Below are 54,923 nucleotides of genomic sequence, written 5' to 3'. Positions count from 1 at the left end.
CAACCAGGCCGAACCGCTGGTGATCTTGCCGTCTTTGTACACCTGCGACAGCGCAACAAAACCCAGTTCGGCGTTGCCGGTGGAGATAAATTGCAGGGCCTGAGTGATGTTCTGGCCTTCAACGATCTTGGGCTGTACAGCGGCGGTCAGGCCCATTTTTTCCAGCACCTGGGTAGCAGCCAAACCGTAAGGCGCGGCTTTCGGGTTGGCGATGGCCAGGTGTTGGAAGGCGTTTTTCTTCAGCACGTCGCCTTTGTCATCCACATAGCCTTCCTTGGCCGACCACAGCGCCAGGGAACCAATGGCGTAGGTAAAGCGCGACCCCTTGACGGTCTCGCCCTCGCTTTCCAGTTTGGCAGGCGTGGTGTCGTCGGCCGCCAGGAACACGTCGAACGGCGCGCCATTTTTGATCTGGGCATAAAACTGGCCGGTAGCGCCGTAGGAAGCCACCAGCTTGTGGCCCGTGTCTTTCTCGAAATCAGCGGCCAGCGCCTGGATAGGGGCGGTGAAGTTGGCAGCCACAGCCACCTGGACTTCACCAGCAAAGGCACCGCTCAAGGCAAACGTGGCGGATAAGGCGACAACCAGGCGAGACATACGATGAATCATGGACAACTCCTTGTTTTTGGTTTTGCTGCGATGAGATAGCTCAACGCTTACGCTATATTCCTGAATATATAGCGCTAAGGGTAACGGCGGATAGCAGGACGGCAGATCGCCGGTGCCATGGCATAAGTTCGACTTGGAGCTAACCGAAATCGACTGCTTACTGGGCCAACCCGACAATGGTCCACATCTTGAAAATTTCTGACCTTAAAGTCAATTTTCAAAATGGGGCACGCCTAATCGGGTTGTGTAGTGCTAGACGATCCTGTCGAAGCTAGATCGGATGGCTGCGCCTATACCCAGTAAGAGAAGGTTTATTTTCGCGCGTGGGGCTCAGCCTCGATGCTTTTTATCTGATGCTAATATCCCCTGCCACCTAGAAAGAACTGACGCATTACCCATGAAACTCGAAGGTCAATTCTGGATTACCCACAACGGTAATGACGTCGCTGGCGAGGGCCGTATTGCGTTGCTGCGCGCCATCGACGCCACCGGCTCGATCAGCCAGGCGGCCAAGGCCGTGGGCATCAGCTACAAATTTGCCTGGGACTCCATCGACGCCATGAACGGCGCCTCGGGCAGCCCCCTGGTGCAACGCAGCGCCGGCGGCAAGGGTGGCGGCGGCACACGCCTGACAGAAGCCGGCCATGCGCTGATTGCCGCCTACCAGCGTTATCAACAGGAACACGCCCTGTTTTTGCAGCGCCTGGGCGATGACGCCGGGGTGTCCACGCTGCTGGAATTCATGGAGCGCCTGCGGATGAAAACCAGCGCACGCAACCAACTGTTCGGCACCGTGCTGGCCATCCATAACGGCGAGGTAAATGACCTGGTGGAGTTTCAACTCAACAGCGGCGACCGCCTCACGGCCTCCATCACCCACGACAGTACGGCACGCCTGGAACTGCAACCGGGCGCCGCCCTGCATGCGTTGATCAAGGCCTCGTGGGTGCAATTGGTCGCCGCCGACTACACCAGCGCCGAGCCAAGCGACAACCTCCTGCACGGCGAAGTGCAGCAGGTAACCCGTGGCTCGACCGACACCGAGGTGAGCCTGGAATTATCCGGCGGCGCCACGCTGGTGGCAGTACTCGGCAATGCCCAGGCCGATGGACTGGCGCTGACGGCGGGCAAACCAGTGGCGGCTCTGGTCAAGGCCGCGCATATGATTCTCGGACGGTTCTAAGCGCCACGCTGACCCAGGCCTACTCCCACCACGGGTAAAAGCTCGGCATGGCATTGGCTGACTGTGCGCTGTAGTCGGCCGGACGCTTGTCGAGAAACGCCTGCACCCCTTCCTTGCCGCCAGTTACGCTGGTGTAGAACATGCCCAGCGAGTCGACTTTGTGGGCTTCCAGCGGGTGAGGTTGCGCCGCGTTGCGGTACATCATCTGCCGCGTAAGGGCGATGGCTACCGGGTTGTATTGAGCAATGCGCCGGGCAATCTTGTAGGCCTCTTCCAGCAACTGGTCGGCCGGCACCACCGCTTTGACAAAGCGCCCCTGCAAGGCCTCTTCGGGCTTGAGAATATCGCCGCTGTATACCCATTCCAGCGCCTGGGAAATGCCCACGATGCGCGGCAAAAACCAGCTGGAACAGGCTTCCGGGACGATGCCGATCTTGTTGAACACGAATCCGATACGGGCGTTTTCCGAGGCCAGGCGGATGTCCATGGCGCAGGTCATGCTCGCGCCAATGCCCACCGCCGCACCGTTGATGGCGGCAATCACCGGTTTCTTGCAGTCGAAAATCGCCAGGGTTACGCGCCCGCCGGTATCGCGCACGCCGTCGCGGATGGCCGGGTCGTCGAGGCGGTTTTGCATGTCGTGCAGGGTGGGTTGCTGGCTTTCGTCCAGGCCGAATACGTTGCCCTCGACAGACAAATCCATGCCTGCACAGAACGCCCGGCCGGCACCGGTCACGACAATGGCGCGCACCTCGTCATCGTTGCTGGCGCGGTTGAAAGCGTCGATCAGCTCGTGGGCCATTTCCACAGTGAAGGCATTCAACTGCTCGGGGCGATTGAGGGTGAGGGTCAGAATCTGCTCGTTAACCTGATAGCTGAGGGTGCTGTAGGACATGGGCCGCTCCTGGCAAAAACCGATGGGGCCCCTATCATGCCTAGCCGCGCTGGCTGTGCACCGCCGATTAGTAGGGCATTTGTGCCAACGCACAGGCGGTAAATGTTTTAATCAGCGCGTTTTTTTATCAGCGAACTTGCAATGTCCGACCTCACTTTCAGCCTTCTGCCCGACGCAATGCAGCCGCTGCTGAACAAGTTCTACCGCGCCCATCAGAACGGTATGCAGGCCAAAACCGGTGACCAGATGTGGGTGGCCAAAGCCGGCGAGATTATCGGCGGCCTGTGCTTGCGGCCTGTCGCGCAGGACGCGGGGCTGTGGCTGACCGGGTTGCTGGTGGCTCCCGGCATGCGCCGGAAAGGGCTGGCCAGCCAACTGGTGAACACGGCGTGCAGTCAGGCCGGCGGCTCGGTGTGGTTATTCTGCCATCCCAGCCTTGCCGGCTTTTATAGCGCACTCGGGTTTGCCGAGACCGAGCACCTGCCGCAGCAGTTGGCCGAACGTTTGAACCGTTATCGGCGCAGCAAACCCCTGGTCGCCCTGCACCGCGATGGCCAACCTTTGGCCTGCACCGGCTGACTGCTACACTACGCGCCGGCGCCGCCCAGGCCGCCGCCCGCCCCACCTCGCTTGCGTGTCAGGAACAGCATGAAAATCGACAAAAAAACCGCCATCGCCCGCCGTAACCAGCAACTGGGCGGCGCAGTGCTCGGCGTCAACAACACGCACTTTGCGACCATCAACCTGAACAAGAACATCTGGTGGTTCGACATTCCCGTCGGGCGCCTGAAAATCGGTCAGTACGAATGGGTGCACCTGCTGATGCACAACCATGTCACCGATGAACTGCACCACCTGCGTGTACCTACTCTGTACCTGCGCACCCACGAGGAAGGTCTGGTAACCCGCAATAAAGGCAGCCGTAACGCCACCGTGAGCCTCGAACTCTCTGCCGACCGCGACTCCCTGTTTCAGGACGTACGCCCCACCGGCACTGGCGTGCGCTTCGCCGAGTTCGTACAAGCCTAAGGCCAGCTTTGCCCTTACATAACCTTTACACGCCGCTTCGGCACTTCGCTGTGTATCGCACGTCTTACAGATAACCCGGAATCAACTCACCGGGCATCAGGAGACCATCATGTTCAGTCTGCCCAAAGTTGCGCTGTTGCTCGGCAGCCTCGCCCTCGCCGGCCAGGCCTCCGCCCACGGTGGAGACGGTGGACCCTTTGTGCTCGGTGCAGTTGTCGGTGCTGTGGTGGGTGGCGCGGTTGTCGCCTCGCAGCGTGCCCCGGTTTACGTCCAGCCCGCACCGCCACCGCCCGTTGCCTACTACCCGCCGCCACAGCCGGTGTACGCGCAACCGGTGTATTACCAACCGGTAGTGGTGGAAGCGCCGCGCTATTACGGCCCCCGTTACTACGCACCGCCACCCCCACCGCCGGGGTATTACGCGCCACGGGGCTATGGCTATGGCCATCGCGGCCGCTGGTAATGCGGTACAAAAAAGCCCACCGATGCGGTGGGCTTTTTTTCGCCAGAAATAAATAAGGATCAGAATTTTCCAGCGTTCTTCACGAAATCTTCACATTTTCCGAGCAATACTCGAAGCAGCTGAAGGACCAGCACCTATCTGCAAACAGCCCGCCACCGTGCGGGCTTTTTGTTGCCTGCTGTTTTCTTGGTGCCCACGAACTCATTGCTTTTGGCGGGCAGAATCCTTAGAAGAATGTTCTGACTCATCCTAAAAACAATAGGTCGCCGCCAAGGAAGTCCTTCATGTCTGTAGCCGACACCCTGAAAAAACGCATCTCCACGCGGGCGTTTCTGGACAAACCGCTGGACGCCGAAACCGTCCATGCCTTGCTGGACGACGCGCGCTGGTCACCTTCGGGCGGGAACCTGCAACCCTGGAAAGTGATCGCGGTAGCCGGCAGTGAAAAATCCGCGCTGGAACGCCTCGCCGTGGAAGCCATCATGAAAAACCCCAAAGGCGAAGTCGGCGACTACCCGATCTACCCCGAGGGCCTGCAAGACCCCTACCGCGCCCGCCGCTACAAAATCGGCGAAGACATGTACGCCCTTCTCGGCATTCCCCGCGAAGACAAAGGCGCACGGCTGAAATGGATGTCGCGCAACTACCAATTCTTCGGCGCTCCCGTGGGCCTGTTTTTTGTCATCGACAAGGAAATGGGCAACGGCCAATGGGCTCATGTCGGCATGTTCATGCAATCGCTCGCCCTGCTCGCCGAAGAACGCGGCCTGGGCACCTGCATGCAGGAAGCCTGGGGCATGGCCCGCGACAGCCTGCACAAGCACTTCGGCCTGGCGGACAACGAGGTGGTGTATTGCGGCATGGCGCTGGGGTATCCCGACCCTGATGCCGCTATAAACCAGCTGCGTTCGGAACGGGCGAGCGTGGACGAGTTCACCAAATTCAGGGGCTTCTGATCGCGCGTCAGCCTACCGGATTGTCCGCGCCCCGCCGGGCGCGGGGCCTTCCTTGCTGCAGCCGTGGTTGGAAAAAAGCCTGAAAGCGGACTCGACAACAGGAAAATTAGCGATCTAGAATACTGTATATCCGAACAGTAAAAAGGATCTAGCTGAATGCCCAACGCCGCCCGCCAGCCCAGCCAATACGAGCTGCTTGCTACTCGCCTGCAGCGAATCATCAATTCCCCTGCTGCGCAGAAATCCAAGACTGCCTTGCTCTACAAGGCGCCGGATGAGTCCGAGGACGACTGGATACAGGTACTGCAGGAGATTGGCGAAACCGACAACGTGACCATCGCCTATCGCGATGATGGTGGCGTGCATCTGTTCTGGGTAGTGCCGCAGGACGACTGAAGCGCTCAGCAGCCTACTCGGCCAGCCAATTGCCCAGGCGCGGATTTCAGGTTGGCTTGCACCGAACTGGGCAGATTGCTCCACACGGTAAGCCCGGAACGGCGCTCGATCTGGTCGACCGTAGTCTGGTAGTGGCAATAATTGGCCGAGCGCGGCGTTTCTTGGTCCATCACAAACGCGGCATACAGTCCGTTTTCCGGCGTTTTGCCTACAAAAATGATCTTCCAGTAGCCGCTGGGAATGATGTGTGGCGTGGTTGCAGCCGGAAGTGTGCCCATATAGCGCTCGTAGAGCGGGCCGGTGAGCACATGCACCTGGTCGATGTTGCTGTCCCTCCCCAGACGACGTTCCTGCTCCTCCAATGCGGCCCAGGCACCCTGATTAAGGTCGGATTTTTGCGGGGTGATATTGGACAGATAGTTCAATGCCTGCCAATCCTCCACGCCCCCCATCGAAGCCAGATTGGCTTGATGACCGCGATCCACTTTCAGCGCCGTATTGGCGCCGTTGTAGTCGCTGGGCACAAGGGTTTCACCGACTGCAATGGCAGGATCAGCCTGCCAGTTGCGCGGACGGGCACTGGCGGGTGTGTCGTTGGTAATGCGGTAAGCCACCCAATTGGCAAACCTGGTGATGCCGTTGTTGTTCAGGCTGTAGGCCTGCCGGTTTAGCGTGAGCGCGCTTCCTCCTGCCGGGCAGCCCACCGAGCAGTGATCGACCATCGGCTGAACGGCCAGCGGTGCGCTCTCATAGGGCTGCGAGACCGTGGTACAGGCGGAAAGAAAAGAAATCAGCAGCAGAACAAACGAATTTACCCTCAACATCCCTTGCATCAAAAACGACTCCGACAGGGCTTCCTGCAAAACCGCAGGGTTGGCGGCACCTATCTCATCACTGCATTTAACGACGCGGCAATCAGCTTGCCGTTCACCTCATGTCCGCCGTAGCTGGCGATAGCCACAGGCACTTTCATTTTTAAAAGGCAGGGAAATCAGTCCGATACGATCCAGGGCGGACCGTTTCCAGACGCGTAAAGGGACGGCGGTAGCAAGTTTACGGCGGCGAAGGGGCGAGCTCCGAGGTAGCTCTATGAGTTGTCAGCCATTGACCTGGCCTTAACGTACCCCGAACCGCGAAATGCCTTAATGACGGGCAGTGCGCCACTCGCTCATGCAAGCTCGCGCCGACTCGCAGGTTCCTGGGTATTGGCCAACCCAAGCAACTGCCGACTCAACCGCGCATGCTCGGCAGCATAGGCAACCGAACTCATGCCATTGAGCTTGAGCTTTTCCTGTGCCGAGACAACCTTGGCCAGGGCAGCGCTTGGGTCGCTGGCCACCTGGCGAATGACATCGCGCAACGCCAGCGGATCGTGCGGCTCGACGTACCAGACGTCGCTGTCTTCAACATAACCGCGCAGACCGCCCACATCCGTAACGATCAGCGGGCAGCCTTTGACAATGGCCTCTTCGACCACGGTAATGCCCGAGGCATGCAGGTTTTCGGTGAGCGGCACGACGATGATGTCGGCGTCATCGAACAGGGCGCTCAACTCACTGTTTTGCTTGGGCGAGGTGATTTGGCAATTGGCCTTATCGCTGACGAGACTTTTCGGGGCTGTGCCGGACACAATCACCAGATTGATGTCGGTCTGATTGCGCACGGCCTCTACCAGCGTGGTCCAATCGCGATGGCGATCATTACCGAGCGAGAGCAATCGCAAAGGCCGTTGGCCGCGCGGTGCTCTGGGCGGGTTGGTCCGAGAGGACGGGATACCGAAACGAATGAACTCGCAGCGCTTATTGGGAAAAATCGTACGGGCTTGGGCGGTATTGAGCGGCGATAAAAAGGTAAGCACGTCGGCCTGGGACAACAGCGCTTTGTAGAGCCGACGTCGAACGCTGGACATCTGCGTCCAGTTATCACACAGCCAGACCGACTGCAGAATCAGCTTGGGTGGCGTTTTTTTCGGAAACAGGCGGCACAAGAGTGCGGCGGCCAGGCTCATGTTTTCGGTGTGGGTCCACACCACATCGGCGGCAAAAAACGCCGCGCGATTGCGCCAGGCATGCACAAGATCAAATCCAATCAGACCACGCACCGCAAACCGCACCAGTTTGCTGAAGCGCCCTTCCGGCACGTCCTCGGAATAGCGAACGTGAACGCCTTCTTTCTCGGCATGGTGATAGCCGTAGGCATATTCTTCGTTCAGGCCGATGATTTTTCCGGCATGGAAACGGCTGTTCCAACTGGTAGCACCAAAGCCATGAGCTAGCAGAACAAACGCGGTTGGACGAGCACTCATCGAAATATCCCTATGCGTGAAGCGCAGAGGCACGGTAGTACCAACGGCGTCATTTAGTGGCAGCAGGCCATTATATGGCGTACTGCCACTAAATGTATGCTCACCGCTGCGACAAAAACGACAGCGTCTGGTACTCAGCCGCCCGACGAAGGCGCTTCATGCTTTGGAATGTAAGTACTTCTGAATGGTTCCGGGCCGCCAGCACGCTTGAAGCCCCGAAAATACTGGTGCCGTTGAGAGGAATCGAACCCCCGACCTCCTGATTACGAATCAGATGCTCTACCGACTGAGCTACAACGGCGTGTAACCCCCGACACTCTAGAACAGCGCCCGCATTTTTTTCCAACACGGAGCGCTAAATCCGCCGAACGTCAGGGCAGTTCGATGCGGTCGGGGTGAATGACCAGTTCGCCTTGTTTGTACAAAGCGCCGATGGCCTTCTTGAAGTTGCCTTTGCTGACGCCGAACAGACCGGCGATGGTTTCGGGCGGGCTCTTGTCGCTGACGGCCAGCGTTCCGCCGCTTTCGCGCAGTTTGTTCAGAATCTGTTCGTGCAGGCCGGTAGCGGCTTCTTTGCCAACCGGTTGCAGGCTGAGGCTGAGCTTGCCGTCTGGACGGATTTCTTTGATAAAGCCTTTTTCCTGCTTGCCGGCACGCAGGAATTTGAACACTTCGTTCTTGTGGATCAGGCCCCAGTGCTGGTTGTTGATGATGGCCTTGAAGCCCATGTCGGTGGACTCGGCCACCAGCAGGTCCACGGCCTGCCCCACCTTGTAGTTGGCCGGCGCGTTGTCCAGGTAGCGGTCCAGGCGAGCAGTGGCGGTAATGCGGCGGGTGTGTTTGTCGAGGTACACGTGCACCACGCAATAGTCACCGGCCTGCAGGGTGCGCTTTTCTTCGGAGTACGGCAGCAGCAGGTCTTTGGACAGACCCCAATCGAGGAAGATACCGATGCTGTTCACTTCCTTGACTTTCAAACTGGCGAATTCGCCCACCTGCACCTTGGGCTTTTCGTTGGTGGCGATCAGTTTGTCGTCGCTGTCGAGGTAGATAAAAACGTTCAGCCAGTCTTCGACTTCGCTCGGCGTGTCTTTGGGGATGTAGCGGTTGGGCAGCAAGATCTCGCCGTCGGGGCCGCCATCCAGATAAAGACCGAAGTTGGTGTGTTTAACCACCTGCAAACTGTTGAAACGTCCGATTAAAGCCATGTGCACTGCCCTCGTTGCGTGGCCGGCATTCTACCCGATGCGCGTCGGCAAGTGACGGCCGAACGCCAAACCCGGATAATCGCGCGGCACGGCGCAGCGTCACAGGGCGCCACGCTTCCACCTCTGACCACGGGCCGGCCATGACCAGCGAACAGAACCAAAATGCGCTTCACGGCATCACCCTGGAAGCCATAGTTACCGCGCTAGAGGCGCACTACGGCTGGGAAAAACTGGGCCAGTTGATCGCCATTCGCTGCTTTCAGAGTGAGCCTAGCGTCAAATCCAGCCTCAAATTTCTGCGCAAAACGCCGTGGGCCCGAGAAAAAGTCGAAGCTTTGTACCTGCGCACCAAATTGCGCTGACCAGCGGCTGATGCAGCCAAAACCTCTGATTTCCCGGGTTTTCAAGCGTTAACAGGCGCTTATCTGGCTTGGCGGCAAAAGCCCACGTTCGGGCCGTCGCCATATTGACCATTAATAGCCGGGCCAGGAGCGCTCATTTTGTGTACAATGCCTGGCCAAATTACTGTTGATAGGTTAAATGGCCGCCATGCGCGTTAAAGCATCCGAAATGAAGAAAAAAGCCCCTCCAGCCGTTGAAACCCACAGCTCGATTGACGATGCGGTGACGGCATTCCTGAAGGCCGGCGGCCAAATCCAGGAAATTCCAAAAGGTGTAAGCGGTCAGGTGTTCGCCCCGTCGCGCCACATCACTCTCGGTAAAAAGTAAGTCGCTCTACGTAAGTCGCTCTCTATTGCTGCTGTTCCAAGCGCTTGATTTTGCCGTTTCGAATAAAGCGCTCGAACAGCTGTAGTAAATGCCCCGCTTCACCCCGATTCCCTTCTGCACCTCAGGCCTGACAGGCCCAGTGGCTACACGGCTGCTCACACATTCATTTTGCCCCCTGGGAACAAGCCTCTGGCCTCTAGCACAGAGTTGTTTCAGAATCGTGTCACACCGCCTTCAAGGCCTCTCCTTTACTCGTCGACTGGCTCGGATTCTCTCTGCCTTATCTCAGGAGCTCCTGTGCGCATTTCCAGCCTTTGGCTGCAGCACCCGGCTTATTCAGTGACAGCCCGCATTTTTCTGTTGCTCGCTGTGCCGCTACTGGCCCGGTTTTTCCTCGGTTGGTCGAATGGTTTCGGCTATGTGTCCGACCTGGCCATCGGCAGCCTGTTGTTGTTGCTGCTGCACAACCGTCCGCTCTGGCTAACTGTGCCGGTACTGTTGGTATGGAGCCTGTTTACCCTCAGCACCGCTGAGCTGGTGGGCGCCGTCGGGCGCATGCCCGAAGTCAGCGACCTCCAATACCTCACCGACCCACAGTTCGTTGGCCATTCCACCCAGGGTGGCGGCCTTACCTACCCGCTGCTGGCTATCGGCCTGGCGGTCGGCCTGCTGGCCAATCTGTTGATACGTCGCCAGCCAAACGCCGTGCGCCTTCCCCTCTATACGTTCGCCTTGCCGCTCGGGTTTGCCGCACTGCATGCCAGCGGCCAATATGTGGAGCCCAGCGAAGCGGTGCAGTGGAAGCAGTTCAACCTGCCCCACAAGTTGCTCGCCGAAGCGTTCAATAGCGGGCAACTGCGCCTGGAAGCCTGGCTGGACGATGACGCACCGGACAGCAAACCGGATATCGCCGGCCTCAGCCAACTCGACCTGGCCGGCACCAAGCTGTTCGCCGGCAAAGGCCAGGCAAAGAACGTCTTGATCGTCACCCTGGAAGGCATTCCCGGTGCCTACATCGCCGCCGATCGCCAGGCCCTGAACAGCAGCTACCAGCAAGACCTGATGCCACGTCTGAGCCAGTGGGCCGAACGCGGCATGAATACCCCCGATTACGTGCTGCATAGCCATCAGACCATTCGCGGCCTGTACGCCATGCTCTGCGGCGACTACAGCAAGCTCGACAGCGGCACACCAAAAGGTCTGGAGCTACTCAACAGCACCACGCGCAACCTGCAATGCTTACCAGCGCAACTGCGCGACCAGGGTTTTCGCACCACCTTTTTACAAGGTGCCGGCCTGCGTTTTATGGCCAAAGACAAAATCATGCCGCACATGGGCTTCGAGCAAACCCTGGGCCGCAGTTGGTTCAAGAACAAGCCGTACCTGGAATTCCCCTGGGGCATGGACGACAAGGCCTATTTCGAGGGTGCGCTCAAACAAGTGAGTGAACTTCGTCAGTCGAAAAAACCGTGGATGCTCACCCTGCTCACCGTCGGCACCCACCAGCCCTACTCCGCACCGCAGGACTACCTGGACCGTTACCCCAATGCCAAGCAGGCGGCCATTCGCTATCTAGATGACGCCGTTGCCGACTTCCTCGCTGGGTTGGAGAAACAAGGCGTACTCAAAGACACCCTGGTAATCGTCACCTCCGACGAATCCCACGGCATCGATGACGTGCGCCTGGCCTCGGCCTGGGGTTTCAACCTGGTTCTGGCGCCCGAGCAAAGCCGCCTGCCGAAATTGAAAAGCGGCGTGTATGGCCATGTCGATCTCACCGCCTCGGTGCTCGACTACTTTGACTTCCAGGTTCCGCCCAACCTCTCCGGTCGCTCGCTGTTTCGCGACTACAGCACGGGCCGCGAAATCATGTCCTACACCAATGGCTTGCTGCGCCAGCATGACGGCAAGGGCACCTTTACCGAGTGCGACTTTCAGCAGATCTGCCGGCGCTACGCCAGCGCCGGCTTTATTGCCGACCAGGCCAAATACCTGGGCCGCGAGCGCGGCAAACAGGCGCGGCTGATCAGTGCGCGCGCAGCGCTGCTGGATCAGTCGTTGAGCAATGGCGAGATCGGCCAGCAATACCAGTTCGCCAATAACGAGCGCATCAGCCTTAAAGCCGTAGCCAAGGACGACTGGGCCGACAACCTGATTGGCGCCCAGTACCTGGAGTTGCCGCAAGGCACCCACACCAAGGTCACCCTGACGATTCGCGCCGTGCGCCTGGCCAGGCAAGGGGCTCGGCTGCTGCTGAAAACCAAGGAGTTCGACCGCGATGTGGCAGGCCTGATTCCCGAGTTGCCGTATCTCAAGCCCGGGCAAACCCTCAAGGTCAGCTTTGGTTTCGATAACCTGGAAACCCGCAAGGCCTTCTCTTTTCACCTGCTCGGCGAGGGCCGTGGTGCCATCGAGATCACCGACTTCAGCGTAATCACCCAGCCGCTGCTGCCGCCGGACTTGCTCGATCTGGAAAAAACCGAAGAGAGCGCCCAGCTGGAACCTGAAGACAACGAAGCACCCAGCACCGATCAGGTCGAGCTCTAACTGCGTTTATTCCACCAGGCCGACCCGCACCAGGCTGCCGGCGGCCTGGTCGGTAAGCAGATACAGATAGCCGTCCGGGCCTTGGCGCACATCGCGAATCCGCCCCAGCTTGTCGCTGAGCAAGCGTTCCTCGTGTACCACCTCATTGCCCTTGAGCTCCAAGCGAATCAGCGACTGATCGGCCAACGCGCCGATAAACAGGTTGTGCTGCCAGCCGCTGAACCGCTCGGCGTTGTAGAACGCCATGCCGCTGACGGCCGGCGACTTTTCCCAGACAAAATGCGGCGGCTCGGTACCGGGCGCCGTCTTGCCCTTGGCCTCGCTGATGGGCAGCAAGGTGTAATCCACGCCATGGGTCGCCAGTGGCCAGCCGTAGTTTTTGCCGGCTTGCGGAATATTGATTTCATCGCCGCCACGGGGCCCGTGCTCATGCAGCCAGAGCGCGTCGGTCCACGGGTTGAGCGCCGCGCCCTGGGCATTGCGATGCCCGTAAGACCAAACCTCCTCCCGCGCGCCGGGCTTGCCCACAAACGGGTTGTCCTTGGGCACGCTGCCATCGGCGTTAAGGCGCACCACTTTGCCCTGCAACTTGCCCAGGTCCTGAGCGGCCATGCGCTGATAGTTCTCCCCCAGGGTCACGTACAAATGGCCTTGCCCGTCGAACACCAGGCGCGAACCAAAATGGTTGCCTGTGGACAACTTCGGCGCCTGGCGGAAGATCACCTGAAAGTCTTGCAGACGGCTGTTATCGGCCGACAATTTGCCGCGCCCCACCGCCGTACCGGCCAGCTTGTCGTCACCGGCCTCGGCGTAGGCCAGGTACACCCAGCGGTCTTCGGCAAAGCTCGGCGAGACCGCCACATCCAGCAGGCCACCCTGCCCGCGACTGAACACCGACGGCGTTCCGCTCACCACAGCAGAAGAGCTGAAATCGCTGGCCACCAGCCGCAACTGTCCCGGCCGCTCGGTGATTAGCACCTGGCCATCAGGCAAAAAGCTCATGCCCCACGGGTGCTGCAAATCGTTCACCAGGTACTCGACCTGCAAGGTGCCGCGCTCGCTGGCTTGTTGAAAGTTGTCTTGGGCCTGAACCGTTGCCCAACCGCTTGCCACCGTTAAACCGACTACCGCCAGTGTTCTGAAAACCATCACGCCATCTCCCTGCCGAACATCGAGTGGGCAAAAGACTGGCAAAAAAACGCCGCCACGGCTGAGTGCAATTGCAACGGGAAACTACGAAGCGCGCCTAATAATCCGCGTACTTGCGCTCAATGGCCTCGTACTCGCCACTGCGGCGAATGGCGGCCAGGCCTTGGTTAAATTGCTCGCGCTGGATCTGAAAACGAAACCCCACCTTGTACGGCGTGGGTGGGAACAGCGGGTACCACGTCAGCGGCTGTGTAACGTCGACCATATCGAGCACATCTCGGTTGAAATAGCGGATCACCTTGGGATCACCGATGATCACGTCGATCCGCCCACTGTAGAGCAGGCGGTTTCGCGCCACTTGCTGAGCCTCTTCACGGTAGTTGGGATGGTCCTTAACCACCGCCGCGAACTCAGGCCCCAAGAGAAAACGCGCACGTTGAAAGGCGCTGATCGAAACCGAGCGCAGGTCTTCGAGGGTGCGAATCTGCAGCTTGCGCGAGGCCAGCGCCGCCACGGTGTTGTGGTAGTAGATGTACACATCCGAGTAGTAGGCCGCCACACCGCTCATCTCGTTGGTGGTAGCGATGCAATCGATTTCGCCCCGCCCAAGCATCACATGCAAACGCTCCATCGGCGCAAAGTACGGCTCCATCTCATAGCCCGCACTGCGCAAGGAGGCCTGCACCAACTCGTAGTCCAGGCCCGCATGCTCGGCCTCGAATACATAGGGCGGTTTATTGGTGCCAAAGCCGATCCGAAGCGGATCAGCCAACGCCGGCAGGCTCAGCAGCCAGAACAGCGCCAAGGTTTGGAGCAAGCGGGACATGCCACCTCCTTGGTCCATGGACGCGTTACCTGAGCATAGCTGCCCCGTGGGCGTTGGCCTGAACCAATGCGCGCTGTACGGCGTCACACAGCTACCTTGGTCTGCCCCGGAGCGTATCGATGCCCCTTTTCCCCTTTGCCGGCCTGGCCCTTTTGCTAATGGCCACGGCCTTGCCCAGCCTGGCTGCCGAACCGCTGCGCCTGGTGCATCTGCAGCGCTGCGGCGACCTGCTGGCAAGCGGCCCTTTAAGTTACTGCCTCAGCGCCCAAGGCCTGCAAGCCGGTGCGGTGCGGGTGCTCCTCGACGGCCAGCCGTTGGCCGAACAACATGTCCAGCGCGATGGCCAACAGCTACGCCTGCAACTGGACCCCGACACCTACAAAAGCGCGCCCATCTGGCTGGAGCAGGAAGGCCAGGCCAGCAACCCGGTATGGCTCTCGCTGAATAGCAGCCATGTGCTAGCCGCCAAGCCCAATGAAGTGGCAAAGAACATGGACGGTCTGACCACATACACCAATCTGGTCAGCCTGATCATCGAGGAAAACGCCGACGGCCTGAGCACGGCCCGGCAACTGGCGAAAAAATACGGCGCCGAGGTGGTAGGTGCCATCCCGCCACTCAACACCTACCAACTGCGGCTGCCCGCCACCACGCTGCTGGAGCGCGATGCGCTGGTGTTGCGCCTGGGCACCGAGGTGAATGTGGATGCGGTGGTGGTCGAAGAGTCCGGCGCCGAAGAAGGTGAAGGCAGCAACGAGCTGGCCGCCGGTAAACAACCCCCGGAAGAAAAACCCAGCGGCGACGAGTGGGCCGCCAATCGTTTTCTCGATGCCGTGAACTACTATCAACGCCGAATTCCCGCCACCCACAAGCCGGTGCCCACCACGCCGATTCGTATCGGCGTGATTGAACGCAATGTGGACTTCGACACCGCCGATTTCAGCGACTACCTCGGCGCTGCCCCGCGCAGCGACGGCAAGCCGCACACCCGCCTCTACGCCCGCGATGCCAGCAAGCCCGACGGCCACGGCACCACAGTGGCCGGCATTCTGGCGGCGCGCTGGGACAAAGGCGGCAACACCGGTTTTCTGCGGGGCCTGGACGGCGCCGGGCCGGGTTTTGAAGTGATTGTGGAGCGCAATTCCGATGCCGGCATTACCGCCAATATCGCCGCCTCGGTAAACCTGGTGGAAGACGGCGTGCGGGTGCTGAACTGGAGTTGGGGCATTCACCGCGTGGGTGCCAAGAATATCCAGGGCGATGAAATCGATTCCCTGGTGCGCTCGGGCCTGGCCATGAATGGCTATGAAGAATTGCTCGAAGAGTTTTTTCTCTGGCTGCGCGCCAAGCACCCGGATGTAATCGTGGTGAACTCGGCCGGCAATGGCTCCTCCTACTCCGGCGCCGACGAATACCGCCTGCCCTCCTCGTTTATCACCGACCAGTTGTTTGTGGTCGGCGGTCATCAGCGCAGCGAGCGCCAGGACGTGGCGGTGAACGATCCGGCCTATGTGGTCAAACGCAGTTCTTCCAACAGCGACATGCGCGTCGACATTACCGCCGCTGCCTGCGCCCACGCCTCCACCGTTCAGGCCGATGCCGCCGGCGACGCCCACTGCGGCACCTCCTACGCAACACCGATGGTCACCGGCATTATCGCCGCCGTGCTTTCCATCAACCCCGATTTGCACCCCGAGCAAGTGCGCATGCTGCTGCGCCGTAGCGCCATGACCATCGGCAAAAACTTCGACTTCGAACCCGCCGATGCCGAAGACCTGACGGCACCGATTTTGCCGTCCGAGCGCGACTACGATTTGAACAACAAGGATGTCGGCCGCTCGGCGCGGCTGGATATGCAGAAAGCCCTGGACCTGGCGGTAGAGAGTCGAGACCGGGTTCGATAGGGCGAATTCGCTGAACGCATATCCGCCCATACATAGAACGTGCGGTGGATACGCTGTAGGAATATTCGCCCTACACTGCTCGTTTTACCTGCCAGGAGAACAGCATGCTCAAAGCCCAATACCAGACTCGCGGCCCGGTGCCGCAGGACGTGATCGAAGCCGTCGACCTGCAACTGCCGGCACCAACTGCAGGCCAGGTGCGCATTAAAGTGCTGGCCGCGCCGATCAACCCCTCCGACGTACTCACCCTCACCGGCCAGTACGGCATGCTGCCGCCGCTGCCAGCTATTGGCGGCAATGAGGGTGTGGGCAAAGTGGAAGAATTGGGGCCGGACGTCACCGCCCTCAAGGTCGGCCAGACCGTGTTGCTGCCCGTGGGCTGCGGCACCTGGGTCACCCACCTGAACACCGACGCCAGCAAGCTGATTGCCCTGCCCGATGCCGACCCGCAGCAACTGGCAATGCTCACCGTCAACCCGCCGACTGCGTCCTTGTTGCTCAGCCAGTTCGTGGACTTGCAGCCCGGTGAATGGGTGATTCAGAACGCTGCCAACTCCGGCGTCGGCAGCTACCTGATGCAACTGGCCAAACTGCGCGGCTTCAAGACCATAAACGTGGTGCGCCGTGAGTCGGCGATTGCCGCTACCCAACAAGACGGCGGCGATGTGGTGCTGGTAGACGGCCCCGACCTGGCCAAGCGCGTACGCGAAGCTACCGGCAGCGCCACCATCCGCTTGGCCATCGACGCCGTCGGCGGCGCGGCCACCGACCACTTGGCCGCGTGCCTGGGTGAAGGCGGCACCGTGGTGAACTACGGCATGATGAGTGGCGAGCCGTGCCAGGTATCGCCATCGGCCATCGTCTTTCGCGACGTGACGCTAAAAGGCTTCTGGCTGGCGAAATGGTTCCGCGCGGCCAGTCAGGCCGAGCAAGGCAAGGTGTTTGGGGAATTGGTGCAACTGATTGCCAGCGGCAAGCTGAAAACCCGGATTGCCGCGACCTACGACGTGAGTCAGATCAAAGAGGCTGTAGCAGCAGCGGCCGGTGGCGAGCGCGAAGGCAAGATTTTGATCGTGCCGAAGTAAAAACAACACCGTCGTCCCCGCGCAGGCGGGGATGACGGTGAAGGTTGAGCAATTACTCCGCCGCAGGCGCTTCTGGCTTCTTGCGCTTCAACGGCGCCATACCATCACCGCTCACCAGCGAGCTTTTCGGCTTGTTAGCGGTTTTGCGCTTGGTCGGCGACTTGGCCACGGCCTTCTTGTCGCCTTTCTTGTCGGTCTTTTTCTTCTTCACGCCCACGGCTTTGCCCGAGGCTTTGACCTTTTTCGGGCCGCCGTAGGTGCCTTTCAATTCCTTGATGGTGCGGCGCTCGAAGCTCTGCTTGAGGTAGCGCTCGATGCTGGACATCAGGTTCCAGTCGCCATGGCAGATCAGCGAAATCGCCAGGCCTTCGTTACCGGCGCGGCCGGTGCGGCCGATGCGGTGCACGTACTCGTCACCACTGCGCGGCATGTCGTAGTTGATCACCAGGTCCAGGCCGTCCACGTCCAGGCCGCGGGCGGCGACGTCGGTGGCCACCAGAATCTTCACCCCGCCCTGCTTCAGGCGGTCAATCGCCAGCTTGCGGTCTTTCTGGTCTTTCTCGCCGTGCAGCACAAACACCTTGTGCTCGGCAGCGACCAGGCGCCCGTAGAGGCGGTCGGCCGCCACGCGGGTGTTGGTGAAGATAATGGCTTTCTGGTACGTCTCATTGGCCAGCAACCAGTACACCAACTGCTCTTTGTGCTGGTTGTGGTCGGCGGTAATGATCTGCTGACGCACGCCATCGCTCAGTTGGCTGACGGCATTGAGCTGCAGGTGCTGCGGGTCTTTGAGTACCGAGGCAACCATTTCACGCAGGCCGTTGCCGCCACTGGTGGCGGAGAACAGCATGGTCTGGTGCGCACCTTTGCACTCGCCGGCCAGACGTTGCACGTCTTCGGCAAACCCCATGTCGAGCATGCGGTCGGCTTCGTCCAGCACCAGCACTTCCACGGCCTTGAGGTCGAGGTTGCCGGCGTTCAATTGCTCCAGCAAACGGCCCGGGGTGCCGATCAGAATATCCGGCACCTTGCGCAGCATGGCGGCTTGCACTTTGAAGTCTTCACCGCCGGTGATCAGGCCGGATTTGATGAAGGTGAACTGGGAAAAACGCTCCACCTCTTTCAAGGTCTGCTGCGCCAGCTCGCGGGTTGGCAGCAGAATCAGCGCGCGGATGACCACGCGGGGCTTGGCATCGCCCATCAGGCGATTGAGCATCGGCAGCACGAAGGCGGCGGTTTTACCGCTGCCGGTTTGCGCGGTAACCCGCAGGTCTTTCCCTTCCAGCGCCGGCGGAATGGCCGCGACTTGTACCGGGGTGGGCTCGACAAACTTCAGCTCGGCCACGGCTTTAAGCAGGCGTTCATGCAGGGCGAATTGGGAAAACACGGGGGGCTACCTCGGCGAAGATCACTAAACAGCCGCATAGGTTACCGGTTGTTGCCCCGGAACGCCCGCAGTCTGTGCAGGCTATCGACGCGAGGCGCGCCGCACGGCATTACAAAAACGCCTTGAACTGGCATTCTTGCGCCCGGAAAAAACCGCCCCACAGGAAACCCCATGACCGTTCTCGCCATTGCCGCTGCTTGCCTTATCGACGCTCAAGGCCGTTTGCTGCTGGTTCGCAAACGCGGCACCCAGGCCTTTATGCTGCCCGGCGGCAAACGCGAACCGGGCGAAACGGCCCTAGCCGCCTTGCTGCGTGAGCTGCTCGAAGAACTGAACCTGGCGCTGCCAAGCGAAGCCTTCACCGTGCTCGGTCAGTTTCACGCGCCGGCGGCCAACGAGCCCGATACCTGGATTGACGCCGACATCTTTATCGCGCCGCTCAATCAGAGCGTGGCCGCTGCTGCCGAGCTGGAAGAGTTGGCCTGGCTCGACCTGCACGCCCCCGAGCGCGACGACCTGGCGCCGCTATTGCGCTTGCACGTGCTGCCGCGCCTGCTTGCGCAGCACGTGAATGCTGTCCCAGCCGGTTAGCACAATCGCCAGCCAGATCGGGATATAGGTCCACAACTGCGCCGGGTTGAACGTCTCCCCTAGAAACAGCACCGCCACGGCAAACAGCAGCGCCGGCTCCACATAACTGAGAATGCCGAACACACCGAGCGGCAGCAGCCGACTGGAAGCCATCATTGCGGCAAATGCCAGGGTGCCCAGCAGGCCGATGCCCGGCAGCAGCCACCACATGTGCGGCGCCTGGGTGAACAGATCGGCCGGGCCATAAATGTGGATCAGCCAGATCGCCACCGGGGCGAGCATCAGCATTTCCAGAATAAAACCCGAGAGCGAGTCCAGGCGCATCCAGCGGCGCAGCATGAAATACGGCGGGTAACCCAACGCCGTCACCAGCGTGGCCCAGGAAAACGCGCGGGTCAGCCACAGTTCATGCAGGACCCCCAGCAACGCCAGCCCCACGGCGATGCCCTGTAGCGGGCTCAGGCGCTCCTGATAAAACACCCGGCCGACCAGCACCATGGTCAGGGGCAGCAAAAAGTAGCCGAGGGTGACGTCCAGCATCATGCCCTGCAGCGGCGCCCAGAGAAAAAGCCCCCACTGAATGCCGATCAGGGCCGCCGCTACCGGCAACGCCAGCACCAGCAACGGCTCGCGGCGCAGGCGCTGCAACACGCCGAACAGCAGGCCCCATTGCCGCGACAACGCAACCAGCAGCAACACCAAGGGAATGGACCAGAGCACACGCTGGGCAAAAATCTGCACACCGTCGAGCGGCGCCAGCTGCTTTACATAGCCCGGCATAAAGGCGAACAGCAAGGAGGCTGTCACCGACAATGCCACCCCGCGACCGGAGAGCTTCATGTCTGCTCCATGAACCAAAATAGCCGGCGACCATAGCGCGGTTGCCGGGTTATGTCGCGAGGGTAGAGCAGATACATGGGATGGGTGGCGACAGAAACGCGGTGGGGATGTGCAGGAGCGACGCCCTCCTCCGTCATTCCCGCGCAGGCGGGAATCCAGAATAGTGGTGTTTACGCAGAATTACGCCCGATCCAAAAGTCTGGGTCCCCGCCTGCGCAGGGACGACGCTGGGATTTCAAAGCTGCGCCAACCCCACCGGTTGCCGATGCTCAGCCAGATAGGGCAACACCGCCGCCAGCAACGGCGCCTTGAACGCCTCCTGAAAGCGGTGTGCCAACCCCGGAATCAACTTCAACTGAGCGCCCCTGATATGTGCCGCCACATGCACACCATGCATCACCGGCAGCAGCGGATCGGCCGTGCCATGCACCACCAGCGTCGGCACCCGCAGGCGATCGAGCAATGCCACACGGCTGGGCTCGGCCAGAATCGCCAGAATCTGACGTTGCACCCCGGCGGGATTGAACGCGCGGTCATACGCGATGGCGGCTTGTTCTTTCAGCAATTCACGGTCGTCATGAACGGTGGGGCTACCGAGGGCGGCCAACAGGTCGGCTTGTTGCTCAATGGCCACTTCGCGGTTCGGCGCTTCGCGGCGGGCCAGTAACGCCAGCAAGGCCGGCTTGGGTTCTGGCAGGCCCTGGGCGCCGGAACTGGTCATGATCAGGGTCAGGCTGGCCACACGCCCGGGCGCCATGTCGGCCATGTGCTGAGCGATCATGCCGCCCATGCTTGCGCCCAGTACGTGGAAGCGCGAGACATGCAGGTTATCCATCAGGCCCAGGGCGTCCTGCGCCATATCGGTCAAGTGATAAGGCGCCGCGACCGAAAAGCCGAGCTTGTAGCGCAGCACTTCATAGGTGAGGTTGGCCGACTCCGGCGCCTGTGCCCAGGTGGACAGACCGACGTCGCGGTTGTCGTAACGAATAACCCGAAAACCTTGCTGGCAGAGGGCAACCACTACCTCATCCGGCCAATGAATCAACTGCCCGCCCAGACCCATCACCAGCAGCAATGCAGGGTCGGACTCACGGCCGATGCTCTGGTAAGCGAGGTTCACTTCGCCCAGATCGGCCCGTTGAGTTGGAACATTGACATCACACCGCGAGGCCGCAAAAGACGGCAAGGCACACCACAAGGCGGCCCAGAAAAGAAACGCACGCATAAGAAAACACCAACACGCAAACCCCAGTAAGGCCGGATTGTGCTGACAGACGCAGGATCGCGCTGCCACACAACCGTGACAATTTGATGAAGGGCGCCGAACGGTCATGACTTCAACACAATTTCTGTAGGAGCGAGCGTGCTCGCGAATTGGTATTCAGACCTACGCCGTAGGTGCGCACGGGCAACGCTTCGCGAACACGCTCGCTCCTACGACGCTCGCCACCAAAATGAGCGGCACTCAATACAAAGCAATTGATCGATAGATTAATTCACGTTAGTTTCGCTCACGTTCGCCCCACCACCCGCGTCGAGAGCCCACCATGCTGGAATTGCGCCACCTCAAAACCCTGCACGCGCTGCGCGAAACCGACAGCCTGGTGGACGCCGCCGAGCGCCTGCACCTTACCCAATCGGCTCTCTCTCACCAGTTCAAGGAACTGGAAGAGCGCCTGGGCATGCCGCTATTCGTGCGTAAAACCAAGCCGGTGCGCTTTACCAGCGCCGGCCTGCGTCTGCTGCAATTGGCCGACTCGCTGCTACCCCAACTACGCGCCGCCGAGCGAGATATGGCGCGACTGGTTGGCGGCACAGCCGGGCGTTTGCATATGGCCATCGAATGCCACAGCTGCTTCCAATGGCTAATGCCCACCATCGACCAATTCCGTGACGCCTGGCCGGAAGTGGAACTGGATCTGGCGTCAGGGTTTTCCTTTGCCCCGCTGCCGGCGTTGGCCCGCGGTGATCTGGACCTGGTGGTCACCTCCGACCCCATCGACCTCTCCGGCATCACCTACGTACCACTCTTTACCTACGAAGCCATGCTTGCAGTGGCCAACCAGCACGACCTGGCCAAAAAGCCCTATATCGTGCCCGGCGACCTGGCCAAGGAAACCCTGATCACTTACCCCGTGGAGCGTGACCGCCTGGATATTTTCACCCGTTTTCTGGAACCGGCCGATATCGAGCCAGCACAAGTGCGCACCTCGGAACTGACAGTGATGATGATGCAACTGGTGGCCAGCGGCCGCGGGGTGTGCGGCCTGCCGAACTGGGCGCTGCACGAGTACAGCTCGCGCGGTTATGTGACGGCCAAACGGCTGGGGGACAAGGGGCTGTTCGCCACGCTGTATGCCGGTATTCGCACCGACATGCTTGATGCGCCATTTATGCGCGACTTTCTGCTGACCGCTAAAGACACCTCGTTCTCCACCCTTGAAGGCGTGAGCGCGGCGAAAGAAAAGTGAAGCCTTTCGCCCTCTCTACCCTGTGCAGAGAGGGCTTGCCGACTCCTGGCAAGCGACGCTGTCAGCAGCCATCACCCATGCGCCGATACTCAAGGACATGGCGGTCGCCGACGCTGTCTTCGTAAGTCATCCAGGCCGGGCCGACCGTGCACGTCGGGTTATCGGTTTTAATCGAAATAACCCGTGCGATGTCCAGCTTCATTCCATACGCATAGGTTTTGATCGGTGGTTGATCCGGGCTTTCGTGGTCGGTAGACGTCTGACTGGCCAGCGTGACGCCGACATAGCCGGCCAATACGAGAAACACTAAAGCTTTGGCTTTCATCGGTATTACCCCTCAGGTACTGCTTGGGTGATTGATGAGCGGCACGCTTTTGCATGAAGGTGCACACCCCTGCGCCGCAAGTTGGCGGCGTGAGTACCTTAGGGTTTGGTGGAGCTATATGACGTCAGACCTGAGCCAGAGACTGGCGCGAAAACTCCTATGCATCGGAAGTATTTTCGATATGCCGCGTAGGGAAATACTGAGCCAGATCGACCGTCTGATTCGCCCTCCCTACATTGCGCAGAGAGGGCCTGCTGACCGCTAGTGGTCAACCATTCGAACAGCCATCGCCCATCTGCCGATACTCAACGGTATGGCGCCGGCCTTGATGGTCTTCGAACGTCATCCACGCTGGGCCGACGGCGCATTCGTGGTTGTCATTGGAAATGGAAATGACGCGGGCCACATCCATTTCCATGCCGTAGGCATATTGCTCGACTGCAGGTTGTTCCTGGCTATCGCTGAGGTTCGGCAACTCGCCGGCCAGAGACGCGCAGGCGTAGCCCGCCATCGCCAGTAAAACTAGAGCTTTCATGGGGTGTTTACCTGTTAGGTGGTGCTTCGAGGAGTAGTCGGCTGGCGCCTTTTTTCGTGGAAAATTTGCCAGCCGAGGTTGCTGCTTGGGTGTCGATTGGAGCCCGCCGAAATCGGGTGGAAAACGGCGGTAAAACCATGCCTTTCCGAGCATGTGCCCCTGCGTGGAGGGCGTGTTTATTTTAGGTTTTGGCCGGGTGCGGTTTAAGCGCGAAGATGGCCAAGGACTGTTGACTGGAATCGCAATAATCGGCCGTAGAAGACGGACGACAAAATGAATCAAGACCTCCGTCATCCCCACGCAGGCGGGGATTCAGATTGTTGATCGGGGCGGTGTATTGAGTAAGGCGCGAGCGTCTGGATTCCCGCCTACGCGGGAATGACGGTGAACGACCGAGTCGCTCACTCAACCTCCAACAACAGCTCATTCGCATCATTACTGTCGGGTTCGATCACCACCGTGCACGTCATCCCCGCTGCCAGCAGCAACCCATCGGGCACGCTGTCGATACGAATCCGCACCGGCACCCGTTGCGCCAACCTCACCCAGTTGAATGTGGGGTTCACATCCGCCGTCAGCTCATGGCTCTGCGGGTTGTCGCGGTCGTAAATGCCGCGGGAAATACTGTCCACATGCCCCTGCAAACGAGCGCCGCTCATCATGCGTATTTCGGCCGGCGCACCGACAGCTATCAGCGGCAGGCGCGTTTCTTCGAAGTAGCCGTTGATATAAAACGAGTGGCTGTCCACCAGCGCCATGGTGGCCTGGCCTCGCTGGGCGAAGTCGCCACGGTAAACGTTGAGGTTGGTGATATAGCCGTCGACCGGCGCGCGCACTTCGGTGCGTTTGAGGTCCAGGCGCGCGGCCTCCAGGTGCACCAGCGCTCTCTGGTAATCGGCCTGGGCAGCGTCGGCCAGGTGGCTGGCGTCATCACGGCTCTCGCGAGACACCACTTGCTCATCCATATCGGCACGGCGCTGGGCGTTGTCCCGGCGCCGATTCAACGCTGCTTTGCGCGCCGCCACGTCGGCTTCGGCCTGCTGCACGGCCAACTGGAAATGCGTGGGGTCGATGCGCAGCAACAGGTCGCCCTTTTTCACCGTCTGGTTGTCGGCCACCGCCACCTCTTCCACCAGCCCGCCGACGTCGGCAGCGATATTGATGACATCGGCACGCACCCGCCCATCGCGGGTCCAGGGCGCATCCATGTAGTGGGTCCAGAGGGTGCGCAGCACGCACAGCGCCAGGGCAAACACCAGCAGGCTGACCAATACGCTGATGACTTTTTTCGCGGACATGGTGGGGGCTCGGCTCAACGATAAATGCACAGCGCCAACGCGCCATACAGGCAAATAAACAGGCTGACGCGCAGCAGCGTGGGGTGCCAGGCGTGGCGGTAGACACCGAGCCAGGCGAGCAACCGGTCCAGGCCCCAGCCGAGCAGTACGCAAAGCAGAAACAGCAGGGTCAGGCTGGGCATGTACACGCCCAGCACGTGCACTTCACGCGGCATGGGCAGCTCCGGCAGCAGGTGCCAGCGGGGACTCGGGGTCGAGCAGGGCGCTGCGGATAAAGTGCAGGTAGCTGAGTACTCGGCGCAGTGGCGAGGTGTCGAACTGCGGTGCGCGCGGTTCAGGGGTACCGCGTACGGCGGCAATGGCATGCTCCACCGCCGTCAGCGCGCGTTGGCGGTGCTGCTCGGTCGGGCGTACGAACAAGCGGATCAGCGCCCGCCCCATCACCCGAATGGCCCGGCGCCAACGGGTGTTTTCGCCGTAGCAAGATTGAGCTGGCAGAGCAGCTTGTTCCTGGCGCAGCTCGATCACCGCATGCCCCACTTCCTGCACCAGAAACATCCAGCGCAGCAGCTGGCGCTGCACATCCGGCCGGCTGCTGGAAAAGCCGTGGGCCTGGTTCAGCAAATCCCGTGTGCCGCTTTCAAACCCGGCCACCAGGCCTTTGAGTTTGCCGCTGACGGCAAACACCACGCGCATGCGCAAGTCATGCTCCAGACGTCGCCATAACCAGGGGCGATTGGGCGGCAGAATCAGCGCGGTAGCCAGCGTTGCCATGGCCATCGACAGCAGCGCGGCCAGGTATTCGTTGATAAAGCCGTAGGGGTTATAAAGGGTCAGGTTGGCCGGTAGCGACAGCATGCAAAACCACACCAGCAAACCGGTGCCAATGCCGGACCACTGCGACCGCGTAAGCAAGGTGGCGCCGAGCGCAAACACCGGCGTCAGGGCGCAGCACAGCAAGGCAAACCCGTCGAGCCGGGGCAGCACAAAAAACAGCAGCGTAAAACCCAGCACCGCGCCGCCGCAGGCACCGACAAACAGTTGCCCGGCCAGGCGCTTGGGGTTGGCGCCGGCCGACACCAAACCGGTGATCATGCCGGCAGTCATCACCAGCGTGGTGCCACTGGGCCAGGCGGTGGCCAGCCAGAACGCACTCAGCACCAGCATCAACAGCGACCCGCGCAGTCCGGCGACGATGGCGGCCGTGCCATTGGCGCGCGGTGTAAAAGCCCCGGTGAATTGCTCGCGCACATGGTGATGATCGAGTAAGGAGGCGTGGGTAAGTGCGTAGCTGTGCAGGTCGTCGGCAAAGCGATAGAGCAGCTCGGCGGCGGTATTGAAATCGAGCATCTGCGCTTCATTAGGCTGCTGCATATTCAGTTGCAAGCGGGCGCGGCGAATCTGTTCCATCAGCTCCACCTTGCAGGCCTCCACGCGCTCGGCCAATTGCACCGCTTCGGCATCGCTGCACAGGCGCGTGCGCAACGGCGCCAGCACGGCGGCCACTTCGGCCAGGCACGGTTGCAACGCGTCCACCACGCCCTGCTCGCCCGCCACGTGCAGGCGGCGCAGCAACTGATAGAGCGCGTGAAAGCGGGTGGAGAGCAGCATGAACTCGTTGTTCAGCCGCGCCAGCCGACCGCTACGCAGGCGGTAATGCGGGTCTTCGAAGGCGCTGGCATTACGCAGGTTTTCCAGGCCCACAGCTTCGGCAGCAAAGCGTGCATTCAGTTGTTCGAACCGAGTGGGCGGCAGCTCACCGGCCAGGCCTTCCCAGGCAAACCCGGCGAAGTCGCGAAAGCGTACGGCCAGGGTGCTGCGCAATGAACTACTGCTGGTTTGCGGCAAGAGCAGGCCGTTGACTACGCCGGTGCAGAGAATGCCGAGGCTGATTTCCAGCACTCGCCACAGTGCGGCCATAAACGCGCCTTCGGGGTGCAGTGTGGCCGGCAGGCCGATCATGGCGGCGGTATAGCCGGCCAGCACGCAGGCATAGCCACGAAAGTCCCGGTAGCGGGTAGCACCTGCCGTGCACAGGCCGATCCACAACGCCAGGCTGAGCAAAAACAGCACGCGCTCCTGGGCGAACAAAGCAATCAGCAGCACCATCATCGCCAGGCCGACAAAGGTGCCGATCAGGCGGTAGAAACTCTTGGCCAGCACCTGCCCGCTTTGCGGCTGCATGATGATAAAGACGGTCACCAGCACCGTGCTTGGCTGCGGCAGCTGCAGGCGGTACGCCAACCACAGGGCCAGAAACGCAGTGACCAATGCCTTGGCTACAAACACCCAGCTCAGGCCTTCACTGCGGCCCCAGTCGGCCAGCAGCGCGCGCAGCGGTTGCAGGGTTACCGTGCTCATGGCGCTACCTCATCTGTACTCAGCACGCCACCACCGAGGGCGACCCACAACTGCGCCTGGCTACCGAGTTGCGCGGCCAACACCTGTTGCTGCAAGCGCTGCTGCTGGAACACGTCGGTTTGCGCCTGCAGCACCGCGCGAAAATCGGTAAGACCACGCTGGTGTGCCACCCCAGCCAGGTGCCGATTGGTTTGCGCCAGGGCGAGCGAGTGGGCGACCAGCTGCTGTTGCTCATGCAGCGAATGCAGGCGGGTCAACACATCGGCGACGCTGTGCAGCGCCGCGATCACGGTCTGGTTGTAGTGCTCCACGGCCAAGTCGTAGCTGGCCGAGCGTTCACCCAATTGCGCACGCAGGCGACCGCCATCAAAGATCGGCAACGTCAGCGCCGGGCCAAGGCCGTAGGTGAGTTTGTCGTAACGCAGAAAATCCAGACCACCGCCCTGCACCGCCGCCGAACCCAGGCTGCCGAGCAGATTGATGTCGGGATAGAACTCGGCCTTGGCCGCTTCAATACCCTGCGCCTCGGCCGCCACCTGCCAGCGACGGGCTACGATATCCGGGCGTCGGCCCAGCAGCGCCAGCGGCAGGCTGTGGGGCAAGGTTGGCACTTCGCTCAGTTGCAATTGCGGGCGCCGCAAGCCCTCGCCGGCATTGGGCGGTTGGCCGGTCAACGCGGCCAGTTGATGGCGGCTGAGGGCGATGGCTTCTTCGGCCAGATCGAGCTGGCGCAGGGTTTCCGGCAAGGGCGTCTGCGCCTGGCTGAGCTCGTATTGGGTGCCTATACCGGCCTGCAAGCGCCGCTGCGCCAGGCTGACCAAGTGCTGTTGTTGCGCCACCGCCGCCGCGGCGATATCCCGCTCGGCAAAGCGCAGGGCAAGGCCGACATAAGCGCGCAGCACATTGCCCTGCAGTTCCAACGCGGCGGCACGCGCGTCGGTGGCCGCCACCTGCGCCAGGTTCAGCGCCTGCAAACGCTGGCTGCGTTCGCGGCCCCAGAGGTCGAGGTTGTAGCTCAGGCTCAGGCCCTGGGTATTGTTCCAACTGGTGGTGCGGCCGAGGGTGCCGGGACCATAGAAGCCGTCGTCCGGCCAACGCTTGCGCTGCATCTGCACACCGTAGTCGACCTGCACCGCCTCGTCGGCCTCAACCACACCTGCCATGGCCTGGGCCTGGCGCACGCGGGCAGCGGCCATTTTCAGGCTGGGGTTGGCGGCCAAGGCCTGGGTCATCCAGGCATTGAGTTGCGGGTCGCGGTAGGCCTGCCACCACTGTTCGCTGGGCCAGGCGATATCGACAGACGCCGAATCCAGCGGCGCAGGCGCCTGGTTCAAAGGACGAATACCGCTGCTGTCGAGGCAGGCACTCAAGGAAAACGAACACAGACACAAGCTGGCAAGGCGAAGCCATTGCCCATGGGTGCGGGGCACTGCGAGACATCCTGACAAGGCGGCGGCTAAAAAGGGGGGCGGCTCTTGATGGCCGACTCGGGGGGCGATTCTAGGCGGCCGTTGAAGGATGGATAAGCGAGGTTTTAGGCGAATCATTGTGTACTAAACTGCGACAATCCTTGGCAGGTTTCCTGCCAGACTGCGCACCCGCCCAGCCTGCAGGCTGGCGCCTCAGAGGAATTTACCGGGTGGACATCCTGTTCAATATGCGCACCTTTGTGTGTGTGGTCGAAACCGGCAGTTTTACTGCCGCCGCGCAACGTATGGACCTCACGACGTCCTACGTCTCGCGCTCCGTTGCCACCCTGGAAACCCACCTGCGCACCCGCCTGCTGCAACGCACCACCCGGCGCATCGCCCTCACCGAAGCGGGCCAGCGCTACCTGCTGCGCTGCCAACAGATTCTGGGCTATATCGAAGAAGCCGAAGCCGAGGCTGGCGACGCCCACGCACACCCGGCCGGCAACCTGAAAGTGCACTCGATGACCGGAATCGGCCAGCACTACCTGATCAAGGCTATCGCCGCCTACAACCGCAAATACCCGGACGTGAGCTTCGACCTGACCCTGGCCAACCGCACCACCGATATTCTCGACGAGGGCTACGACGTGTCGGTGGTAATCGCCCGGGAGTTGCCGGATTCGGGGCTGGTGTCCAAATGCATCGGCAGCACCTTCAGCGTGCTGTGCGCATCGCCTGGCTATATCGCCGAACACGGCTTTCCCCATCGCCCGGGTGAGCTGCAGCAGCACCGCTGCCTGCGGTTGGTGAACGCAGCCATGAGCCTGGATAAATGGGAATTCGAAGGGCCCGATGGCGACGAAATGGTGACCATCAACCGTTCGGTGTTTCAGGTGAATACGGCGGACGCCATGACCGAAGCGGTAAAGGCCGGCATCGGCATTGGCGCCTTGCCGGTGTACTCGGCCATCGCCGGCCTTCGCGACGGCAGCCTGGTGCGGGTGCTGCCGCAGTACCGGCTGTACCAGTTGAAGGTATTTGCGCTGTACCCGTCGCGGCAATACCTGGATGCCAAGATCCGTACCTGGGTGGAGTTTTTGCGCGACACGTTGCCTGAGCGTTTGCAGGCCGATGAAGCCAGCTTGCAGGAACTGAGTGGCATGCTGAAGGCGTTATGACGCAAAACCTCCGATTGCCCTATCGAGGCTGAAGCCTCGATAGGCTCGCACGGCTAGCCTCAAGCCTCGTTGAAATCCATCTCCGGTGGCTGACGGCGGAAGCCTCCGGTCAACGCAGCGAGGTAGATCACGCCCAGGCTCAGCCAGCTCAGCCCCAGAATGATTGCCAGATGATCCAGGCTGATCATCAGCCATAGATCCGCCACTAACCCCACCAACGGGCACAGCAGGAACAACAGCAGTTCGCGGCCGCCGCGTTTTTCGCCGTTGATCCAGTAGTGAAAAATCACCGCCAGGTTCACCAGACTGAAGGCCAGAAAGGCGCCGAAGTTGATAAACGAGGTGGAGGTGGTGACGTCCAGTTTCAGCGCCAGCAGCGCCACCACACCGCACAGCACGATGCTGTTGACCGGCGTACCGAAGCGGCCCAGACGGGCGAAGAAGCCCTGGGGCAACACCCCGTCACGGCCCATGGCGAACAGCAGGCGCGAGGCGCTGGCCTGAGCCGACAAACCCGAGGTGAACTGGCCGACGATGAGACCAATCAGGAAGAAGGTCACGAACAGGTCGCCACCGATATTCAGTGCGATTTCCGTGGCGGCCGAATCCGGGCTCTGGAACTCGATTGAGGGGTGCGCCAGCTGCACGAAGTACGACACGGCAATAAAGATCGCGCCGCCGATCAAGGTGATCAGCAAAATCGCTTTGGGAATGGTTTTGCGTGGCTCGTGGGTTTCCTCAGTAAGGGTACTGACCGCGTCAAAACCCAGGAATGAGTAGCAGGCAATCGCCGCGCCGCCCATCACCATCGGCAAGTGCACGTCGCCGTTGAAGAATGGTTTTAGCGTCCACAACGCTTGCGTGGCGTCGCCGGCCACGTAGTGAATGCACAGCACCACGAAGGCCACCAGCACCAGAAACTGCACCAGCATCAGGCCGATGTTGATGGTGTTGGCCAGCTTCAGGCCGACCACGTTGATCAGCGTGGTGACGCCGATAAACGCCAGCACCCACACCGCCTGCGGAATAGCCGGGAAGGCCGAGGCCAGGTACGCCGCACCGATCAGCCAGATGGCCATGGGCAAGAAGAGGTAGTCGAGCAATACCGCCCAGCCGGCGAGAAAGCCGAGTTTGGGGCTGATGGCTTTGCGCACGTAGCTATACGCCGAGCCGGCCACCGGAAAGGCCGCCGCCATACGGGCATAGCTGAAGGCGGTAAAGAGCATGGCGATGGCCGCCACTACATAGGCCGAAGGCACCGCGCCGCCGGTGGTAGTGGACAGAATGCCGAAGGTGCCGAGCACGATAATGGGGGTCATGTAGGCGATGCCGAACAGCACCACTGAACCGAGGGACAGCGTTCGTTGCAGACGAGCCATGGGGACTACTCCTGATGTTTTTAGTTTTTTGGGCAGTAGATTTGGGCCCCGGTCTTCCGGTCGCTGCCAGAAGACTCCATTGGATGGGGCGGTGGTTCTTATTCGTTGCTCTGCGGGTCACCGCCAGCAGAGATGAGGTACGCGTGTGCACAACAGTGATCAGGGAATCAGCAACTCCCGACGCCCATCGGCATGCTCGATCACCTCGCCCGGCAATTGCAGGCGTTGGTCGTCGAGGTAGCGGTAATCGCGGCGGGCGGCGGCCAGTTCGCTTACATCGAACTCGGCGCTGAATTGGGTTTCTTCGCGGCCGGCTTCTTTAAGCAGCGTGCCGAACGGGTTGACCAGCGCGCTGCCACCGGCAAACACCAAGCCGCCATCACCTTCACCCACGCGGTTGACCATTAGCGCAAACGCCTGGTTCTCCTGGGCGCGGGCCATGATCGCGGTGCGGTGGGTGGGACCGTAGGGGTCCATATTGCCGTTGGTGACAATGATCAGCTCTACGCCCAGCTGCGCCAGGGCGCGGGCGGTTTCCGGGAATTCGATGTCGTAGCAAATCAGCAGGCCAACGCGCAGGCCGTTCCACAGGCAGGTGCTGTACCGGTCGCCGGCGCTGAACACGCCACGGTCCGAGGCCCACAGGTGGGTTTTGCGGTATTTCAGCGCAATGCCTTCGGGGGTGAGCAGCACGGTGGTGTTGAAGTAACGACCGTCATCAACCTCGGCCACACCCACCACCACGCTGATGCCACGCTCGCGTACGGCGCTTTGTACGGCTTTCAGAGTCGGGCCATCGAGGGGTTCGGCAACGGCGGCAACTTGTTCCGCGCTGGGAAAACCCATCAGGTGAGTTTCCGGAAAGACGAGCAACTGGGTATCGCTGGCACAGGCGACGATGGCATCCAGGGTGCGTTGCAGGTTGTAGGCAGTGTCTGCGTCACGACCGGCAAGCTGGGCGAATTCGACCTTCATGGAGGTTCCCTTTTCTCGTTATCGCGTAGCGTTGGTATCGTTATCCCGCGGCGTTGGCCTCGCCATGAGCGCCACAGTCGGGGCAGTATGCGCATCACGCCGGGCGCTCGTAATCACGCAGGCGTGGTAACCCATCGGGGTTAGTCGTTTTTGAGCATGGGGTAGGAAAATGTCGTTGACGCTGCAGGACATCGCCTGGCACCGCTCGGTGGGGCAATTGATCGAAGCCCTGCCCAAGCCGAATTTCTGGACCCTGCTGGTGCGCCTGCTGGAACAGTATGTGGCGTTCGACAGTTGGGTGGTTTTGCTCTTCAGCTCCGAGCAGCGCCCCCTGGTGTTCGCCGAATGCCCCGGAAACGACGGCGGCCCGGACACCCTGTTTCAGGATTACCTCAAGGGTTTGTACCTGCTCGACCCCTTCTATATTGCCAGCCGTGAACAGGCGCAAACCGGCTTCTTCCGCCTGGCGGAAGTGGCGCCTGAGTATTTCGAGCAGACCGAGTACTACCAGCGCTACTTCCGCCTGAATGTGGTGGCCGATGAAATTCAGCTCAATTGCCAGCTCGATGGCGACCGCACCTTGTGCCTGTCGCTGGGCTCGACGCAGCGTTTTAGCGCCGAGCAGATAGCCTTGCTGTCGCTGATCCAGCCCTGGGTTATCGCCCTGCTGCGCCAGCGCATGCCGTTTGAAGAAGTGGTCCCCACCGCCCCGATGCCGGCCAGTGGGGTGTGGCGCACACAGTTGGAAACCTCGGCGCTGCAACTCAAGGGCGCGCAACTCACCGCCCGCGAACTGGACGTGGCGCGCCTGATGCTTAGCGGCTGCTCCAGCAAGGAAATCGCCCGCAAGCTGGATATCTCGGCCGAAACGGTGAAGGTTCACAAGAAACATATCTACAGCAAACTGGGGATCAAATCGCAGTCGGAGCTGTTTTCGATTTTTCTGCAGGCGCAGAACGCATAGACCGAGTGCTGCCCTTCCCCTCACCCCAACCCTCTCCCTTAGGGAGAGGGGGTTGATCGTACGCGGTATCGAGTCTCCCCTCTCCCGCGGGCGGGAGAAGGGCCGGGGGTGAGGGCCAGCTGTCACGCAACAATTGCCCGCTACCCTCGACTGCCTTAACCGGGCCGTCTACGCTCAGCCCTGCCGTCCATGCCCCAAGGGAGCCCGCATGAGTCTTTCGCTGCTTAGCCGCTACGCGTTTTTTGTTGCCTGTCTTGTGTTCACCCTCGCCAGTCTGCCGTTCTACCACCATGAGTGGCTGTGGCCATTTACCCTGCTGACAGGGGTGCTGACGTTGATCGGCATCGGCGACCTGCTGCAAACCCGCCATGCGGTGCGGCGCAATTATCCGATTCTGGGCAATATTCGTTACCTGGTCGAAGGCGTTCGCCCCGAGATCCGCCAGTACCTGCTCGAAGCCGATGGCGACAAGCTGCCCTTCTCCCGCGCGCAACGCTCTCTGGTTTATGCACGCGCCAAGAACGAAGGGGCCGACAAACCCTTCGGCACCCTGATTGACGTGTACCAGAACGGCTTCGAATTTATCGGCCACTCCATGCGCCCGGCCACGCTCACCGACCCCGACAGCTTTCGCGTGATCATCGGCGGCCCGGCGTGCAAGCAGCCCTACTCCGCCTCGTTGTTCAATATCTCGGCCATGAGTTTTGGCTCGCTCAGTGCCAACGCCATTCGCGCCCTGAACAAAGGCGCCAAGCTCGGCAATTTCATTCACGACACCGGCGAGGGCAGCATCAGCGAGTACCACCGCGAGCACGGCGGTGACCTTACCTGGGAGCTGGGCAGCGGTTATTTCGGCTGCCGCACCAGCACCGGCCTGTTCGACCCTGAGCGCTTTGCCAAACAGGCGCAAAGCCCGCAGGTACGGATGATTGAAATCAAACTGAGCCAAGGCGCCAAGCCGGGGCACGGCGGCATTCTGCCCAAGCACAAGGTGACCAAGGAAATCTCGGAAACCCGTGGGGTGCCGATGGGCGAAGACTGCGTGTCGCCGTCGCGCCACAGCGCGTTTTCAACGCCCATAGAGCTGCTGCAATTCGTGGCCCAGTTGCGCGAACTGTCGGGCGGCAAACCGGTAGGCTTCAAGTTTTGCCTGGGCCATCCATGGGAGTTCATGGGCATCGCCAAGGCCATGCTGGAGACCGGCATTCTGCCGGACTTTATCGTGGTCGACGGCAAGGAAGGCGGCACGGGCGCGGCGCCGGTCGAGTTCACCGACCACATTGGCGTGCCGATGCGCGAGGGGCTGCTGTTTGTGCATAACACCCTGGTGGGGCTGAACCTGCGCGACAAGATCAAGCTGGGCGCCAGCGGCAAGATTGTCAGCGCCTTCGATATCGCCAGCGTGCTGGCCATCGGCGCCGACTGGGCCAACTCGGCGCGCGGTTTCATGTTTGCCATCGGCTGTATTCAAAGCCAGAGCTGCCACACCAACAAGTGCCCTACCGGGGTGGCGACTCAGGACCCTTTGCGCCAGCGAGCGCTTGTGGTTGAGGACAAGGCGCAGCGGGTTTTCAGTTTTCACCGCAATACGCTCAAAGCCCTGGCCGAGATGCTGGCGGCGGCTGGGCTTTCCCACCCCAAGCAGCTGGATGCGCGCCATCTGGTGCGGCGGATTTCGGCCACCGAGATCAAAATGTTTGCTCAGGAGCATGTGTTCCTCAAACCCGGCGAATTGCTGAGCGGCAAGATCAGTGGCGAGTTTTATGAGCGCATGTGGAAGATGGCGCGGGCTGATAGTTTTGAGGCGGCGCCTGAGGAGCCGGATCATCAGCCGGCGGCGCCGGCGAAGCTGGATGCGATACAGAGCGTGTAGGTTTTTTTGCGTCTTGTCGGCGGGGCTTTGTTCGGTGTGCTGGAGGTTCGTTTCCGGTTGGCCGGCATGCTGTGATTTTCTTCGTTACCGCGCGTGCTGAGGGTTTTGTCTCGCGCCTTACGCGCGAGTTTCTTTTTCCAGTCGTCGGAATGCCGCACCATAAAAAAGAAACCAAAAAATCTTGCCCCTACCTGGGCCCTACGCTGCGCTTCGGGTCCCCTCGCTACGTCGTCGCTCCAGGGGCCGGGCTGAAGGGCCATCCATGGCCCTCATCCCTCTGCGCGGCTCCCGGCCGCTACGACCCCTTACGCAACGACTCCACTCGGCCTGGCGATCAAGGGGCGGGTAGATCAAAAGCGGAGCCAAAAGCGCAAGATCAAAAGCGGGAGATCAAGAGCCAAGTCAGAAGTACGTCAACGGGTAGATCAACGACGTTTTCTCTACGGAAAGTTACATATTATGAAACTTTCCGTACAGTGTTTTACGTTGCATTTTTTCTCACTCAACACTAAGTTTCTGTTTGTGTAACTTTTCGTTGAGTCGCCACATGCTCCTTTCCAGCACTCCCATTCAACCAATGCGTCAGCTGCTCCACAGTTTGTATGCGCTGGCGAGTGCGGAGCGTTATCTCTTTACCCCGGAGGACCTGCGAGGCTTGCTGCCGGAGCTTTCAGATGGGGCTTTTAAAACGTTGCTCAGTCGGGCTGATAGAAGTGGGCTGCTGCGGCGTGTCTGTCGGGGTTTGTATGTGTTCGAGCCGGCAGCGCCGCGTGATGGCTTGTTGCTGTTTCATGCCGCCGCGCGCTTGCGGGCGAATCATTTCAATTACATCAGCCTTGAGACGGCGCTGAGTGACGCCGGGGCGATTTCCCAGGTGCCTATCAGTTGGCTCACGGTGATGTCGTCCGCACGCAGCAGCCGCATAGATTGTGGGCGTTGGGGCACGTTGGAGTTCGTGCATACCCGCCAACAGCCCGCCGATGTGGCTGAACATCTGCAGTACGATGCCCGCTGCCGGCTGTGGCGTGCAACCACCCAGCTGGCTCTGCGCGATATGCGTGCTACGCGCCGCAGTATGGATTTGGTTGCCCCGGATCGGATGGATGGGAGCAGTACGGATGAACCTGTTTGATCGGCTAGTGGATGAAGCGTTACGCAATACCGAGCAGTTGGCGCCGCTGCGCATGGTGGTGGAGAAGGAGTTGTTGCACCACGACATCATGCTGGCGCTGAGCGGCGCGGGGTTACTGGCAAAACTCACGTTTATTGGCGGCACGTGTCTGCGAGCTTGCTATGGTTCCAATCGCTTGAGCGAGGACCTCGACTTCACCGGCGGCGCCGATTTCAGCCGCGAGCAGTTGAAGGAACTGGCGCACGTGCTGGTGGATACGCTCAAGGAAAAATACGGACTGGATGTGGCGGTCAGCGAACCGACCAAAGAGACGGGCAGTGTCGATACCTGGAAGCTGAAAATCCAGACCCGCCCCCACAGCAAAACCCTGCCCGCGCAACGTATCAACATCGATGTCTTCGCCATTCCCAGCTATCTGCCGCAACCGTCGTTGCTGCTCAATCCTTACGGGGCGGACATGGGTACCAGTGGTTTGATTCTGCAGGCTGAGGCGCGGGAAGAAATCTATATCGACAAGGTTGTGGCCTTTGCGCTTCGCGCCAACCGCATCAAAAACCGCGATCTGTGGGATTTGCTCTGGCTGCGCCAGCAAACGGTGGTTCCTCACTGGCCGTTGCTCAAGCGCAAACTGGCGGACCATCGTTGCACGCCGTCTGATTTCCTCGGGGCTTTCGCCCAGCGCGCAGCGCTGATGGGAAGCGACGCGAACATCGCTGCGGACTTTCGCCACGAGATGAGCCGCTTTCTTCCTGCGCGGTTGGTGGCGAGCACGGTAAACGAACCAGCGTTCTGGACAGTGCTGGTTCGGCATATTCAGCAGTTGCACCAGGACGCAAAAAACCAACTCGGCGATCACCCGGCTGAACCATTCTTTCCGATGTAAGCCTCGGGTATTCTCGATCACTCAGCCCGCACGGACTCTCTCCCATGGCATTGCACACCTGGCTCGTTTATCTGATTGCCGTCGTCGGTCTGTCGCTTACGCCCGGCCCCAATGGCCTGTTGGCGCTGAGCCATGGTGCGCTGTATGGCCAGCGCAAAACCTTGTTCACCATCAGCGGCGGCATGCTCGGTTTTACCGTGCTGATGGCCCTGTCGATGTTCGGCATTGGCGCGCTGTTGCAGGCCTCCGCCCATGCTTTGACGGTGTTGAAGTGGGTGGGCGGCGCGTACCTGGTGTGGCTGGGTGTGCAGCTGTGGCGGGCACCGCCGATCAAGCTGAGCACCGAGGGCGTGGCGCCGAGCAAGTCGGGGCATGCGCTGTTTCGTCAGGGTTTGCTGTCGGCGATTTCCAACCCCAAAGTCATTCTGTTTTTCGGCGCCTTTCTGCCGCAGTTTCTCGACCCCGGCCGCGCGCTCTGGCTGCAGTTTGTGATCATGGTGCTGACCTTTGTGCTGTTCGAGGGCTTTGTCGAATACCTGTTGGCGCGCCTGGCGCATCGTATCCGACCGTGGCTGGAGCGCAGCGGCAAAGGGTTCAACCGCGGCTGCGGCAGTGTGTTTGCGTTGATGGGCGCCGCCCTGCCGACGCTGCGCTAAGCCATGGCCCGCGCCGCCCCACCTGATTTGCACCGCCCCGGCGCCGCCTTGCGCGCCGTGGCACGCAGTTACCCGCGCGGGCTGTTTATCGAGCCCCATGCCCACGACTGGGGACAACTGCTGTACGCCCAGAGCGGCATCATGTGGGTGGAAACGCCGGGCGAGGCGGTATTGGTGCCGCCGCTACGCGCGGTGTGGTTGCCCGCCCAGGTTCCCCATGCCGTGCGGGTGGTGTCGGAGCTGGAAATGCGCAATATCTACCTGCGCCCCGACCAGCCCCACAGCCTGCCCGGCAGCACCCAGGTGCTAGAAGTGCGGCCGTTGTTGCGCGAGCTGATCCTCGGCCTGGTGGCTGAACAAGGTGCCGAAGACACCGAGTATTACCAGCGCCTCAGCGCCCTGGCCGTGCTGGAACTGCAGCGCGCCCAGCACTCCCACCTGCGGGTACCGCTGCCCGATGCACGAGACCGGCGTTTGCTTAACCTGTGCCAAGCGGTAATCGCTTCGCCCTCGCAAGCTTTCTCGTTCGAGCAACACGCCACAGCGGCCGGCGCCAGCGTGCGCACGTTAGCGAGGCTGTTTCAGGACAGCCTCGGCATGGGGTTCGCCCACTGGAGGCGGCAAGTGCAATTGGCCACGGCGGTGGCGGCGTTGATCGAGGGCACGCCGGTCAGCCGCATCGCGGCGGACCTTGGCTACCGGCCCAGTAGCTTCAGCGACATGTTTCGACGCGAGCTAGGTGTCGCGCCGTCTGACTATCTGTCCTAACGCTCCTACGGGCTATTTTTGGCCGATAAACAGAAGTCTTTGACCTGAGCACCGTTTCCCGGTCGCTAGACTGAGCCCATTCACCCGATTGGAGCCTCAGCATGAACTACCTCATTTCCCTGGCGGCCGGTCTGTTGGTCGGCGTCATCTATAACCTCCTGGACGTGCGTTCACCCGCGCCGCCAGCCATTGCCCTGGTGGGTTTGCTAGGCATGTTGGCGGGCGAGCAGTTGCTGCCATTGGGTCGCCAACTGGTTAGCCACTGGTTGTCCTGATTTCCTGTTTCTACTGCCATGTACAAGGAGCGCATATGCACGCGTTGCAATTTACCGTTAAGGGCGACCTCGATTCTCTTCAGTACCTTGAAGTGCCAACCCCGAGCGCAGGCGACGGCGAGGTGTTGGTGGAAATCCGCGCCGCCGGCCTGAACCCCAGCGATGTGAAAAACGTCCTCGGTCGTTTTCCGTACACCACTGTGCCCCGTATTCCCGGGCGCGACTTCGCCGGCGTAGTGGTCCAAGGCCCAAGCCATCTGCTCGGCCAGGCGGTCTGGGGCACCGGCAAGGGCTTAGGCTTTACCCGCGACGGCAGCCACGCCAGCCATATCGCCTTGCCCGCGGAGGATGTGGCGTTGAAACCGCCAGCGCTGAGCTTTGCCCAGGCTGCCAGTTGCGGTGTGCCGTTCACCACCGCCTGGGATGCCCTGCAACGCACGGACGTCAAAGCCGGCACTACCTTTCTGGTGATCGGCGCCAATGGTGCCGTGGGCGATGCGGCTGTCAGCTTGGCCAAGGCGCGCGGCGCGCAGGTGCTGGCGGCGGTACGTCGCCCGGAATCATTGGCCGAGCTCAGTCAGCGCGGCATTCCCGGCATTCTGCTGGGCGACCCCGCCGCCCTGCCCGCCCAGGTGGAAGAACACTTCCAAGGCGGCGCAGAAGTCATTTTCGACACCACTGGTTTCTGGCTACCGGCCGCAGTGCCTGCGCTTGGCACCTTTGGTCGCATCGCCATCATTGCCGCCCCGGTGGATGGCAATGTGCAGCTGCCGGCTCTGGCCTTGTACCGTCGCGGCGGCGTGCTGGTGGGCGTCAACTCGCTGCTTTACACCCCGAAGGAATGCGCAGCGATGCTCGACGGTTTCGGCAGCCTGTTCGACCAGGCGCTGCTGCCATTGCCCGATGAATTGCATGAAGTGCCGCTCAGCGAAGGTGTGGCCCGCTATCAGGCGGTGAACGGTGGCAGTAGCGAGAAATTTATTCTGCTGCCTTGATCGCGGCGACACGGGCGCGGGCTTTGTGGTTAGATTTGGGTGCCCTCGCCCGTTTGCTGCCAGTTAGAAACCAGTAACCGGGCGAATGACTCAACCCGGTACCGCCATGCGTTTTCTGCCTTTTGCCCTTTTGCTGATTTGCGCCTGCAGCGCTGCAGAAGAGCGTCCCCTGCGTTTTTCCGTGATCGAAAGCTGGGCTATGCCGCTGATCAAGGTCGAAAACGGTGAGGCCGTCGGCGGCATCATTTACGACCTGCAAATGCGCCTGGCGCAAAAGGTCGGCCGCCGTGCAGAAATGATGGTGCTACCGCGCAAACGCGTGCAGGCCATGCTGGTACGCGGCGAAATCGACGTGCGCTGCTACGTGAACCCCACCTGGCTCACCGAGTCTCACCACCAGTACATCTGGAGCGTGCCGTTCATGACCCAGCGCGACGTGCTGGTGGCCCGCACCAAAGGCAACGTGACGCTGGAAAACCTGCATGGCGAACTGGTTGGCACCGTTCTGGGCTATATCTACCCCAAACTGCAACCGCGCTTCGACGCCAATGATCTGCAACGCGACGATGCCCGCACCCAGGAACTGGCGCTGATGAAGCTCGAAGCCGGGCGCAACAACTACGCCGTCAGTAGCGAACTGACCCTGAACTGGTTTAATCACGGCCAGCCAGCAGACCTTAAACTGCAGCCCGTTGAAGAACTCTCGTCGGACCTGGCCTCGTGCATTGTCCGCGACGAACCGGACGTACCGACCATGCAATTACTGCGTGCGTTGGTGCAGATGAGTAACGACGGCGAATTCGAAAAAATACTCGCCAACTACCGCTAAGCCCCATTCTTGACAGGTTTCTGTCACCCTGCCCCGCCGGTGAAATGCTTCACCACTCTTTGTTATTGGATTTGAGGCTGTACCCATGCCTGAAGTATTGCCCGCTGCGGCGCAAACCTCGCCGCTGGCCAAGCGCCTGTCGGCCCGCGCCATTTTGCTGATTGAACTGGCCTTGGCCCTTGGCGGCTTTGCCATTGGTACCGGTGAGTTCTCGATCATGGGCCTGATGCCCAATGTCGCCACGGACCTGGGCATTACCGAACCACAAGTGGGCAACGTGATCAGCACCTATGCCCTGGGTGTGGTGGTGGGCGCGCCGCTGCTGGCCATTCTCGGTTCGCGTTTGCCCCGGCGCAGCTTGCTGCTGTTGCTGATGGCGATTTTTGCCATCGGCAACTTCGCCACGGCGCTGTCGCCGGACTACCACTCGATGATGGTGTTCCGCTTCTTCGCCGGCCTGCCGCACGGTGCCTATTTTGGCGTGGCGATGCTGGTGGCAGCTTCCATGGCGCCGCCGCACAAGCGGGCCAAGGCGGTCAGCCGGGTGATGCTCGGCCTCACAGTAGCCATTCTGGTGGGCAACCCGTTGGCCACCTGGATGGGGCAGATGGCCAGCTGGCGCTATGCGTTTGCCTTGGTCGGCATCATTGCCCTGTCCACGGTGGCTATGGTGGCCTGGTTTCTGCCGCCTGATGCCAGCGAGCCACAGAGCAACCCGATGCGCGAACTACGCGCCTTCAATCGCCCGCAAGTGTGGCTGGCGCTGGCCATCAGCTCGGTCGGCTTTGCCGGCATGTTCTGCGTGTTCAGCTATATGGCGCCCACCCTGCTGCAGGTAACCCACTTATCCACAGCCTGGATTCCGTTTGCCTTGGCCGCGTTTGGCCTGGGCAGCATCGTCGGCAATATGGTCGGTGGCTGGCTGTTCGATAAATTGCAGTTCAAGGCCGTGGCCTGGCTGCTGGTGTGGAGCGCACTGGTGCTGGCGATTTTCCCCAGCGCCGCGTTGTCGGCCTGGACCATTTTCCCCGCCGTATTCGCCGTAGGCACCATGGTGTCACTGGGCGCTCCGCTGCAAACCCATTTGATGGACGTGGCGCAGGAAGCACAAACCCTGGCGGCTGCGTCCAACCACGCCGCCTTCAATTTCGCCAATGCCCTGGGGCCGTGGTTGGGTGGTATGGCCATCAGTGCCGGTTATGGCTGGACGTCCACCGGTTACATCGGGACGGCGACAGCGCTGGCGGGGTTGTTGGTGTTTTTTGTGGCGTGGCGGTTTGAGCCAAAGCACTAAGATCAAAAGCGCGGGGCTGAAGCCCCTCCCACAAACGACTGGGTGCCTTGTGGGAGAGGCTTCAGCCTCGATTCCTGGAAACGCCGATCAAGGCTGTAACGGCTTCACCAACGGCGCCTTGCCATCCGACACCAACCACGCCACCAACACCGCAGGCCTGCGCTGGCTTGGATTACGCGTTACCCGATGCTCTTGCCCCGGCGCCTCGTACCAGGCATCACCGGCCTTGTAGGTGTGCACCGGGCCGTTATCCAACTGCGACTCCACTTCCCCGGAAACCACCACCACAAACACCGGCCCCGGATGGGTGTGCGGACGCGACGTGGCGCCCGGCGCAAACTCCACCCGCAACGCCGCGGCGTCGGAGCCGACCGTCGCCGGCAAGGTGGCGTGCGCCACCGGCGTTACCGTTTCATCACCCGCGCCGCCACCGTGGGCGTGGGCCAAACCGCTGAGCAATACCAGCGCCAATGCTGCCAAGCGAAGGGTAGTGGCCATGTTCACACCGCCGGCTGCATGGCAAAGCCCCCACCGAAACGGTTCCAGGCATTGATGGTGGCGATGGCAAAGGTCAGGTCGGCCAGTTCGCGTTCGTTGAATTGCGCGGCAACCTCGTTGTAGATGGCGTCCGGGGCGCCGCGTTCGGCCAGCAGCGTCAGGGTTTCGGTCCACAGCAGCGCTGCGCGTTCACGCTCGCTGAAAAACGGCGTTTCATGCCAGGCCGACAGGGCGAAGATCCGGCGCGGGGTTTCACCCAGCTTGATGGCATCGGCGGTATGCATATCGATGCAATACGCGCAGCCGTTGAGCTGCGAGGCGCGGATTTTTACCAACTCGTGCAGGGACTTTTCCAGCGAGGACTCGCCCATGGCTTTTTCCAGACCCAGCAGGGCTTTGAAAGCGTGGGGAGCGACTTGGGCGTAGGCGACGCGTGCATGGGTGCTCATGACAGTTTCCTCAATGTGCCCCGGCTGGATGCCGGGAATGGGCTTACTGTATTGCTGCGAACTGCACGGATAAACAAGCTAGAATCGGAAACATTAGACGACTATCCGGACAATCATGGCCTTTGACCGACTCGATGCAATGCGTGCCTTCTGCAGAATTGTGGAGCTGGGCAGCTTCACCCGCGCTGCCGATGCCCTGGGCACGGCAAAAACCACGCTGTCCGGGCAGATTCAGGCGCTGGAAAGCCAACTGGGGGTCAAGCTGCTGCACCGCACCACCCGCCGCGTAACCCCCACCACCGACGGTGCCGCCTACTACGAACGGGCGCGCGCCTTGCTGGAAGACATGGATGAACTGGAAGCCAGCGTGTCGCAAACCCGGACCGTGGCGCGCGGCAAGGTAAAGGTGGACATGCCCTCACCGGTCGGGCGTTTTTTGCTGATACCGGCGCTGCCCGGCTTTGTGGAGCTGTACCCGGATATCCAGCTGGACCTTGGTTGCAGCGAGCGCGTGGTGGACCTGGTGCAGGAAGGTGTCGACTGCGCGATTCGAGGGGGCGTGGTCACCGACCCGGATCTGGTCTGCCGCCCCATCGGCCAGATGCGGTTTGTGCTCTGCGCGGCGCCCGAGTACCTGCACGGCAAACCGCCGATCCACACCCCCGCCGACCTCGCCCGGCACCGCTACCTGGCGTTTGTATTTCCCGCCACCGGCCGGCAGAACCCGGTGCGTTTGAGCTGTGGGGACGACAGCGTAGTGCTGGAACAAACGCCGGTCATGCGTTTTAACAGCGGCGGCGCATATATGGCCGCCGCCGAAGCAGGCTTGGGGTTTGTCGGCGTGCCGCTGTGCGAGGCGCGCGGCTTGTTGACCAGCGGCAAACTGGTGCAGCTGCTGCCGGATTGGGAACTGGCGAGTATGCCGATGAGCCTGGTGTATCCCTATGCGCGACGCTTGTCGGCGCGGGTGCGGGTGTTTACGGAATGGGCGATGACCACCATGGGTGAGGATCCGTTGTGGCGGTTGTAGACGCCTCGATACCTTTAAATGCCCAACCAAAGCTGGGGCCCGCAAGACTCGGCGGTCACACCCCCAGCCTCTAAACTGGCCACCCCTCTGCAGCCAGGCCAGCGCCCATGCGTACGCTTTACCAGTTCCCGATTTCCCACTACTGCGAAAAGACCCGCTGGCACCTGGACCACAAGGGCCTGGCTTTTAACGTAGACGACCTCTTCCCCGGCCTGCATCGCCTGCAAAGCCGCCCCATGGCCGGCATCGATACGCTGCCGATTCTGCGCGACGGCGCCAAGGTCATCGGCGACTCCAGCGCCATCGCCCTGTATCTGGAGGCGCAGTACCCCGACCATCCGCTGTTGCCTGACGACGCTGAACAACGCGCCGCCATCCTCGCCCTGGAAGAACGCTTCGACCGCATGGGCGTGCACGTGCGTCGTTGGTTGTATGGACAGATTCGCGATTGGCGCACGGTGATGGTCGCCATGCTCAAACCCTACCGCCCGCTGTTCGGCCTGCGCGATGCCATGAAGCCTGTGCTGCAGCGCGGCGTGTTGCGTTTATACGGCGTTACACCACCACGGGTGGAGAGGTCGCGCGTGGAATTGTTGGAGGGGTTGGCGCTGATCGAAGAGCTGACCGGCAATGATCCGGCGCGCTATCTGGTAGGTGATCGCCTGAGCCTGGCCGATATCGCGGCGGCGGCGTTGTATGCGCCGATCTTTACGCCGGCGGGAACGCCGTGGGCCGAGATCAGCGGGCATGACGGCCAGACGCAACGTTTTCTGGATGAGCTGCATGCGCGGCCAGCGGGGCAATGGATCATGCGGCGTTATGCCGAAGATCGCGCTCGGCGTTAACAGATCAAAAGCTCAAGGCTGAAGCCTCTCCTACCGGGTATATCGTTCTTGTAGGAGAGGCTTCACCCTCGATGCGTTAAATCATGTCACTCGACCAGCGCCGGCTTCAGAAAAGCTTCGATATCCACCTCATCAATCTGCTCGGCCTGCAGGTGCTTCTTGCCGTAGCGCAGGTGCATGCCCGATTGCAGAAACAGGGCGAACAGGTCGGCGTCGATATGGCCTTTGTCGCGCAGGTTGGCCAGGATGCGTACCGACTCGGAAAGGGTCTTGGCTTTCTTGTACGGGCGGTCGGAGGCGGTCAGCGCTTCGAACACATCGGCAATCGCCATGATCCGCGCCGGCACCGACAGTTTGTCTTTATCCAGTTGCCGCGGGTAACCGGTGCCCAGCAGGTTTTCGTGGTGGGTGCCGGCGTATTCGGGCACGCGCTTGAGGTTGCTGGGCAGCGGCAGGTTCTCCAGCATCATGATGGTCTGGATGATGTGCTCGTTGATCTTGAAGCGCTCTTCGGCCGTTAGCGTGCCGCGGCTGACGCTCAGGTTGTAAAGCTCGCCGTAGTTGTACAGGTGCTCAGGCACTGTCACCTTGAAGCCGTATTTGGCGTCGTACTCACGGCTGACCGGGCGCGGAAAGATATGCTGCGGCTTGTCGGCCAGCAGGGTTTCACGCGCGGGCAACGGGCTGGCCGGCAAATGCGCCACACGGTGCAGCTCGCCTTCGGACAGGCCCAGACGATCATCGAAATGCCGCAACCACGGGCGCTGGCCAATGTGCTGCAACCGCTCAATGCGCTCGGGTGCCATCAACTCGCTGCCGATATTGCACTCGGCCACGTAGGCGAACTCATCCTGCAAGTGGGTAATTGCCTGTTGATACTGCGAACGCGCAATGTCTTCTTCGACACCGTCGCGAATCGCTTCCAGGCAAGCGATATGAGCATCGCGCAGCAAGACTTCAAAGCGCAGGCGCACTTCGTGGATACGGTTGTAGATGGTTTCCAGCTTGGTGGCTTTGTCGACCACGTGCTCGGGCGTGGTGATCTTGCCGCAATCGTGCAGCCAGGCGCCGATACGGAATTCGCGCCACTCATCGGCGGAGTTGAAGCTGAACTCGGCCAGCGGGCCTTCGGTGACCTTGCAGGCTTCCTCGGCCAACATTAGCGCCAGCTCCGGCACGCGCTCGCAGTGGGCGCCGGTGTATGCGCTCTTGGCGTCAATGGCGCCGGCGAGAATTTCGATCATGGCGTCGATCAGCGCTTTCTGGGCGTCGATCAGGTTGTGGTTATCCAGGGCAATCGCCGCTTGCGAAGCCAGGGCGCCAACGAACGAAAGCACCTGCGGGGAAAACGCCATTACCTCGCCGGTCAGCGGGTTCAGGGCGTTCATAAATTGCAGCACACCGATCACTTCGCCCTGGCGCGGCGCCAGCGGCACACTGAGCATCGACACGGTGCGATAGCCCGACTGGGTATCGAAATGGCGGGTGCCGCTGAGGTCGAAACGGGTTTCGGCGTACACATCGTCAATGACCACCGCCTCGTTGTGCAGCGCGGTGTACGTGGACACATGACGCTCGTTCGGCAGGCCGTTCACGGGGTCATGCAGGGGGATTTCGCTGGCCGGCAGGTCATCTTCCATGGAACGCAAGGCAAAACGCAGGGTGTCATGTTCGGTCTTCAGGTACAGCGTGGCGGCCTGGGCATTACAAATAAGCTTGCCCTGCATAAGGATGTGCTTGAGCAGCGCATCGCGGTCGCGCTCGGAGGACAACAGCAAGCCGTTTTCCACCAGGCTGGCGAGTTTCAGCTGGGTTTCCTGCAAGGTCTGCGTCTGGTGTTGCAGCGCCTCTTTCATGCTGCCGTGATTACGGTTGAGACTGTCGACTTCATGAAACATCGAAGCTTTGGGTTGCTCGCCGGAGAAGTCCAGCTTGCGGATAAGACGGGTGTCCTCGGCCAGACGCTCAATGGTGCGGTTGATGCTGTCCATGCCATTAAGGGCCAACGGCAGCGTGCACAGCAGCACGACCACCGAGATAATCAACACGGCAGTGGCGGACAAACCAAAGGTCAGGGCCAGAATCGGCAATAACTGCAAAACAAAAAACGCGGTAAGAACAACTGACCAGTTCTTGAAACGGAACTTGAAAAATGCTGTGTTCATCTGCAACCCGTATTAGAAATTCCTTTTGCCTGACTGGCAAAAACCGTTGATCGCAGCTTTTATGATGAAGCGTCAATAAAAGTAGCGTCAATCTGACATCACGTACATGATGCGGTTCTACTTGCTTGCGCAGCAGCGTTCAATCAGGAAATCGGAGATTCAGGGAGACTAGTATGTTTATGACCCGAAAAGCCACTCAATGGCTATTCATACTCTGCATGACCCTACCCTTTGGCACAGCCGCCACCTTTGCCGCAGAACCGGCTGCTGGCAAGGCGATTGGCTATGTCATGAAGGCTGAAGGCGATGCCTCGGTCATCGTCGATGGAAAGGCTCAACCGGCCACCGTCGGCATGCCAGTGTTCGTTGGCAGCTCCATCAAGACCGCCGCCAATGGCGCGCTCGGCGTGACGCTGGAAGACAACACCCTGATGTCGTTCGGCCCCAACAGCCAACTGAGCTTCGATGCCTTCGTGTATCAACCGTCCGAACAGAACCTCAAGCTCAGCGCGAAAATCACCCACGGCACCCTTAATTACATCTCCGGTGTCATTGCCAAGCTTAAGCCCGAGGCAGTGGAAATCAACACGCCCACCGGCACTATCGGTGTGCGCGGTACCCACTTCCTGGTGAAAGTCGACGGTTGAGCGCCTCCATGCCCTTTTCGTTTCTACGCGGCCTGACCCTTGTGCTGCTGGCCCTGTGCGCAACAGGCTGTGCGACGCCAAAATCCTACGTGGTGCTGATGGAAAGCCCGGACGGCACCACCGGTGCCATCGTGGTGGAAACCGCCAACGGCACCACGCGGGTCGACAAGAAAATGGACGCCGTTGCCCTGGACGGTAAAAGCGCCAAGACCTTTGCCGTTGAACCGCCGCGTATCGAGCAGGATTTTTCCGCCGCCCTCAAAGCGCAGCCGGCCCTGCCCATCACCTTCCGCCTGTACTTCGAAACCGGCACGGCCAATCTCACCAAAGCCTCCAAGGCCGATTTCCAGAACGTGCTCACCACTTTGCGCGAACGCGGTCCATCGGCGGTATCGGTCATCGGCCATACCGATACCGAAGGCAAAAGCAAATGGAACGAACAGATTGGCCTCAAGCGCGCCACCGCCATTGCCGAGATGTTCAAGAAGGAAGGGATCAAGGTGATCGAGTTGGTGGTTACGTCCCACGGCGAGAGCAACCTGCTGGTGAAGACGCCAGACGACACGCCTGAGCCGCGCAACAGGCGGGTCGAGATTATTGTTCGCTAGCGTGTTAAGGCATTTGGTTACGGCCTGGCCACTCGAGGCTATCGCACTCGCCTAAGCGCGCGCACTGCCCCTATAGCAATGGCTTGAGCGTCGGCGCCTTTGGTCTTCACCTATCCCAAGGACGCCGCCACCTGCGGCTCCAAGCCCAGAAACCGCACCAACTCGGCCTTTTTAGCCATTGCATCCTGATACCCCAGTTCGATCAGTTCATTGCAATACCCCGACTCGAACAGCAGATAACTCAACACCCCCGCCCCACCTGCCTTTTTCGCCCCGGGCCCACGCAAAAACATGCGCAGGGTGCGCGGCAGCTCGTGCCAATGGCGGGCAGCGATGCGGTCCAGCGGTTTGCTCGGGGCGATCACCAGCACTTCGACCGGCTTTATCGCCGTGCTTTTGGCCGGCAGGTCGGTGGGCAGCAAACGGCACATCTGATTCATGCGCTCCAGCAGTTCGATATCGCTTTCCAGGCTGTCGATAAAGGTGCTGTTAAGCAGATGGCCGCTCACCTGAGCCAGGCTCGGCGGCCCCGCCACGCGTGAGCGCACCGGCACGTTCTCGGGGTTGCCATTGCCGCTCACACCCACCACCAACACGCGATTGGCGCCCAGGTGCAGTGCCGGGCTGATCGGAGCAGACTGGCGCATGGCACCGTCGCCGAAAAATTCTCGGTTGATTTTTACCGGCGGGAAAATCAGCGGAATGGCCGCGCTCGCCAGCAAATGCTCGAGCTGCAGGCGGGTCGGCACGCCTACGCGGCGGTGGCGAAACCAGGGGTCGATGGTGGCGCGGCCCTGGTAGAAGGTCACCGCTTGCCCAGAGTCGTAGCCAAACGCCGTTACGGCCACAGCGCGCAATTTACGCATGCGCACGGCGGCGGCGATACCGGAAAAATCCAGGTGCTCGGCGAGCAGTCCGCCCAAAGGCGAGCTGTCGAGCAAGGCCACCGGCGCACGCTTGCCCAGGCCCAGGAGGCTATGGCCGAAAAAACGGCTGGCCTGGCGTACCACACCGGAAAAGTCGCTGCGGTATACCTGGTAGGTGTGGAAGTTTTGCCAGACATGCGTGAGGCGCTTGATGGCCTCGTTGAATTGCAATGCTCCGCAGGCCAGCCCCACAGCGTTGATGGCGCCGGCAGAGGTGCCGACGATGACGGGAAAAGGATTTTGCGTGGTGTCGGGCAACAGGTCGGCAATCGCCGCCAGCACCCCCACCTGATACGCGGCACGTGCCCCGCCGCCCGAAAGAATCAGCCCAGTCACCGGTTTTGTTGGATCGTGCGCCAGATTCATCGAAGCCTCTCTACGGGGGTTTTCGCGAGTATAGAAGTGCTTGCCTAGCCGCGCTTGCTGTACAACTTGGCCTCACCCGGCGGCCGAGTTTTGAAGCGACGGTGCGCCCACAGGTATTGCTCGGGGCAGCCAAGAATGGCGCGCTCCACCCATTGGTTCACACGCAGGCAATCTTCCTCCTCGGTGTCGCCGGGGAAGTTGCGCAGCGGCGGGTGAATCACCAACTTGTAACCGCCGCCATTGGGCAAGCGTTTCTGCGTAAACGGCATCACCTGGGCGCGGCCCAGGCGGGCGAACTTGCTGGTGGCAGTTACCGTGGCAGCAGTGATGCCGAACAGCGGCACAAACACGCTTTGTTTGGCGCCGTAGTCCTGGTCGGGCGCGTACCAGATCGCCCGACCGGCGCGCAGCACCTTGAGCATGGCGCGCACGTCTTCGCGCTCAATGGCCTGGGCGTCGTGATTGTGGCGCTCGCGGCCCCGGCGCTGGACGAAGTCGAACACTGCGTTTTTATGTTCGCGGTACATGCCATCGATGGTGTGGCGCTGGCCCAGCAGGGCGGCGCCGATTTCCAGGGTGGTGAAGTGCACGGCCATGAGAATCACCCCCTGCCCTTGCAACTGGGCTTCCTGCAAATACTCCAAGCCTTCGATATGGGCTAGACGGGCAAGGCGTTTGGTCGGCCACCACCAGCTCATGGCCATTTCGAAAAAAGCGATGCCGGTAGACGCAAAGTTTTCTTTCAGCAGCTTTTTACGCTCAGCACTGCTCATCTGGGGGAAACACAGTTCCAGGTTACGGGCGGCGATTTCACGACGCGAACGAGCGCCTATATACATCAGCCAGCCCAGGCCACGGCCGAGTCCCAGCAAAACCGAATACGGCAGTTGCACCAGCAGCCAGAGCAGCGCCAGACCAAGCCAGAGCGCCCAGTAGCGGGGGTGAAGAAATTGACGACGAAACTGCGGACGATCCATCGAGCTTTCCGAAAATCAAACAAAGGCGCGCATTCTACAGGACTGACGCGGCTTGCGGCCCAACCGCGTTCTCGCTATAAGTCCGGTCTTAAATCAGCGCCTCCGAGCGCTGCAGGCACTTCTGCATTCAGCCCCATTTTTTGTAAGGCGCATCAGGCACCCCATGAGCCAAGCCGATCTGCTCAACCAAGACCCCGTATTCCAGTTAAAAGGCAGCATGCTCGCCATCACCGTGCTCGAGCTCGCGCACAATGACCTTGAGCGCCTGGAACAGCAACTGGCCGAAAAGGTTGCCCAGGCCCCGAATTTCTTCAGCAATATTCCATTGGTACTGGCTCTCGACAAGCTGCCCGCCGCCGAAGGCGTGCTCGACCTCGCCGAGCTTATGGCCCTGTGTCGCCGCCATGGCCTGCGCACCCTGGCCATTCGCGCCAACCGCGAAGAAGACATCGCCGCCGCCCAAGCCCTCGACATTCCCGTGCTGCCGCCCTCCGGTGCACGGGAAAAACTGGTGGAGCCGGTGGAGATTGCGGCCAAACGAAAAGCGGAAAAGCCGCCTGAGCCGCTGGTAAAGCCTACAAAAGTGATCAATACCCCGGTGCGCGGTGGCATGCAGGTATACGCCCAAGGTGGCGATCTGATCGTGCTGGCGCCCGTCAGTGCCGGCGCGGAACTTCTCGCCGACGGCAACATCCATGTTTACGCGCCAATGCGCGGCCGGGCTCTGGCCGGCGTCAAAGGCGACACCAAGGCACGGATTTTCTGCCAGCAGATGGGCGCCGAAATGCTGTCCATTGCCGGGCAATACAAGGTCGCCGAAGACCTGCGCCGCGACCCGCTCTGGGGCGATGCAGTTCAGGTCTGCCTGACCGGTGACGTGTTGAACATCACCCGGCTTTAACGGATACTGCGGCCACTTTTCAGGACACAAAAAAGGGCATCCGGACGCCACAAATTGGCGCCAGATTCCCGCATTTCTTCATATTTGGGGTGAATCACCTTGGCCAAGATCCTCGTAGTCACATCCGGCAAAGGTGGCGTCGGTAAAACCACCACCAGCGCCGCCATCGGTACCGGCCTCGCCCTGCGTGGGCACAAGACTGTCATCGTCGACTTCGACGTCGGTCTGCGTAACCTCGACCTGATCATGGGCTGCGAACGCCGCGTGGTGTACGACTTCGTCAACGTCGTCAACGGCGAAGCCACCCTCACCCAGGCCCTGATCAAAGACAAACGCCTGGAAAACCTCTACGTCCTCGCCGCCAGCCAGACCCGCGACAAAGACGCGCTGACCAAGGAAGGCGTGGAAAAAATCATCAACGAGCTGCGCGAGACCTTCGAATATGTGGTCTGCGACTCGCCGGCCGGTATCGAGAAAGGTGCGCACCTGGCGATGTACTTCGCCGACGAGGCCATTGTCGTTACCAACCCGGAGGTGTCCTCGGTACGTGACTCCGACCGTATGCTGGGCCTTTTGGCGAGCAAATCGCGCCGCGCCGAGCTCGGCGAAGAGCCCATCAAGGAACACCTGCTGCTGACCCGCTACAACCCCGAGCGCGTGCAAAAAGGCGAAATGCTCGGAGTGGAAGACGTGGAAGAAATCCTCGCCATCCGCCTGCTGGGTGTAATCCCTGAGTCGCAAGCCGTACTCAAGGCCTCCAACCAGGGCGTGCCGGTGATTCTCGATGACCAGAGCGATGCTGGCCAAGCCTATAGCGATGCCGTCGACCGCCTGCTGGGCAAGGAAGTCGCGCACCGTTTCCTCGATGTCAAAAAACAGGGCTTCATGCAACGCCTGTTTGGAGGTCGTGAATGAATATTTTCGACTTCTTTCGCGAGCGCAAAAAAGAAACCACCGCGTCCATTGCGAAAGAGCGTCTGCAGATTATCGTTGCTCACGAGCGCGGTCAGCGCAGTAAGCCCGATTACTTGCCGGCCTTGCAGCAGGAGCTGGTCGAGGTGATCCGCAAGTACGTCAATATCGACTCGGACCAAGTGCAGGTCGCCCTGGAAAACCAAGGCAGCTGCTCCATTCTCGAGCTCAACATCACCCTGCCCGATCGTTGATCGCAAGGGTTCCGGCGACGGCGGCTTCGGCCGCCGTTGTCGTTTTTGCAACATGGTTTTTGTGGGTGTAACGCATGCCGCTGTCGAACGTTGAAATCGTCTATCAGGACGAACAGATCCTGCTGGTCAACAAGCCCACCCTGCTGCTGTCGGTGCCGGGGCGTGCCGACGACAACAAGGACTGCCTGATCACCCGCCTGCAGGAAAACGGCTATCCCGAGGCGCGCATCGTGCACCGCCTGGACTGGGAAACCTCGGGCCTGATTCTGCTGGCGCGCGATGCCGATACCCACCGCGAACTGTCGCGCCAGTTCCACGACCGCGAAACCGAGAAAGCCTATATCGCCCTGTGCTGGGGCCAGCCGGAATTGGACAGCGGCAGCATCGACCTGCCCCTGCGCTACGACCCGCCCACCAAACCGCGCCATGTGGTGGACCATGAACACGGGCGCAACGCGCTCACATTTTGGAAAGTGCTGGAACGCTGCGGCGATTGGGCTCGCGTGGAGCTGACGCCCATCACCGGTCGTTCGCACCAGCTGCGCGTGCACATGTTGTCGATTGGCCACCCGCTGCTGGGCGACGGCCTGTACGCCCATGAGCAGGCCCTGGCCGCCTACCCGCGCCTATGCCTGCACGCGGCCATGCTGGCCTTTACCCACCCCACAACCGGCGAGCGCCTGCGCTTCGAGTGCCCGGCACCGTTCTGAGGCTCCTACAGAGATCGCGGGATACGGTAAACTCCGCGCATTGCCGCCTGGAGTGCCCTATGCGCGAAGAATTGAACCAAGGCCTGATCGATTTCCTCAAGGCCTCGCCCACCCCGTTCCATGCCACCGCCAGCCTGGCCATGCGCCTGGAAACCGCCGGTTATGTGCACCTGAACGAGCGCGAAACCTGGCACACCGAAGCCGGTGGCCGCTACTACGTCACCCGTAACGACTCCTCGATCATTGCCTTCAAGCTGGGCAAGCGTCCGCCGCTGGAAGGCGGCTTGCGTATGGTCGGCGCGCACACCGACAGCCCCTGCCTGCGGGTAAAACCGCAGCCGGAACTGCAACGCCACGGCTTTCTGCAACTGGGCGTGGAAGTGTATGGCGGCGCCCTGCTCGCCCCATGGTTCGACCGCGACCTGTCGCTGGCCGGCCGTGTGACCTTCCGCCGCGACGGCAAGGTGGAAAGCCAGTTGATCGACTTCCTGGTGCCGATTGCCATCATCCCCAACCTGGCCATCCACCTGAACCGTGAAGCCAACCAGGGCTGGGCGATCAATGCGCAGAATGAGCTGCCGCCGATTCTGGCCCAGGTGGCAGGCGATGAGCGCTACGACTTCCGCGCCCTGCTCGCCGACCAACTTGGCCGCGAGCACGGCCTGAACGCCGACGCCGTGCTGGATTACGAGCTGAGCTTCTACGACACCCAGGACGCGGCCGTGATAGGCCTTAATGCCGACTTCATCGCCGGCGCGCGCCTGGACAACCTGCTGTCGTGCTTCGCCGGGCTGCAAGCACTGCTGCACAGTGCCGACGACGAAAGCTGCTTTCTGATTTGCACCGACCACGAAGAAGTCGGCTCCAGTTCCTGCTGCGGCGCCGATGGCCCGATGCTGGAACAGGTGCTGCGCCGCGTGCTGCCGCAGGACGAAGATTTTGTGCGGGTGATTCAGAAGTCCTTGCTGGTGTCGGCCGACAACGCCCACGGCGTGCACCCCAACTACGCCGACAGACACGACGGCAACCACGGCCCGAAACTCAATGCCGGCCCCGTGATCAAGGTCAACAGCAACCAGCGCTACGCCACCAGCAGCGAAACCGCCGGTTTCTTCCGCCACCTGTGCCTGGCCGAAGAAGTGCCGGTACAAAGCTTTGTGGTGCGCAGTGACATGGGCTGCGGCTCGACCATCGGCCCGATCATCTCCAGCCAGTTGGGCGTACGCACGGTGGATATCGGCTTGCCGACCTTTGCCATGCACTCGATTCGCGAGTTGGCCGGCAGCCACGACCTGGAGCATCTGGTGAAGGTGCTGACGGCATTTTACGCCACCGAACTGTTCTAAAGCCCACTGGAACTACTGTGGGAGAGGCGTAGGGCGAATACCCGCGAGCGGGTATCCGCCGTCAGTCTCGACATGCCCATCAGCCACTGCCATTGCGACACCTGCCGCAAAGCCCATGCCGCGGCGTTTGCTACCACCGCCGGAGTGATGCGCGAGCACTTTCGCTGGCTGAGTGGCGAAGACAAGCTCGCCCGCTATGAATCCTCGCCCGGTAAATTTCGATGCTTCTGCTCGCAGTGCGGCAGCCAGCTGATCGCCGATCGGCCGGCGCAGCCGCATGTGATTGTGCGGGTGGCAACCTTGGATGAAGACCCGGGCAAGCGGCCACAGCAACATATCTGGACGGAGTTCGACAAGGAATGGTTGAGCACGGACGGGATTGCGGCTTACCCGCAATGGCAGCCTGGGCGGGGATAACGTTCGCCGTGCCATCGCTTGGTGCGCGGAGCACTCCCTACAAAAGCAATCACTGCCCCGTAGGGTGTGCTACGTGTTCAGCCGGGGGACATAGGTAACGGGTGTCGGGAGACATAGGTAACGCATTTAGGCTTAAGGGCTTCATCGAATCGGGAGATCGAGTGATG

General features: G+C 61.0%; 57 protein-coding genes and 1 tRNA gene (1 of these 58 running past the window's edge). 34 read left to right on the top strand and 24 right to left on the bottom strand.

Features of this window, described 5'->3' with window-relative positions:
• Positions 1-609 carry the 5' portion of a molybdate ABC transporter substrate-binding protein gene (gene modA, locus PKE98_RS22145; RefSeq protein ID WP_373877901.1) on the bottom strand. The gene continues 147 nt to the left of window position 1, outside the view, so only the first 609 of its 756 coding nucleotides appear in the window; its start codon is at positions 607-609; its stop codon lies beyond the left edge, outside the window.
• A gap of 397 nt (positions 610-1,006) precedes the next feature.
• Between modA and PKE98_RS22140 the strand changes: the two genes are divergently transcribed.
• The gene (locus tag PKE98_RS22140; RefSeq protein ID WP_271197571.1) at positions 1,007-1,792 is read left to right on the top strand and encodes a TOBE domain-containing protein; all 786 of its coding nucleotides are present in this window, start codon (positions 1,007-1,009) and stop codon (positions 1,790-1,792) included.
• A gap of 19 nt (positions 1,793-1,811) precedes the next feature.
• Here PKE98_RS22140 and PKE98_RS22135 read toward each other — a convergent pair whose 3' ends face one another.
• Positions 1,812-2,687, bottom strand: coding sequence for a crotonase/enoyl-CoA hydratase family protein (locus tag PKE98_RS22135; RefSeq protein ID WP_271197570.1), 876 nt, complete (start codon positions 2,685-2,687; stop codon positions 1,812-1,814).
• A gap of 141 nt (positions 2,688-2,828) precedes the next feature.
• Here PKE98_RS22135 and PKE98_RS22130 point away from each other — a divergent pair, with 141 nt between their 5' ends.
• From PKE98_RS22130 to PKE98_RS22110, 5 genes are all read left to right on the top strand, one after another.
• Complete coding sequence (locus PKE98_RS22130; protein WP_271197569.1) at positions 2,829-3,266, top strand: GNAT family N-acetyltransferase; 438 nt, start codon at positions 2,829-2,831, stop codon at positions 3,264-3,266.
• Positions 3,267-3,335: 69 nt separating this feature from the next.
• Complete coding sequence (locus tag PKE98_RS22125; RefSeq protein ID WP_271197568.1) at positions 3,336-3,716, top strand: hypothetical protein; 381 nt, start codon at positions 3,336-3,338, stop codon at positions 3,714-3,716.
• Positions 3,717-3,825: 109 nt separating this feature from the next.
• Complete coding sequence (locus PKE98_RS22120; protein ID WP_373877900.1) at positions 3,826-4,179, top strand: hypothetical protein; 354 nt, start codon at positions 3,826-3,828, stop codon at positions 4,177-4,179.
• A gap of 284 nt (positions 4,180-4,463) precedes the next feature.
• Positions 4,464-5,135: a nitroreductase gene (locus PKE98_RS22115; RefSeq protein WP_271197566.1), complete on the top strand. Its 672-nt coding sequence runs from the start codon at positions 4,464-4,466 to the stop codon at positions 5,133-5,135.
• A 156-nt stretch (positions 5,136-5,291) separates the two neighbouring features.
• Positions 5,292-5,531, top strand: coding sequence for a DUF1654 domain-containing protein (locus PKE98_RS22110; RefSeq protein ID WP_271197565.1), 240 nt, complete (start codon positions 5,292-5,294; stop codon positions 5,529-5,531).
• Between the two features lie 5 nt (positions 5,532-5,536).
• Here PKE98_RS22110 and PKE98_RS22105 read toward each other — a convergent pair whose 3' ends face one another.
• The 4 genes from PKE98_RS22105 to PKE98_RS22090 form a co-directional block, all read right to left on the bottom strand.
• Positions 5,537-6,364, bottom strand: a complete 828-nt coding sequence (locus PKE98_RS22105) for a DNA/RNA non-specific endonuclease (protein ID WP_271197564.1) — start codon at positions 6,362-6,364, stop codon at positions 5,537-5,539.
• 335 nt (positions 6,365-6,699) lie between these two features.
• A complete protein-coding gene (locus PKE98_RS22100; RefSeq protein WP_271197563.1) occupies positions 6,700-7,836 on the bottom strand; it encodes a glycosyltransferase family 4 protein in 1,137 nt (378 codons plus the stop codon).
• A 225-nt stretch (positions 7,837-8,061) separates the two neighbouring features.
• Positions 8,062-8,137 (bottom strand) — tRNA-Thr (locus PKE98_RS22095).
• 70 nt (positions 8,138-8,207) lie between these two features.
• Positions 8,208-9,044, bottom strand: a complete 837-nt coding sequence (locus PKE98_RS22090) for a CvfB family protein (protein WP_271197562.1) — start codon at positions 9,042-9,044, stop codon at positions 8,208-8,210.
• A 140-nt stretch (positions 9,045-9,184) separates the two neighbouring features.
• On the opposite strand from PKE98_RS22090, the gene PKE98_RS22085 reads away from it, so the two are divergent.
• The 3 genes from PKE98_RS22085 (at position 9,185) to PKE98_RS22075 (ending at position 12,320) form a co-directional block, all read left to right on the top strand.
• Positions 9,185-9,406 (top strand): VF530 family protein, encoded by a 222-nt coding sequence (locus tag PKE98_RS22085; RefSeq protein ID WP_271197561.1) that lies wholly within the window; start codon positions 9,185-9,187, stop codon positions 9,404-9,406.
• A 178-nt stretch (positions 9,407-9,584) separates the two neighbouring features.
• Entirely contained in the window at positions 9,585-9,773 is a 189-nt protein-coding gene (locus PKE98_RS22080) for a PFL_1563 family small protein (RefSeq protein ID WP_205898675.1), read from the top strand.
• Between the two features lie 297 nt (positions 9,774-10,070).
• The gene (locus PKE98_RS22075) at positions 10,071-12,320 is read left to right on the top strand and encodes an LTA synthase family protein (protein ID WP_271197560.1); all 2,250 of its coding nucleotides are present in this window, start codon (positions 10,071-10,073) and stop codon (positions 12,318-12,320) included.
• Positions 12,321-12,326: 6 nt separating this feature from the next.
• Here PKE98_RS22075 and PKE98_RS22070 read toward each other — a convergent pair whose 3' ends face one another.
• Both PKE98_RS22070 and PKE98_RS22065 read right to left on the bottom strand, forming a co-directional pair.
• The gene (locus tag PKE98_RS22070) at positions 12,327-13,469 is read right to left on the bottom strand and encodes a PQQ-dependent sugar dehydrogenase (RefSeq protein WP_271197559.1); all 1,143 of its coding nucleotides are present in this window, start codon (positions 13,467-13,469) and stop codon (positions 12,327-12,329) included.
• 97 nt (positions 13,470-13,566) lie between these two features.
• Positions 13,567-14,295, bottom strand: a complete 729-nt coding sequence (locus PKE98_RS22065; RefSeq protein WP_271197557.1) for a substrate-binding periplasmic protein — start codon at positions 14,293-14,295, stop codon at positions 13,567-13,569.
• A 119-nt stretch (positions 14,296-14,414) separates the two neighbouring features.
• On the opposite strand from PKE98_RS22065, the gene PKE98_RS22060 reads away from it, so the two are divergent.
• Positions 14,415-16,199: a S8/S53 family peptidase gene (locus tag PKE98_RS22060; RefSeq protein WP_271197556.1), complete on the top strand. Its 1,785-nt coding sequence runs from the start codon at positions 14,415-14,417 to the stop codon at positions 16,197-16,199.
• A gap of 104 nt (positions 16,200-16,303) precedes the next feature.
• Positions 16,304-17,284, top strand: a complete 981-nt coding sequence (locus PKE98_RS22055; RefSeq protein WP_271197555.1) for a zinc-dependent alcohol dehydrogenase family protein — start codon at positions 16,304-16,306, stop codon at positions 17,282-17,284.
• A gap of 52 nt (positions 17,285-17,336) precedes the next feature.
• Here the strand turns inward: PKE98_RS22055 and PKE98_RS22050 are convergent, their stop codons facing one another.
• A complete protein-coding gene (locus tag PKE98_RS22050; protein WP_271197554.1) occupies positions 17,337-18,671 on the bottom strand; it encodes a DEAD/DEAH box helicase in 1,335 nt (444 codons plus the stop codon).
• 171 nt (positions 18,672-18,842) lie between these two features.
• On the opposite strand from PKE98_RS22050, the gene PKE98_RS22045 reads away from it, so the two are divergent.
• The gene (locus tag PKE98_RS22045) at positions 18,843-19,262 is read left to right on the top strand and encodes an NUDIX hydrolase (RefSeq protein ID WP_271197553.1); all 420 of its coding nucleotides are present in this window, start codon (positions 18,843-18,845) and stop codon (positions 19,260-19,262) included.
• Here PKE98_RS22045 and rarD read toward each other — a convergent pair.
• A complete protein-coding gene (gene rarD, locus PKE98_RS22040) occupies positions 19,197-20,102 on the bottom strand; it encodes an EamA family transporter RarD (protein WP_271197552.1) in 906 nt (301 codons plus the stop codon). The genes PKE98_RS22045 and rarD overlap by 66 nt on opposite strands.
• A 235-nt stretch (positions 20,103-20,337) precedes the next feature.
• Entirely contained in the window at positions 20,338-21,327 is a 990-nt protein-coding gene (locus PKE98_RS22035) for an alpha/beta fold hydrolase (RefSeq protein ID WP_271197551.1), read from the bottom strand.
• A 322-nt stretch (positions 21,328-21,649) separates the two neighbouring features.
• Between PKE98_RS22035 and metR the strand changes: the two genes are divergently transcribed.
• Complete coding sequence (gene metR, locus PKE98_RS22030; RefSeq protein ID WP_271197550.1) at positions 21,650-22,573, top strand: transcriptional regulator MetR; 924 nt, start codon at positions 21,650-21,652, stop codon at positions 22,571-22,573.
• A gap of 61 nt (positions 22,574-22,634) precedes the next feature.
• Here the strand turns inward: metR and PKE98_RS22025 are convergent, their stop codons facing one another.
• From PKE98_RS22025 to PKE98_RS22000, 6 genes are all read right to left on the bottom strand, one after another.
• Positions 22,635-22,898, bottom strand: a complete 264-nt coding sequence (locus tag PKE98_RS22025; RefSeq protein ID WP_271197549.1) for a DUF2790 domain-containing protein — start codon at positions 22,896-22,898, stop codon at positions 22,635-22,637.
• Between the two features lie 268 nt (positions 22,899-23,166).
• Entirely contained in the window at positions 23,167-23,433 is a 267-nt protein-coding gene (locus PKE98_RS22020; RefSeq protein ID WP_271197547.1) for a DUF2790 domain-containing protein, read from the bottom strand.
• A gap of 401 nt (positions 23,434-23,834) precedes the next feature.
• Entirely contained in the window at positions 23,835-24,731 is an 897-nt protein-coding gene (locus PKE98_RS22015) for an efflux RND transporter periplasmic adaptor subunit (RefSeq protein ID WP_271197545.1), read from the bottom strand.
• A 14-nt stretch (positions 24,732-24,745) separates the two neighbouring features.
• Positions 24,746-24,946, bottom strand: a complete 201-nt coding sequence (locus PKE98_RS22010) for a DUF1656 domain-containing protein (RefSeq protein ID WP_271197544.1) — start codon at positions 24,944-24,946, stop codon at positions 24,746-24,748.
• Positions 24,936-27,092, bottom strand: a complete 2,157-nt coding sequence (locus PKE98_RS22005; protein ID WP_271197543.1) for an FUSC family protein — start codon at positions 27,090-27,092, stop codon at positions 24,936-24,938. The genes PKE98_RS22010 and PKE98_RS22005 overlap by 11 nt, the downstream gene beginning before the upstream one ends.
• Positions 27,089-28,522 carry an efflux transporter outer membrane subunit gene (locus tag PKE98_RS22000; RefSeq protein ID WP_271197542.1) on the bottom strand — a complete coding sequence of 478 codons (1,434 nt, stop codon included), beginning with the start codon at positions 28,520-28,522 and terminating at the stop codon, positions 27,089-27,091. Before PKE98_RS22000 ends, PKE98_RS22005 begins: the two co-directional genes overlap by 4 nt.
• Positions 28,523-28,731: 209 nt before the next feature.
• Here PKE98_RS22000 and PKE98_RS21995 point away from each other — a divergent pair, with 209 nt between their 5' ends.
• Positions 28,732-29,682, top strand: coding sequence for a LysR family transcriptional regulator (locus PKE98_RS21995; RefSeq protein ID WP_271197541.1), 951 nt, complete (start codon positions 28,732-28,734; stop codon positions 29,680-29,682).
• A 59-nt stretch (positions 29,683-29,741) separates the two neighbouring features.
• Here the strand turns inward: PKE98_RS21995 and PKE98_RS21990 are convergent, their stop codons facing one another.
• Positions 29,742-31,061 (bottom strand): APC family permease, encoded by a 1,320-nt coding sequence (locus PKE98_RS21990; RefSeq protein WP_271197540.1) that lies wholly within the window; start codon positions 31,059-31,061, stop codon positions 29,742-29,744.
• 159 nt (positions 31,062-31,220) lie between these two features.
• The gene (locus PKE98_RS21985; protein WP_271197539.1) at positions 31,221-32,036 is read right to left on the bottom strand and encodes a carbon-nitrogen hydrolase family protein; all 816 of its coding nucleotides are present in this window, start codon (positions 32,034-32,036) and stop codon (positions 31,221-31,223) included.
• A gap of 169 nt (positions 32,037-32,205) precedes the next feature.
• Here PKE98_RS21985 and PKE98_RS21980 point away from each other — a divergent pair, with 169 nt between their 5' ends.
• From PKE98_RS21980 to PKE98_RS21935, 10 genes are all read left to right on the top strand, one after another.
• Entirely contained in the window at positions 32,206-33,000 is a 795-nt protein-coding gene (locus tag PKE98_RS21980; protein ID WP_271197538.1) for a response regulator transcription factor, read from the top strand.
• Between the two features lie 208 nt (positions 33,001-33,208).
• Positions 33,209-34,873: an FMN-binding glutamate synthase family protein gene (locus PKE98_RS21975; RefSeq protein ID WP_271197537.1), complete on the top strand. Its 1,665-nt coding sequence runs from the start codon at positions 33,209-33,211 to the stop codon at positions 34,871-34,873.
• Between the two features lie 547 nt (positions 34,874-35,420).
• Complete coding sequence (gene abiEi / locus PKE98_RS21970; protein WP_271197536.1) at positions 35,421-36,005, top strand: type IV toxin-antitoxin system AbiEi family antitoxin; 585 nt, start codon at positions 35,421-35,423, stop codon at positions 36,003-36,005.
• Positions 35,992-36,888, top strand: a complete 897-nt coding sequence (locus PKE98_RS21965; RefSeq protein ID WP_271197535.1) for a nucleotidyl transferase AbiEii/AbiGii toxin family protein — start codon at positions 35,992-35,994, stop codon at positions 36,886-36,888. Before abiEi ends, PKE98_RS21965 begins: the two co-directional genes overlap by 14 nt.
• Positions 36,889-36,932: 44 nt before the next feature.
• Positions 36,933-37,544 (top strand): LysE family translocator, encoded by a 612-nt coding sequence (locus tag PKE98_RS21960; RefSeq protein ID WP_271197534.1) that lies wholly within the window; start codon positions 36,933-36,935, stop codon positions 37,542-37,544.
• 3 nt (positions 37,545-37,547) lie between these two features.
• Positions 37,548-38,312 (top strand): AraC family transcriptional regulator, encoded by a 765-nt coding sequence (locus PKE98_RS21955; protein ID WP_271197533.1) that lies wholly within the window; start codon positions 37,548-37,550, stop codon positions 38,310-38,312.
• Positions 38,313-38,413: 101 nt separating this feature from the next.
• Positions 38,414-38,587: a DUF1427 family protein gene (locus PKE98_RS21950; protein WP_271197532.1), complete on the top strand. Its 174-nt coding sequence runs from the start codon at positions 38,414-38,416 to the stop codon at positions 38,585-38,587.
• 35 nt (positions 38,588-38,622) lie between these two features.
• Positions 38,623-39,582, top strand: coding sequence for a quinone oxidoreductase family protein (locus tag PKE98_RS21945; RefSeq protein ID WP_271197531.1), 960 nt, complete (start codon positions 38,623-38,625; stop codon positions 39,580-39,582).
• Positions 39,583-39,688: 106 nt separating this feature from the next.
• Entirely contained in the window at positions 39,689-40,411 is a 723-nt protein-coding gene (locus PKE98_RS21940; protein WP_271197530.1) for a substrate-binding periplasmic protein, read from the top strand.
• Positions 40,412-40,496: 85 nt separating this feature from the next.
• The gene (locus PKE98_RS21935; protein WP_271197529.1) at positions 40,497-41,705 is read left to right on the top strand and encodes an MFS transporter; all 1,209 of its coding nucleotides are present in this window, start codon (positions 40,497-40,499) and stop codon (positions 41,703-41,705) included.
• Positions 41,706-41,792: 87 nt separating this feature from the next.
• Here the strand turns inward: PKE98_RS21935 and PKE98_RS21930 are convergent, their stop codons facing one another.
• Positions 41,793-42,203 carry a cupin domain-containing protein gene (locus PKE98_RS21930; RefSeq protein WP_271197528.1) on the bottom strand — a complete coding sequence of 137 codons (411 nt, stop codon included), beginning with the start codon at positions 42,201-42,203 and terminating at the stop codon, positions 41,793-41,795.
• Positions 42,204-42,205: 2 nt separating this feature from the next.
• Complete coding sequence (locus PKE98_RS21925; protein ID WP_271197527.1) at positions 42,206-42,652, bottom strand: carboxymuconolactone decarboxylase family protein; 447 nt, start codon at positions 42,650-42,652, stop codon at positions 42,206-42,208.
• A gap of 115 nt (positions 42,653-42,767) precedes the next feature.
• On the opposite strand from PKE98_RS21925, the gene PKE98_RS21920 reads away from it, so the two are divergent.
• Positions 42,768-43,682 carry a LysR family transcriptional regulator gene (locus PKE98_RS21920; RefSeq protein WP_271197526.1) on the top strand — a complete coding sequence of 305 codons (915 nt, stop codon included), beginning with the start codon at positions 42,768-42,770 and terminating at the stop codon, positions 43,680-43,682.
• Positions 43,683-43,789: 107 nt separating this feature from the next.
• Positions 43,790-44,527 carry a glutathione S-transferase family protein gene (locus PKE98_RS21915; RefSeq protein WP_271197525.1) on the top strand — a complete coding sequence of 246 codons (738 nt, stop codon included), beginning with the start codon at positions 43,790-43,792 and terminating at the stop codon, positions 44,525-44,527.
• Positions 44,528-44,613: 86 nt separating this feature from the next.
• On the opposite strand, the gene PKE98_RS21910 is transcribed toward PKE98_RS21915, so the two are convergent.
• On the bottom strand, positions 44,614-46,692 hold the full coding sequence (locus PKE98_RS21910) for an HD domain-containing phosphohydrolase (RefSeq protein WP_271197524.1): 2,079 nt from the start codon (positions 46,690-46,692) through the stop codon (positions 44,614-44,616).
• Between the two features lie 218 nt (positions 46,693-46,910).
• On the opposite strand from PKE98_RS21910, the gene PKE98_RS21905 reads away from it, so the two are divergent.
• Positions 46,911-47,339: a FecR family protein gene (locus tag PKE98_RS21905; RefSeq protein WP_271197523.1), complete on the top strand. Its 429-nt coding sequence runs from the start codon at positions 46,911-46,913 to the stop codon at positions 47,337-47,339.
• A gap of 8 nt (positions 47,340-47,347) precedes the next feature.
• Positions 47,348-47,947 (top strand): OmpA family protein, encoded by a 600-nt coding sequence (locus PKE98_RS21900; protein ID WP_271197522.1) that lies wholly within the window; start codon positions 47,348-47,350, stop codon positions 47,945-47,947.
• Positions 47,948-48,057: 110 nt separating this feature from the next.
• Here the strand turns inward: PKE98_RS21900 and PKE98_RS21895 are convergent, their stop codons facing one another.
• Positions 48,058-49,239: a patatin-like phospholipase family protein gene (locus tag PKE98_RS21895; RefSeq protein ID WP_271197521.1), complete on the bottom strand. Its 1,182-nt coding sequence runs from the start codon at positions 49,237-49,239 to the stop codon at positions 48,058-48,060.
• Between the two features lie 44 nt (positions 49,240-49,283).
• Positions 49,284-50,216, bottom strand: a complete 933-nt coding sequence (locus PKE98_RS21890) for a lipid A biosynthesis lauroyl acyltransferase (RefSeq protein ID WP_271197520.1) — start codon at positions 50,214-50,216, stop codon at positions 49,284-49,286.
• Positions 50,217-50,379: 163 nt separating this feature from the next.
• Between PKE98_RS21890 and minC the strand changes: the two genes are divergently transcribed.
• The 6 genes from minC (at position 50,380) to PKE98_RS21860 (ending at position 54,756) form a co-directional block, all read left to right on the top strand.
• Positions 50,380-51,117, top strand: a complete 738-nt coding sequence (minC, locus tag PKE98_RS21885) for a septum site-determining protein MinC (protein ID WP_271197519.1) — start codon at positions 50,380-50,382, stop codon at positions 51,115-51,117.
• A 99-nt stretch (positions 51,118-51,216) separates the two neighbouring features.
• A complete protein-coding gene (gene minD / locus PKE98_RS21880) occupies positions 51,217-52,032 on the top strand; it encodes a septum site-determining protein MinD (protein ID WP_271197518.1) in 816 nt (271 codons plus the stop codon).
• Positions 52,029-52,283, top strand: a complete 255-nt coding sequence (gene minE / locus PKE98_RS21875; RefSeq protein ID WP_108095523.1) for a cell division topological specificity factor MinE — start codon at positions 52,029-52,031, stop codon at positions 52,281-52,283. Before minD ends, minE begins: the two co-directional genes overlap by 4 nt.
• Before the next feature lie 74 nt (positions 52,284-52,357).
• Positions 52,358-52,993 (top strand): RluA family pseudouridine synthase, encoded by a 636-nt coding sequence (locus PKE98_RS21870; RefSeq protein WP_271197517.1) that lies wholly within the window; start codon positions 52,358-52,360, stop codon positions 52,991-52,993.
• Between the two features lie 59 nt (positions 52,994-53,052).
• Positions 53,053-54,339, top strand: a complete 1,287-nt coding sequence (locus tag PKE98_RS21865; RefSeq protein ID WP_271197516.1) for a M18 family aminopeptidase — start codon at positions 53,053-53,055, stop codon at positions 54,337-54,339.
• A 72-nt stretch (positions 54,340-54,411) separates the two neighbouring features.
• Entirely contained in the window at positions 54,412-54,756 is a 345-nt protein-coding gene (locus tag PKE98_RS21860; RefSeq protein ID WP_271197515.1) for a GFA family protein, read from the top strand.
• The last annotated feature ends 167 nt before the right edge of the window (positions 54,757-54,923 follow it).

The sequence above is a fragment of the Pseudomonas turukhanskensis genome (genome assembly GCF_027922365.1).
GTDB lineage: Bacteria > Pseudomonadota > Gammaproteobacteria > Pseudomonadales > Pseudomonadaceae > Aquipseudomonas > Aquipseudomonas turukhanskensis.
The sequence above is the reverse complement of the archived record's forward strand: the minus strand, read 5'-3'. Positions and strand labels throughout refer to the sequence as shown.

Excerpts from the sequence above, each read along its gene's own strand:
- PKE98_RS21870 (WP_271197517.1), top strand. The coding sequence starts at position 52,358 with ATGCCGCTGTCGAACGTTGAAATCGTCTATCAGGACGAACAGATCCTG.
- PKE98_RS22010 (WP_271197544.1), bottom strand. The coding sequence starts at position 24,946 with ATGCCGCGTGAAGTGCACGTGCTGGGCGTGTACATGCCCAGCCTGACC.
- PKE98_RS22085 (WP_271197561.1), top strand. The coding sequence starts at position 9,185 with ATGACCAGCGAACAGAACCAAAATGCGCTTCACGGCATCACCCTGGAA.
- PKE98_RS21920 (WP_271197526.1), top strand. The coding sequence starts at position 42,768 with ATGGCCTTTGACCGACTCGATGCAATGCGTGCCTTCTGCAGAATTGTG.
- PKE98_RS22015 (WP_271197545.1), bottom strand. The coding sequence starts at position 24,731 with ATGTCCGCGAAAAAAGTCATCAGCGTATTGGTCAGCCTGCTGGTGTTT.
- PKE98_RS21955 (WP_271197533.1), top strand. The coding sequence starts at position 37,548 with ATGGCCCGCGCCGCCCCACCTGATTTGCACCGCCCCGGCGCCGCCTTG.
- PKE98_RS22070 (WP_271197559.1), bottom strand. The coding sequence starts at position 13,469 with ATGGTTTTCAGAACACTGGCGGTAGTCGGTTTAACGGTGGCAAGCGGT.
- PKE98_RS21980 (WP_271197538.1), top strand. The coding sequence starts at position 32,206 with ATGTCGTTGACGCTGCAGGACATCGCCTGGCACCGCTCGGTGGGGCAA.
- abiEi (WP_271197536.1), top strand. The coding sequence starts at position 35,421 with ATGCTCCTTTCCAGCACTCCCATTCAACCAATGCGTCAGCTGCTCCAC.
- PKE98_RS22090 (WP_271197562.1), bottom strand. The coding sequence starts at position 9,044 with ATGGCTTTAATCGGACGTTTCAACAGTTTGCAGGTGGTTAAACACACC.
- PKE98_RS21910 (WP_271197524.1), bottom strand. The coding sequence starts at position 46,692 with ATGAACACAGCATTTTTCAAGTTCCGTTTCAAGAACTGGTCAGTTGTT.
- PKE98_RS22080 (WP_205898675.1), top strand. The coding sequence starts at position 9,585 with ATGGCCGCCATGCGCGTTAAAGCATCCGAAATGAAGAAAAAAGCCCCT.
- PKE98_RS21895 (WP_271197521.1), bottom strand. The coding sequence starts at position 49,239 with ATGAATCTGGCGCACGATCCAACAAAACCGGTGACTGGGCTGATTCTT.
- PKE98_RS21990 (WP_271197540.1), bottom strand. The coding sequence starts at position 31,061 with ATGGCTCGTCTGCAACGAACGCTGTCCCTCGGTTCAGTGGTGCTGTTC.
- PKE98_RS21930 (WP_271197528.1), bottom strand. The coding sequence starts at position 42,203 with ATGGCCACTACCCTTCGCTTGGCAGCATTGGCGCTGGTATTGCTCAGC.
- PKE98_RS21965 (WP_271197535.1), top strand. The coding sequence starts at position 35,992 with ATGAACCTGTTTGATCGGCTAGTGGATGAAGCGTTACGCAATACCGAG.
- PKE98_RS22115 (WP_271197566.1), top strand. The coding sequence starts at position 4,464 with ATGTCTGTAGCCGACACCCTGAAAAAACGCATCTCCACGCGGGCGTTT.
- PKE98_RS21905 (WP_271197523.1), top strand. The coding sequence starts at position 46,911 with ATGACCCTACCCTTTGGCACAGCCGCCACCTTTGCCGCAGAACCGGCT.
- PKE98_RS21865 (WP_271197516.1), top strand. The coding sequence starts at position 53,053 with ATGCGCGAAGAATTGAACCAAGGCCTGATCGATTTCCTCAAGGCCTCG.
- PKE98_RS22130 (WP_271197569.1), top strand. The coding sequence starts at position 2,829 with ATGTCCGACCTCACTTTCAGCCTTCTGCCCGACGCAATGCAGCCGCTG.
- PKE98_RS22135 (WP_271197570.1), bottom strand. The coding sequence starts at position 2,687 with ATGTCCTACAGCACCCTCAGCTATCAGGTTAACGAGCAGATTCTGACC.
- PKE98_RS21975 (WP_271197537.1), top strand. The coding sequence starts at position 33,209 with ATGAGTCTTTCGCTGCTTAGCCGCTACGCGTTTTTTGTTGCCTGTCTT.
- PKE98_RS21985 (WP_271197539.1), bottom strand. The coding sequence starts at position 32,036 with ATGAAGGTCGAATTCGCCCAGCTTGCCGGTCGTGACGCAGACACTGCC.
- PKE98_RS22035 (WP_271197551.1), bottom strand. The coding sequence starts at position 21,327 with ATGCGTGCGTTTCTTTTCTGGGCCGCCTTGTGGTGTGCCTTGCCGTCT.
- PKE98_RS21860 (WP_271197515.1), top strand. The coding sequence starts at position 54,412 with ATGCCCATCAGCCACTGCCATTGCGACACCTGCCGCAAAGCCCATGCC.
- minC (WP_271197519.1), top strand. The coding sequence starts at position 50,380 with ATGAGCCAAGCCGATCTGCTCAACCAAGACCCCGTATTCCAGTTAAAA.
- PKE98_RS22065 (WP_271197557.1), bottom strand. The coding sequence starts at position 14,295 with ATGTCCCGCTTGCTCCAAACCTTGGCGCTGTTCTGGCTGCTGAGCCTG.
- PKE98_RS21960 (WP_271197534.1), top strand. The coding sequence starts at position 36,933 with ATGGCATTGCACACCTGGCTCGTTTATCTGATTGCCGTCGTCGGTCTG.
- PKE98_RS22120 (WP_373877900.1), top strand. The coding sequence starts at position 3,826 with ATGTTCAGTCTGCCCAAAGTTGCGCTGTTGCTCGGCAGCCTCGCCCTC.
- PKE98_RS21940 (WP_271197530.1), top strand. The coding sequence starts at position 39,689 with ATGCGTTTTCTGCCTTTTGCCCTTTTGCTGATTTGCGCCTGCAGCGCT.
- PKE98_RS22100 (WP_271197563.1), bottom strand. The coding sequence starts at position 7,836 with ATGAGTGCTCGTCCAACCGCGTTTGTTCTGCTAGCTCATGGCTTTGGT.
- PKE98_RS22025 (WP_271197549.1), bottom strand. The coding sequence starts at position 22,898 with ATGAAAGCCAAAGCTTTAGTGTTTCTCGTATTGGCCGGCTATGTCGGC.
- PKE98_RS21900 (WP_271197522.1), top strand. The coding sequence starts at position 47,348 with ATGCCCTTTTCGTTTCTACGCGGCCTGACCCTTGTGCTGCTGGCCCTG.
- minE (WP_108095523.1), top strand. The coding sequence starts at position 52,029 with ATGAATATTTTCGACTTCTTTCGCGAGCGCAAAAAAGAAACCACCGCG.
- PKE98_RS22125 (WP_271197568.1), top strand. The coding sequence starts at position 3,336 with ATGAAAATCGACAAAAAAACCGCCATCGCCCGCCGTAACCAGCAACTG.
- PKE98_RS22105 (WP_271197564.1), bottom strand. The coding sequence starts at position 6,364 with ATGCAAGGGATGTTGAGGGTAAATTCGTTTGTTCTGCTGCTGATTTCT.
- PKE98_RS21945 (WP_271197531.1), top strand. The coding sequence starts at position 38,623 with ATGCACGCGTTGCAATTTACCGTTAAGGGCGACCTCGATTCTCTTCAG.
- PKE98_RS21935 (WP_271197529.1), top strand. The coding sequence starts at position 40,497 with ATGCCTGAAGTATTGCCCGCTGCGGCGCAAACCTCGCCGCTGGCCAAG.
- PKE98_RS22055 (WP_271197555.1), top strand. The coding sequence starts at position 16,304 with ATGCTCAAAGCCCAATACCAGACTCGCGGCCCGGTGCCGCAGGACGTG.
- PKE98_RS21915 (WP_271197525.1), top strand. The coding sequence starts at position 43,790 with ATGCGTACGCTTTACCAGTTCCCGATTTCCCACTACTGCGAAAAGACC.
- rarD (WP_271197552.1), bottom strand. The coding sequence starts at position 20,102 with ATGAAGCTCTCCGGTCGCGGGGTGGCATTGTCGGTGACAGCCTCCTTG.
- PKE98_RS22045 (WP_271197553.1), top strand. The coding sequence starts at position 18,843 with ATGACCGTTCTCGCCATTGCCGCTGCTTGCCTTATCGACGCTCAAGGC.
- PKE98_RS22060 (WP_271197556.1), top strand. The coding sequence starts at position 14,415 with ATGCCCCTTTTCCCCTTTGCCGGCCTGGCCCTTTTGCTAATGGCCACG.
- metR (WP_271197550.1), top strand. The coding sequence starts at position 21,650 with ATGCTGGAATTGCGCCACCTCAAAACCCTGCACGCGCTGCGCGAAACC.
- PKE98_RS22005 (WP_271197543.1), bottom strand. The coding sequence starts at position 27,092 with ATGAGCACGGTAACCCTGCAACCGCTGCGCGCGCTGCTGGCCGACTGG.
- PKE98_RS22140 (WP_271197571.1), top strand. The coding sequence starts at position 1,007 with ATGAAACTCGAAGGTCAATTCTGGATTACCCACAACGGTAATGACGTC.
- PKE98_RS22110 (WP_271197565.1), top strand. The coding sequence starts at position 5,292 with ATGCCCAACGCCGCCCGCCAGCCCAGCCAATACGAGCTGCTTGCTACT.
- PKE98_RS21925 (WP_271197527.1), bottom strand. The coding sequence starts at position 42,652 with ATGAGCACCCATGCACGCGTCGCCTACGCCCAAGTCGCTCCCCACGCT.
- PKE98_RS22020 (WP_271197547.1), bottom strand. The coding sequence starts at position 23,433 with ATGAAAGCTCTAGTTTTACTGGCGATGGCGGGCTACGCCTGCGCGTCT.
- PKE98_RS21950 (WP_271197532.1), top strand. The coding sequence starts at position 38,414 with ATGAACTACCTCATTTCCCTGGCGGCCGGTCTGTTGGTCGGCGTCATC.
- PKE98_RS21890 (WP_271197520.1), bottom strand. The coding sequence starts at position 50,216 with ATGGATCGTCCGCAGTTTCGTCGTCAATTTCTTCACCCCCGCTACTGG.